The following is a 54454-nucleotide window of genomic DNA, read 5'->3' as shown; positions in this document are numbered from 1 at the left end:
ACATCAGGGAGCAGGAGTCCCACGACATCGCGCTGGACAAGCTGAGCGTGAAGGAGTACGAGGACCCCTTCAAGAGGGGGTGACCCCGCCGGTTCGACCGGCGCGCCACGGGTCAAGATGCACTAGGCCTGGACGAAGTCCGGGCCCGCGCCTTTAGACGCGAGCCCGGAGCCCGTGGGTTATACCCTAAGAGCAAACCACCCTTTTTAAGGGTGGTTCTGATTGTGCTCGGATAGTGTGGTCAATGCGTCTTGCAATCTTGGAATTGGCGAAGCATTGTGCAGACATTGACAGACATGATTTTCATAATGACAGATATAGTTGACACACGTTGATGGATGCAATATATTTCTGTCATGTTGCAACGGATATCTGTCCATTACTACGAAAGGAACTCCATGCCGGGCAAAAAGAACCTACGCATGAAGGCGGCGCGCGCGGCGGTTGGCCTTTCGCAAGCCGACTTAGCCCAAGCCGTGGGCGTTACGCGCCAAACTATCGGCCTGATCGAGGCTGGCGGCTACAACCCCACGCTCAATTTGTGCGTAGCAATTTGCAAAGCGCTGCGCGTCACGTTGAACGACCTGTTTTGGGAAGACGAGACCGACCTCGACCCTAACGCTCTTTAGGAGTTCGCTATGAAATTTGAAGATTTAAAACTCGTGCAAAAGTGGCATGAATATGCCGGTCCAAAGGATGAACGTCTGGAAGCTGAGAACGCGAAGATCTACAAGCTTGGTTTTGGGCTGCTTTCGTTTGGTATGTTGATGATTTTTTTCTACCAGTTTATAGCACGACAGGTAGCGTGGGTTCACAGCGACGCATGTGAAATGCCGCATGGCTTTGCAACGCCGTTTGAGGCCGCCATGTATGTGTGGTTCGTTCTCGTGATGTTGATTTGTGCAGGACTGCAAACGCGGAAGGGCTATGTCGACACCAATCGTTTTGGGCAAACCGAGCATCTTCCCGTTGGATACTTCCTGCTTGTCAGCGGTCTTAGCGGCGCCGCGTTCGCGCTTGTCATTGCCGCGATGCGCTGTATCGCTGAGGCACAGATCGTACCGCTCGAAAGCGTCTTTTGGTTGGCGAACCTGGCTACGGGCGTGTTCTGCGGTGCGACGATTTTCATAGCCACATTCGCCGTTCTGTGTGCATCGTTCTTCACGGCGAAAAGACGCCGCGCCAAGATCGAGGCGGAACTCGACGACGCCAGCGATATCTAATGCGCAAGGGGCTGGCTCTGGGATATCAGAGCCAGCCCCTTTTTTGTTCAACGAACAGGGTTAGCGCCGCTCAAAAAAGCGGCTGAGAGCTAGCGGGACCCATCCCACCGGCTTCATCGCTGCCGCTACGCTCGAGCGCTGTGCGGCGGGCGCTATAGGCGACGAGGCCGGCTCCGGCTGCGGCGAGTGCTGCTGCGGCTGCGGTCAGGGGGACGTTGCTGTCGCCCGTGCCGGCGAGCACGCCCACTTTTCCGGAGCGTTTGTTATTGTCGTTGCCCTTGCCACTGCCAGAGCCGCTTCCGCCGGAGCTGCCTCCCGTGCCGGAACCGCCGCCGCTCGAGCCGCCATCGCCGTCCACGATCATCGGTGCGTCATGGAGTCCCGTCGTATCCGCGTTGCTGCTTACGCCCACCAGCACCTCTGCACGTTCGCATGACGCGTCGGGAATGTGGAGCTCGTGCAACACGGCGCCCAGCGCGGAGTTTGCGCCCGGGCGAATCTCTTTGAGCGTTACGGGGTCGAGCGCCACCAGGTCACGCGCCTTTGCGTAGAGCGTGACACGTTTGCCCACCTCGTCGCCCCAGCTCTCCGGGATGGCAAAGCTCATGCGGAACTGTGCCGTGCAACCCGGTGCCAGCACGGCGTTGCCGTTATCGGCTACCAGCGGGTGCGTGGCAAAGCGCTCGCCCAGTGCCTCGAGTGTGTACTTCACGTGTGCCATGTCGTTGGCCGATGCGTCCTCGGCAAGCTCCGGGTCGTAGATCGATGCCATGCGTGCGTTCGCGCCGAATCCGATGGATGCGCTGGAGAACGGTTGGTTGGAGCCCTCTCGGTACAGATCGACTGTTCCGGCGGTCAGCAGCGTGTTGCCGTCGTTTCGCACCGTTACCGTAAACGACTCGCTTGCCGCTCCGGGTACCACGGCACCCAAGTTGGCTATCGCGCCCAGTGGCGTAGCGCATGCCACCAGGGGCACTTCGATGCCGTGTAGTTCTGCCTTGCTTTGCTCGGCACTCACAATGTGCGTGGCGAGTGCCGAGAGCATGCCACCCGAGGTCAAAAACGTCGTTATCTGATCGATGGGGTGCTCCAGCTCGCAGAGCACGAATGGCTCCGTGAACAGATCGTCGATCAGGGCGCTGGCGAAGATGCGGAAATGCTTGCCCATTACCGCCACCGGCTCGCCTTCTTCGTCGTAGGTCTGTCCCACCTTGCCGTCGGTGTTCTCTACGTACATCACGCACCGGCCGTTGTTGCTCATGCTAAACGACGCCGGGCCGCAGCCAGCTGCGCCCACGGGTGTCGTTGCAAATGCCGTTGCGCCTCGCGTCCACGTAACATGTTGCAGCTGCTCGTTGACGGTTGCCAAAAAGCCTGTGTGCTGCGGCCACGGCACCGCGTGGGGTACTGTGGCATCTGGCGGCATGACGCCCCAACCCGCAATGGACTGGCCGATCACGGCGTACGATGCGCAACCGCAGCCGTCTGCGGTTTCGTATGCAACGGGCACCACCATTTTGCCGTTGATGTTCTCGGGCGCGCCAAGCTCGATGCTCGATGGTGCTTGCGGAAAGCGGAGAACCTGACGGAACGTGAGGCTGGCCCCTGACAGGTCCGACCACAGGGTAAAGCACTCCAGCGCGACCTCTGCCTCGGTGCCCAGCGCCTTTTCTGAGGTGGCTCCGCGGCGGTGGAGATAGGCGCCCGACAGACGTCCGTCGACAAGCGTTTTGCCCACCGTGATGCGCGGACACTGCAGACAATGGTAACCGTCCTCCTGCAGGCGGCCGCGCGAGATACTGCGCCATGACGTGTGCGACACTACGCGAACTTCGCTATTGCTTATGCGCAGGCGCACAACGGACAGTATGCCTGCCGTGCTTGCCGTATCGAACCGTGTTGTGTCGCCTTCGGGTCGCTCTCCCGAGACCAGCAATACGTAGGCGTCTTGGTTTCCTCTCCCGTCCGTAAATTCCACCACGTCGAAGTCGTAATCGAACGTGCCGCCACGCTCCACGTCGCCCTCGCCAAAGCCCAGGGGGAAGTCGACCGGCATAGGAGCGGACCACGCGCCGTTTGCCTTCGTGTGTACCACCAGGCGCGAACGGCCATCCTCGCCGTAGCGCACCGAAGCGATACGGAACAGGCATTCCGTGCCGGCTATCTCCGCAAATTTCATGTGAGCTTCGCTGAGCACGCCAGTAAACAGCACGTTGTCGCTCGAGGGCTTTATGCCGCCTCGCTCGTCCTCCGACACGCCGGCAGAATTGGCGTTCGAGTCCGCAACGGCGTTCGTCGCTTGGCCGATGTAGGTGTACTTATACATCGGCGCGGCATTTTCGTCATTCTCCATCAGAGCGTGGACGAAATGCTCGACCTGTCCCGTGTCATTGCTCTCTGCATCCGCGTCGAGCTCGATACACGTGAGCGTTTGCTCCCAGTCGCGCACGACCGGCGCGACGTTGATGGCGGTGGCTGCAACCTCGGCGCATGCGAGCAGCTCGGCATTGGTGACGATGGTGGCCGACGCGATAAACTGTGCTACGCCGCCCGACTCGGCATTGCCGGTCGCGCCAAAGCAGGCATCCAACGTATAAGGCGTGTCTCCGCCCAGCGCTAGCTCAGAGCGCTGGAGCACATGCTGGTCGCTGTTGTTGACCGACATGTTCCACGAATCGGCGAGTGTGGGCCACGACCCCGACCAGGCCTTGGTGGTCCACTTGAACATGATGAACTGGAGTATCACGTCGACATCGACGTCTGCACCCACGCGCAGCCGCGGAAGCTGGTGGCCGTCCGCCTTCTCGTACCCAATGAACAGTGTGAGGGATGCGGCACCGCGCACGGCGGACGAAGCGACGCCTGCAACGCCGGCTCCAAAGGTGACGGCAAGCCCGATCTGGATGGTGAACGATCCCGACGTATTGGAATAGTCGAGCGAAATGTTTTTGAAGAACGCCGCACCGCTGCCGTGCGTGTGGGCGCCTACGGCGAGCGCCAGCTTCGCCAGCACCCAAGGGTTGACGTTTAGGAAAAACGGCACCGGGCCCAAGGTGAACTGCTCGGTCCAGTTGAGGTCGGTTTTTACTTGGAAGAGGGCCTTAATATTGCCGAACGCCGGATCGTTGTTATCGCCCCAAGTTTTGCCTACCCAGTCGTAGGCAAGCGATCCGTACACCTGTGTTGCGATATCCATCGTGAACAGCGGCGTGCAATGGTGACGAAGGAGCTTGGTGTTTCTTGGATCGGTGCCCGAGCCGGCGCTCATGCTCTTGTATTGGTTCCACTTCCCCTCCATCTCGTCGAGGTAGCGGTTTGCCTGCTTGGCGCCCGATTCGCGCGGCGACTTCTTCCAGTACTCCGGATCAGGGTTGCCCGAATCGTTTATGTAGCTGGCCGGTTTGTATCCTCCGCCAAACAACACGTACCCGGCAAACGAGAAATCGAAGAGGATCGGAAACGTGGGCATCCAGCAGGTGAACTTGTTACCGCCGATGCCGGGAAACGCCGCGGGGAAATCGAACGGAGTGATCTCTTGATCCATGGTGGTGGGGATGATGGTGGTCGAGCCCGATTCAGCCTTGGAAGCCGGTGCGGTGGCAACGGCCATGGGGGAGGAGAGCGTGTAGGTTTTGCCCTGATAGTCGAGCACAAAGTGCAGTTTGCATCCTTCTTCCAGAATGCCCGACGCCGCATCGAGGAACTTGTCTTCGAGCGTGAACGTCGCCAGATTATCCGCACCCGTTGCGCTGGCCTTGACCTGGCCAATCTGCGTGACGGTTTCGGGTGAGCTGCCCACGGCGGGCATTACCTTATTGATGTGCAGCGTTGCCTGCCCGCCCTGCGGCAGGTGGGCCTGTACGGCAAAGGTATGCGTATCGGGCTGCGCATTTGCTGCATCGTCTTTGGGCATCGCCATGAACGTGGCGTCGGCGTACTGGATGTCCCACTCGTCGAACGTAAGCTGGCGAAAGTACGGCTCCCCGTCGGAGAGCGGACGCGTGGGCGCGGTAATGGCGGTGCCGCCCTGGATGCGCGCGAGGGGGATCTCGACATCGCGGTAGCCCGGCATGCTGATGGAGATGCCGCCGTTGAAGTCGTACGCGTCAAGGAGCGTCGCCTCGTCCACGTAGCCTTCCGAAAGCGGGGCAATCTCAAAGATCGCCGCACCTTCGTCATCGGTGGTGGCGGTGAGCTGTTTGCCCGCGGCATAGCGCGACGTCAGCGTGACCTGGGCGCCTGCGATGGGGTTCATCTTGTTGGCGACGTCGACCACCACCACGCCGAACATGGTGCGCGAGAGCACCAGGACCTTGAAGGGGTCTTGTTCATCGGCATAGGCTTCGACGGGCGTGAACGGCAGTATGAAGGCGTTTGAGGTGCCCGGCACGCGCGGCAACATCATGCTCGCCAGCGAGGACGCTCCGGCAACAAGTAACGAACGGCGATCAAGCATCTTTGGCTCCCATCCCGCAAACATCGGTGGAAATAATCAAATTATGCGAGAAGGTGTCCTGTCGCGGTAGTGCCGTTCGAGGGGCAAAATGTCCAATTTGAGCATGCGAATGTGAGGGGACGCCGGAGCACGTTCGATGCGCTTGACGGTTCGGTCGCTAGCGCAACATATGCGCGACCAACTCGGCACGAGTTCCGATGCCAAGTTTTGCATATACGCTGGACAGGCGGTTTTTAACGGTGCCTGGCGATACGCCCATATGGCGTGCGATTTCGGCGTTGGTCCATCCACGACAGGCGAGCATGGCCATGGTGAATTCCGTGGTGGTTAGATCGTCGGCCACATCCTCGCCCGAGTCGGGGTTGTGGATGCGTCGCCATCCGTAGCTAAAGCGATAGGTGATCTCGATGATGCGTGCGAAATCGTCAGGATATTGCTGTTTTAGGCATGCCTCGATAAGTCCCTGCAAAAGGCCATGGTGCTCGCCGATGAGCTCGATAAGGCCGTCGGGACGCGCTATGCTCCACGCGGTTTCGAAATGCGCCTTTGCGGCGTCGATGTTCTTGAGGCTCATACATGCCATAGAAGCTGACAGGTGCAGGAACAGCTCCGATATGGGATAGCTTCCCTGCTTCATGACCAAGGCGTTTTCTGCCATGCCCAGACTGCGGCCGTATTCGCCGCGCAGATACAGGGCATGCGCCATCACGTAGCTGGCGAACAGGCGCAGGCCTTCGGGCAGATGCGCTGCGAACGGATAGAACTCATCGGCAGAATACGGGGAAGGCAGGTGCAGCAGGACGCTTGCGGCCGAGGCGAACAGAACGTGCACGGCGTGAACGGTGGGCGATTCCTCGTCAGCTGGCGTATCGAGGATGCCCGCAAGGCAACGGCGGGCGTCAGGGATACGGTTGAGCGACAGACTGGCATATCCGCAGATGAAACATGCGGAATAGCGCAGCGACGGATCAGTTGCGTCAAGATGGGGGCGTGCCGTCTCGGCGGCGAGGGCGGCCTGTCCGCGAAAGTACAGCGCTTCTGCCGTGGCAATAGCGCGCGAATCGGTGTCGGCGATGCCCGCGACCGCGGCATCCATTTGCCCCGGCTCAAAGGCAGTGCACATGAGCGGCATGGGAACGCGCGGGTTGCCGTCGCAGTCCATCTTCCATCTCCTAACGGCTGGCTACAATAGCAGCTATTTTACTCCGTCATTTGAGGTCTGGATGTTAATGCGTATTGCTTACGAGTGTGCCGAGCGTATAAACGACAAGTTTACCGATGCCGCCCCCGAAGTGGTTATCGAAGCCTAGCTGACCTTGGGATAAAGAAATACTGCCGCCCCGCAAAAAGCTCTGTCGCAGTGATGGGAAACAGGCCTCGCTCTGCATATAATGAGGTCATATGACGGTGCGTTTGCATATGTGCAACGCATTTCCATCGAACCGAAAAGGAGCTCTGTATGGATCCCAACAAGCGTCCCGACGACATGGCGCGTATCACCACTCCCGAACTTGCCCAGGCGTTCATCGACGAGCAGGTCGCCGCAATCCGTGAGCAGATCGGCGACAAGAAGGTCTTACTGGCCCTTTCCGGTGGCGTCGACAGTTCGGTTGTCGCGGCGTTGCTCATCAAGGCCATCGGCAAACAGCTTATCTGCGTGCATGTGAACCACGGCCTGATGCGTAAGGGCGAGAGCGAGCAGGTCGTCGATGTCTTTAAGAACCAGATGGACGCCAACCTTGTTTATGTTGACGCCACCGACCGCTTCCTGGACAAGCTCGTGGACGTTGAGGAGCCCGAGGCCAAGCGCAAGATTATCGGCGCCGAGTTCATCCGCGTGTTCGAGGAGGAGGCCCGCAAGGTTGGCGACGAGGTCAGCTTCCTTGCCCAGGGCACCATCTATCCCGACATTCTGGAGTCCAAGGATGGCGTAAAGGCCCACCATAACGTGGGCGGCCTGCCCGAGGATCTGGAGTTTGAGCTCTGCGAGCCCGTCAAGCTGCTGTACAAGGACGAGGTCCGCGTTGTCGGCCGCGAGCTCGGTCTGCCCGAGAACATGGTCGAGCGCCAGCCGTTCCCCGGCCCCGGCCTGGGCGTTCGCTGCCTTGGTGCCATTACCCGCGACCGTCTCGAGGCGCTGCGCGAGGCAGACGCCATTGTGCGCGAGGAGATCGACAAGGCTGGCCTGACCATTTGGCAGTACTTTGCCGTTGTGCCCGATTTCCGCGCTACCGGCGTGCGCGAGGGCAAGCGCGCCTACGACTGGCCTTGCATCATCCGCTGCATCAACACCGTCGATGTCATGACCGCCGAGGTGCCCGAACTCGACTGGGCGCTGCTCAAGCGCATTACTGCTCGCGTCACCGCTGAGGTTCCCGGCATCTGCCGCGTCTGCTACGACCTGACCCCCAAGCCTGTCGGCACGGTGGAGTGGGAGTAAGTTTCTACTCTTTTGGGCGAATTGCATTGACAGAGAGGGGTCCCGCGCAAACGTGTGCGGGACCCCTCTCGTTTTACTGTTCGGTTTACGCTGCGGCCCGTTTTGGAAGGGTCGCGAGCATGGTGGTCCCGTTCTCGGAACTTGTTTCGACCTCTGCCGTGCCACCGTGAAGCGCCGCAATCTCCCAGACAAGCGCTAGTCCGAGTCCTGCGCCGCCGTATGCCCTGCTGCGGGATTTGTCTAGACGAAAGAACGGCTGGAAGATGCTCTCACGGTACTGCTTGGGTATTCCCGGACCCTGGTCCTCGACTCGCAGGAACACGTGGCTGTCGTTGTCGCAGATGGAGACGTCGACATTCGAGCCGGGGCGGCTGTAACGGATGGCGTTTTCGACCAGATTAAACACCAGCCGATAGAGGAGCGTGTCACTCCCGATTACTAAAGCGTCTCCAGCACAATTGAGGGCCATGCCCTTCTTTTCGGCAAGTGGCGCAAGGTCGGTGAGGACCTCTTCGGACAAGGGGCCAAGTTCAACATCGTCCTCGCAGGGAACGCTGCAGAGCTCACTCATCTCGAGTAATACCTTGGTCATTCGAGACATGCGCTCGGTTTGTTCTTGCAGCAGGCCGAGCAGCTCGGCTGTTTCGGGTTGCAAACCGGAGTGCTCGGAGATGAATAGTTCAATCTGTGCTTGCATAAGGGCGAGCGGGGTGCGCAGCTCGTGTGCGGCGTTGCCGGTAAACTGACGCTGTGAAGAGAACCCTTCGCCAAGACGGGCGATCATGTCGTTGAAGGAGGCGCTACATCGTTGTAGCTCGGTGGGCACATCTTCACTGAGTCTGATCTCGCTTAGGTTGTCAGGCTGCACGCGCTCTACCTGGGTGGCAAAAGACCGTAGCGGCTTGAGCGCGCGACCGCTCACAAAGTATGCCAGCACGCCGCCGAGCAGCGTGACTCCAGCCGTGATGCACCAAGCTGTCATGCCAAAAGACTCCTGTGCATCGTTTACGACGATCGTGACCTCGTCATCGAGGCTCCCCTTCGTTGGGTCAAACTCCTGAGGTGTATCTACGTCGGCTGCACTAAGGGCCGAGATGCCACTGCCGATGGCATCCATGTAGCGCATGCCCGTATAGCCGACCAGGCAGTTCGTCAGCACGCACGCCGCACACGTCAGCAGTGCCGTCATGATCGTTATGCGCCATTGCAGCGAAAGCCCTTTCATTCGCCATCCTCCATGACGTAGCCCTCTCCAATTCGATTGCGAATTGGGTCATATCCCAAAGTGCTGCGCAACTTTTTTCGAAGTGACGAGATATGAACCCGGGTTGCGTTGCTAAAGCTGTTTACGGTGCTATCCCAAACGTGCTCGATAAGCTCTTCCTGGCTCACTGGACGTCCTTGATTAAGCATCAGATATTCCAGGATTCCCGTTTCTTTGCGTGTGAGAGACAGGGTATCGCTGTCTACGGAAGCGATGCGCGCCTTGGTGTCAAAGCTCAACGATCCACAGGTTAGAACAACGTCGTTTTGCGTAAAGCGCCTGAGGGTAAGGCTGCGGATTCTCGCCGCGAGCTCATCCAGATGAAACGGCTTGGTAAGGTAATCGTTGGCGCCGGCATCGAGCCCGGCGACTTTATCGGAGACTTCGCCACGTGCGGACAGAATCAGTACCTTGGTCTCGCAGTCAGTTGTTCTGAGTCGCCTGAGCACGGTCATGCCGTCGACATGGGGGAGATTGAGGTCGAGCACGATAAGATCAAAGGTCTCGACATCGAGCAGATCGAGGGCCTGCTGCCCGTCGTAGCAGCAGTCGACGCTATAGGCCAAGTTGCGCAGGCTGCGTGCGATCGCATCGCACAGCGCCCGCTCGTCTTCGACGATCAAAATACGCATAACGGTCTCCTTGCACATTCCAAATCGCGCTTAACACGGATTTTATAGTCGATATGGTCCAATGGTCGCGTAACGAAAGGAGTGGTCAGGTTGTTCAAAGCGGTAAAACCCGTGGTACAGGTCGCTTTGTTGATCGGCGGAATTACCATGGTGTGCTTTGGCGTTATGCGTGGCGAGGCAGATGCCGTGCTGGCCAAAGCAATTAGGCTGTGCTTGGAGTGTATCGGAATTGGATAAAAGAAAAAACACTGCGTCGCATGTTTTGGCCCGATTTCGCGGATTCATTCAGGCGGCGGCGACGCTGGTCACCAATATTCACCTGCCAAACTTTGCCAAGGGCAGCATCTATCAGGGTGCGGGAAAAACAGTCTGCGTACCTGGACTCAACTGCTATTCGTGCCCCGCGGCAGCGGGTGCGTGCCCCATCGGATCGTTTCAGTCGGTGGTGGGTTCATCTAAGTTCAACTTCTCCTACTACGTTACCGGTACGCTCATTTTGCTCGGCGTGCTGCTGGGACGATTTGTATGCGGGTTTTTGTGCCCGTTTGGTTGGCTGCAGGAGCTGCTTCACAAGATTCCCAGCAAAAAGCTCTCCACGAAAAAACTCAAGCCGCTCACGTACATCAAGTACGCCGTGTTGCTGTTTACCGTGGTGCTGTTGCCTGTCTTGGTGGTTAACGATGTGGGTATGGGCGACCCGTTCTTTTGTAAGTACATCTGCCCGCAAGGTGTGCTCGAGGGCGCGATTCCGCTGTCCATCATGAATGCGGGAATCCGCTCCGCGCTGGGAAAGCTCTTTACCTGGAAGCTCACGATTCTCATTGTGGTTGCGGTGCTGAGCGTGCTGTTCTACCGCCCCTTCTGCAAATGGATCTGCCCCCTCGGTGCGTTTTATGCGCTCATGAACAGGGTGTCGTTGCTGGGGATTCAGGTTGACCAGTGCAAATGCGTTTCGTGCGGCAAGTGCGCCAGGGTGTGCCAGATGGACGTGGACGTTACGCGTACGCCCGACCATGCCGAGTGCATCCGTTGCGGCAAATGCGTGGGTGCGTGCCCCGTCGATGCCATTAGCTTTCGCTACGGGCTGGGCGTGACGGGCGGCAAGTCCGCGCAGACCGCGCAAGCCTGCGAAAACAAATAGGTACCTATAAGCTTCGATATAACGGAGGAAAACATGAGACTGTCGAAAATTGCGGGACTGTTGATGGTGCCCGTGCTGGCGTTGAGCCTCGTGGCGTGCTCGGCGCCTAAAGACGGGGGAAACAAAGCTGCGGGCGGCGACACCCAGGTTGCAGAGCTGACGGCGAAGAAGGTGTCCAATGCCGAAGAGGCGTCCACGCTGTACGCGAAACTGATGAAAAAGGAAAACGATATCTTTTCCAAAGACAATGCCCTATGGGACAAGGTGTTCAATGCGGCGAATAAAGACTCGGCGATGATCGGCGACGGCACCAACTACGGAGATTTTCTACTGAGCACCATAGACGGGGCTAAGGATTCCTTTACGGCCGATGAACTCAAAACGCTCAAGGCTGGGGCGCAGCAGATCAAGAAGATCGAGGACAAGCTCGCTAGTCTGGAAAAGGACTTCCCGGGGTGCGGAAATCAGCCGAGTACGGGTGACAGCGTCGATGCCGCGACTGCCGGTATGACATCTGCCGAGGGCGACTCGGGCAAGGAAGCAGGACAGTTTCCCAGCTTTAAGGGCAAGGACCTGGACGGCAACGATGTGAACAGCGACGAGCTGTTCTCCAAGAACAAAGTTACCGTCATGAACTTCTGGTTTACCACCTGTAAGCCGTGCGTGGGGGAGTTGGGCGATCTGGAGAAGCTCAACAAGGAGCTTGCCGAGAAGGGCGGTCAGGTCGTGGGTGTCAATTCCTTTACGCTCGATGGCAACAAGGACGAGATCGCAAATGCAAAAGACGTGCTGAGCAAGAAGGGCATAACGTACAAGAATATCTGGTTTAAGTCTAACAGCGATGCCGGCAAGTTCACGTCGAACCTGTTCTCCTTCCCGACCACTTATGTGATCGACCAAAAGGGCAATATCGTAGGAGACCCGATCGTTGGCGGCATCACTTCTGCCGAACAGCGCGATGCACTCAACAAACTTATCGACCAGGCGATTGCGAATAGCGAGCAGTAAAGGCTGAGTACACGTAATGTGACAAAGGGACAGTCCCTTTGTCACATTGTCGATGTTGTGTGCGGGACGGTGCGCTGTGTGGCGTGCCGTCCCGCTCGTTTTTTGGCGCGGTTCGTTACATTCCTCACTGGTGTCGGCAAAAAATGGGAATAGAGTAGGACAAACGCGTCGAATACGAACGGCGGAGGAGAGCGGGTGGACGGGCCTGCCGGCATCGGGCGCCTTCTCCACAGTGCAGCAACCGGGGATTGCCCCGGCAATTAGAAACCGTTGTCGGAAATGACGATTCAATTCAACCAATACCCACCAACACGAATCATATGTTCGGGCTACCGTTTGGCGAATTAAGTGACCTTCCCCCGCTTAATGCTTGACGCGGCGTCCTTTGGTTTATATACCTATCGGTAGGCATATAGGTTGCACTGCCGATAGAAACGGAGTAGCCATGGCTCAGATCGTATCAACCGAAAAGGACCGCCCCCACGAGAGCGGCGCATTTGCTTGGTTTGTCGTTATTGCACTTGGCTTGATGTCCGCCGGAACAACCGGCACATATAGCATTGTTGCCGGCTCATTCGTTGCTCCGGTATGCGAAGACCTCGGCTTTGACTACACCTCTTTCTCTTTCTATTTCACTGCTATTCTTCTTGGCCTTGCGCTCGGTCTCCCACTCCTGAGCCGCTTCATACCAAAAGTAATTGGCAAACCGTGGCACATAGGCATTGAACTCGTCCTCATTGCTGCTGGTGCCGCAATGGCGTTCTACACCGAAGTCTGGATGTTCATCGCTTCCGCCGCAGTCATCGGCATCTGTTTTTCGTTTACAACCGGTGTTTGCATGTCCGACGTCATCGACCAATGGTTTAGCAAATCATCGGGTCTTGCCATCGGCCTTGCATGGGGCGTCAACTCCCTTTGCACGCTTCTACTCAGTCCCGTTGTCACACTTGTCATCGAGCAACAAGGTTGGCGCGTGGGATTCATCGTACTCGCGGCCGTTTCCGCAGCCATGATTCTGCCTGCAAGCGCCTTTATCATTCGATTTAAACCTTCTGATCGCAATATGCTTCCGTACGGAGAAACCGCCGCCGAAACCTCCGAGGACAACAGCCTCGAAAAACAGGATGATGTTCTCACCGGCATGACGCTCCGGGATGCTGCCAAGACGCCGTCTTTTATCCTCTGCGTCTTGCTGCTTTGCGTGGCGCAACTCACCTGCTGCATGAATCAGCTCTTCCCAACTTATGCAAGCGAGGTTGGATTCAATCCCATCGTAGGAAGCCTGATGGTCTCCGCAGCCTCCCTCTCCGATATCTTCTTAAATCCCTTTGTTGGAAAAACATGCGATAAGCTCGGAGCCATTAAAGCAACGGTTACGTGGACGGCAGTTAGCATTTCCTCTTTCTTGCTTCTCATCATCGGCGGAAACAGCGAGACCGTCTCCATCATCGCCGCCGGCGTGAACGACGTCATGTTCGCCATTGTTGGAACCGCAATGCCAATGCTCCTTCTTTCGCTTTTCGGATCGAAAGACTTCGGAAGGATTTACTCGATTGTCTGCTCCGCAGGATATATCGTTGGTGCGTTTGGCATGCCGGTCATGATGAAGGTCTACGGCATGGCGGGATCTTTCCAGCGAGTATTTATCTTCTGCATCGTCTGCAACCTTATGATTGCTGCATTTGCCATCATCTCTGGGCTTTTTAATAAAGCTGCCGCGAAATAGGCCGGGCCGATTTTCACTTTCGCAGAACTCTATGCAACGGGGCCGATTCCAAACTAGCTTGGAATCGGCCCCGCTTTTCGTTTCAACGGTCACCAGCAGGCCACTCGAGCGCCAGCGTGCACTTCTGCTTGACTAGCCTATTTGAACATGAGTCCGACTACCCCGGCCCAAACCGCCTTTTCGTCAATATCCTCGTCCTGCGCGACCGTATTGCTTGTTCCCTCAAGAACGGTATACAGGATTTGCACGTACAGCATGACATCGGTGCCGTCCGGAAGTGCGCCAATCTCAACGCCATGCGACAGGATGTCCTTTAGCGCCCCCATAGTTCGATTGGTTGCCGTTGCCTGACGCTCTTGGACCGCAGGTATTCGGTTTGCCTGAATACTGACCTCTGCCAACACGCGACGTCGCTTTTCATCGCTTCGATAGCCGCCTATAACCGTATTGCCGAGCTCAATAAGCGCCGCTTTAAAGCCGTCCCGATCGACAATCAGCGAATAGTCGCGCTGATAATCAATGGACGGGAACATGCTATCCAAAAGTGTAGTGAAGATTTCTTCCTTGGAGGGAAAGTAGTAGTACACAGACGGTTTGGAGATGCCGACACGATCGCAGATTTTTCCAATCGACGCCTTGTCGTAACCGACCTCCGCTACAAGATCGTACATCGCGTTCAATATTTTTCTCTTTGTGCTCACGCTGCGCTTCTCCATTGCAAATCACTTCCGCACTGCCAACATCAATTAAGGATGGCAATGGGACATCAATTCGTGTTCAAACATGACCACTATAAACGGTGAACGGTATGTATCGCTAGGCGAATGGCAATTACTCAAAATCATCTACCGAACGGTAGGTATAGTAGTACTATAGCAGGTGAAACACCGCTATTGTCGCGGCCGGGCAGCATCGCGGGAAACACGACGGAAGGACCAACCATGTACGAGAACTATCGTATGCCGGGCGAGTTCGAGAAGCGCTCCAACGTCTATGTGACATGGCTTCCCGATTACATTCGCGCAGAGGGCTTCGATAACCGCCAGCCCTGCGTTGATGTAATCAAGGCTCTGCTCGAGTATGGCGACGTTACGGTCAACCTCAACTGCGGCACCCCGGGCTCCTACGAGGAAGCCTGCTCGCGCCTGAAGGAGGAGGGGGTCGATCTCGATCGTATCGAGATCACGCAGTTCGAAGACTCCAACTTCTATGTCCGCGACAACGGCCCCAGCATCATGGTCGACGACAAGGGCCATTCCTATATGGTCAACCCCGCTTGGACCTACTACGGCGTGTGGGACAAGAACTCCCCGGAGTGCCAGTCTGCACGCAAGGCAGCTGTTCACATGGCCGTTGCGCTCGGTTGCTTTGATATCGTGAATTCCGAAATGGTATCCGAGGGCGGCGACCGCGAGTTTGACGGTCACGGCACTCTGATTACCATCGAGGACACGGAATGCCGCAAGCGCAATCCCGAGTTCACGAAAGAGGAAGTAGAGGCCGAGTACAAGCGCATTTACAACCTCAACAAGGTTATCTGGCTTCCGCAGCCCATGCTTGAGGACGATGATTATCGACTGGGCATTCTCGACGAGAAGGAAGACGGAACCCCCGTCTTTGGCATGAGTTTTGCGGCCCATATCGATGAGATGTGCCGCTTTATCACCCCGAACAAGATTCTTCTTGCCGAGGTGTCCGATGAAGAAGCCGCTTCGAGCAAGGCTGGCGCGGAGTCTCGCCGCCGCATTGAGGCAGCCTACGAGATTCTGAGCAAAGAGACAGACTGGGAGGGCAAGCCCTTCGAGATCGTCCGTATGCCCACCGCCGAGCCGATCGAAGTCGTCATCGCCCCCGGCGACGAGGATTACGAGCTGTACAAGGGCTTTATCGATGAAATGGGCGGCAAGTTCATGGATGGCACTCCTTGGCCCGAAGGACCCGTCCACTTCTACGCCGCAGCGAGCTACTGCAACTTCTTGATCTGCAACGGCGTCGTTCTTGGCCAGCGTTACTACCACGAGGGCATGAGCGAAATCGTGAAAGAGAAGGACGAGCAGGCCCAGGCAGTTCTTGAGAGCTGCTTCCCCGATCGCAAGGTCATCATGATCGACTCTCTTGCGCTTAACCTGTCCGGCGGCGGCGTGCACTGCTGGACCAAGGACGTGGCAGCCAGCTGCTAGCGAGCCCTTAAACTGCGCTATCTGACTTAGGCACCACATATACCGTCTCCCGAGAGTTGTCCGTGCTTCTCTCGGGGGCACATCCACCGTTTATTTATCAGTAGATAGAAAGGAAATAGGCATGAACAACAGCCTCCGTGGTCGCGACTACCTCAACATCCATGATCTCTCCTCCGAAGATTTCCGTTACCTCATTGATCTTGCCTGGAACCTTAAGGCCCAGAAGAAGTCCGGCGTCGATCAGCGCTACTTTCCCGGCAAGAACGTGCTTGCAAACTTTGAGTGGGGCTCGACCCGCACCCGCTGCGCCTTCGAGACGTCCTGCAACGACCTTGGCATGGGCTTCACCTATCTGACCAATTCCCACATGGGCGACTGCGAGACCGTCAAGGACGCCATGCGTGTCTTCAACGGTATGTATGACCTCATCGTCTACCGCGCACAGAAGGACGAGCAGTTCCTCTATGACGTCGCCGAGCTGGTCGACATTCCGGTTATCAATGCCCTCACCCTTGGTGACCACCCGACGCAGATGCTCGCTGACGCCCTCACGATGGAAGAGCAGTGGGGCGGCCTGCGTACCAGCCACGGCAAGAAGATGGCTTTCGTGGGCAACTGCGCTGGCGCTCCGGTGTGGTATGGCCGCCTGTGCGCCATGCTCGACATGGACTTCCTCGCCATCGGTCCCGATGACCTCCGTCACCAGATGTGCCAGAGCATGATCGACGAGGTCGAGGCATGCTACGCCAAGTACGCTCCCAACAGGACCTTCACCATCACCTCTGATCTTGACGCCCTGGATGGCGTTGACGTGATCGTTACCGAGGAGTGGCGCTACATCAACCCCGAGTGCGGCGACGAGGTTCTGGATCCCGACGACTATGATTCCTGGCTGGGCGATGCCGAGTCCCTGTATCCCTATCGCGTTACCAGCGAGCTGTGCAAGCGCACCAACAACCCCAACATCTTCTGCATGCACGAGCTTCCTTCTGTCCACAATGCCGACCACCGCGTTGGCAAGATGCTCCTCGAGCAGTGCAAGAACGACCTGCACCGCGAAATCATCACCGAGGGCTTTGAGATCGCAGACGAGTGCTTCGAGGCAAACGCCTCCGTCATCTTCCGCGAGGCGGAGAATCGCCAGCACACCATCAAGGCCGTTATGTGCGCCCTTCTGGGTCTCTAGGAGCAGCATCAATGGATAATACAAAGTTAAAGAACAGTAAGGTCTACGCATGGGTTCTCGTAATCGCGCTCGGCCTCATGTCTGCTGGCACGACCGGATCCTATAGCGTAATCGCCGGTTCCTTCGTCGCGCCCGTGTGCGAGGAGTTCGGGTTTGACTACTCCATCTTCTCGTATTACTTCACCGCGACGCTCATTGGTCTTGCGGCGGCGCTTCCGTTTGTTGGAAAACTCATCCCCAAGGTCGTTGGCAAGGTTTGGCTCCCCGTCGTCGAGCTTATCCTGCTCGCCGCCGGCGCAGGCATGGCCTTCTACACCGAAGTCTGGATGTTCATCGCTGCTGGCGCCCTGATTGGCGTTTGTTTCGCCTTCACCACCGGCGTTGCCATGTCCGATGTTATCGACCAGTGGTTCAAAAAATCCGGCGGTCTGGCAATTGGCCTCGCTTGGGCTGTAAACTCGATTTACATGCTCATCATGAGCCCTGTCATCACCTCTGTTATTGAGGCCGCCGGTTGGAGGACTGGCTATCTGGTGCTCGCTGGCATCTCCGCCGTGCTGATTCTTCCTGCCTCCATCCTGATTATTCGCTACAAGCCTCAGGACAAGGGCATGCTGCCCTATGGTTATGTCGAAGGCGAGACGGTCACCGAGACCGAGGAGACGACCGAGGAAAGCGTCCGCGGCGTTAGCTATGCGCGCGCCATCAAGTCGCCTGCTTTCTTCTTCTGCATCGGTTTCCTTTGCCTTGTTCAGCTCACCTGCTGCATGAACCAGCTCTTCCCCACGTATGCTTCCGAGGTTGGTTTTAACCCCATGGTGGGCGGCTTCATGGTTTCCGCCGCATCGCTCTTCGACCTGTTCCTTAACCCAATCGTTGGCACCACCTGCGATAAGTTCGGCAGCACGAAGGCCATTCTGGGCTGGCTTGCCGTCTCCATCCTCTCCTTTGTCATGCTCATGATGAGCAGCGGCAACTCGACGCTCAGCATCCTTGCCGCAGGCGTAAACGACGTCATGTATGTCATTGCCGGCACCGCTCTGACCGTTTTGGTTATGGATGTCTTTGGCTCCCGCGATTTCGGTCGCATCTTCGCGCTGATTTGCTCCGTAGGCTATATCGTCGGCGCCTTCGGCATGCCCGTTATGATGAAGGTCTATGAGCTTGCTGGCTCTTTCCAGGGCGTCTTCATCTTCTGCATCGCTTGCAACGTCATCATCGGTCTGTTCTTGCTGCTGGCCAAGAAGACCGGAAAGAGCCTTTCCTGGGACGAATAGACTAAGTTCGTTTTAGGTATGGTCGCCAGGACATATTACGCGTCCTGTTTGGGGCATCGGCTTACGCCGATGCCCTTTTTGTGTTCGGCATCCAAAGCGAAGAAACCGTCCCCTTGCCGTGTCCCGTTCGTTTTTGGCGCGGTTCGTTACATTCCCCACTGGTGTCGGCAAAAAATGGGAATAGAGTAGGACAAACGCGTCGAATACGAACGGCGGGGGAGAGCGGGTGAACGGGCCCGCGCGGGAGAGGTTGCCGTCCATGCTGGAGCTCAAAGATATTTGCAAAAGGTACGTCACGCAGTCGTTTACGCAGGTGGCGCTCGATAACGTGAGCTTGGCCTTTCGCGACAACGAGTTCGTGGCCATTCTGGGTCCTTCGGGCTCGGGCAAAACTACGATGCTCAACGTTATCGGCGGACTGGACCATTTCGATTCGGGCGACCTGCTGATTGATGGAATTTCGACCAAGGACTTCCGTGACCGCGATTGGGACGCCTACCGCAACAACCGCATCGGCTTTGTGTTCCAGAGCTATAACCTCATTCCGCATCAGACCATCTTGGAAAACGTGGAGCTGGCGCTTACGCTTACGGGTGTGGGCCATGCCGAGCGTCGTCAGCGTGCGCGCGAGGCGCTTGAGGCAGTCGGTCTGGGCGAGCATGTGAACAAGCGCCCGAGCCAGCTTTCGGGCGGACAGATGCAGCGCGTGGCTATTGCCCGTGCCCTGATCAACGACCCCGAGATCGTACTGGCCGATGAGCCGACCGGCGCCTTGGACTCAACGACGTCCGTGCAGGTCATGGACTTGCTCAAGGACGTTGCGCGCGACCGCCTGGTCATCATGGTCACGCATAACCCCGAACTGGCGTACCGTTACGCCACGCGCATCGTCAACCTGGCAGACGGTAAGATCACCGACGATTCCGATCCCTTTGATGTTGCCAAAGCCGCACGTCGCGAGGCCAAGCCCACACGTAAAACCTCGATGAGCTTTGTAACGGCGCTGGGCCTTTCTGCCCGCAACCTCATGACCAAGAAAGGCCGTACGGCCATGACGGCCTTTGCGGGCTCGATTGGCATTATCGGCATCGCGGCGATTCTGGCGCTCTCAAACGGTGTGAACAACTACATCAAAAAGGTCGAGGAGGATACGCTGTCGAGCTATCCGCTTACCATCTCCAAGCAGGATTACGACCTGTCGTCCATGATGGGCGGGCAGGGGACCGCGGAAGATGGCGAGGACGCGGGCGGCGCTTCCGACAGTGAGGACGATTCGGTCAAGAAGTCCGATAAGATTCCCGTGGTCACGGCCGTAAAGGATATGTTTGCGAGCGTTAAGTCCAACGATATGACGAGCTTTAAGGCGTGGCTCGATGACGGGGGCGACGGCATCGACAAGGAGGTCAACGCCATTCAGTACAGCTACGGCGTGGCGCCGGTCGTGTATCGCGCGGGCAAGGGAGACGAGAAGCCCGTGCGCCTGGTGCCCAACGCGATGACCGAGGCCATGAGCGGCGGAGCGAGTTCGGCGGCGATGGCGAGCATGGACTCCATGGGAAGCTCGGTCTTTAACGAGATGATCGACGACCAGAGCCTGCTCGACAGCCAGTACGATGTCGTCGCCGGTCATTGGCCCACGTCTGCCAACGAGGCCGTGATGGTGCTTTCGAGCCGCGGCACGGTGGGCGACTACACGCTCTACAGCATCGGCGCGCTGGACATCAATGAGCTTAACGACCTGGTCAACAGCGCCATGACGGCCGATGGCGGGGTCGAGACGCCCGAGACCGCTGCCGACTTTACCTACGAGGATGCGCTGTCTACGACGTTTAAGGTGTTGTCGCCGGCCGATGCGTATCGCAAAAACGAAGAGACCGGTATGTGGACCGATATGTCCGGTGACACCGACTTTATGGCAGCCAAGGTTGCCGACGGTATCGACGTGCGTATCGTTGGCGTGGTGCGCCCCAACGAGACTGCCAACGCGAGCGCGTTGTCTCCGGGCATTGCCTACACGCACGCGCTGACTCGCCAGCTTATGGAGCGCGCGGCCGATTCGCAGATTGTCCAGGAGCAGCTTGCTCATCCCGAGACGGATGTCTTTACCGGCAAAACGTTCGACGAGTTGCAGGGTGAGGCCAAGCAGGGCGTGGATCTGAGCAGCATGTTCAGCGTTGACGAGGCGGCGCTCAAGAGCGCGTTCTCGTTCGACACATCTGCGCTCTCGGGTGCGGCCGGTGGCATGGATCTTTCGGGCATCGATTTGTCGGGCTTGGATATCGACCTTTCGGGCGTGGGCAAGGACATCGACTTCAGCGACATCATGGCCAAGGCACCGACTCCCGATTTCTCGGGTGTCTTTGATGGCTTGGAACTCACGCCCGAGCAGATGCAGCAGGTGGGCACGCTTGCCAACCAGCTGTTTGTTGGCTTTATGCAGTCCGATCAGTTTAAGGCGCTGACGCCCGAGGATCTTAAGGACGCGTCGAAGCTCGCTGCTGCATTCTCGGCGTATCTTGAGAACGATGCTGCGGCGCAGCAATGCTTGGCACAGCTCAAAGCGCTGGGCGGAGACGCACTGGCGGAGCGACTGCAGCAGGCCATGACCGACTACGTACAAAAACAGCTCGCGCCCTATTTGCAGCAGGCTATGGACCAGGTGATGCAATCGCTCAGCAACAGAATCGCAGCGACGGTGTCTTCCCAGCTCAAAGCGGGAGCGGCGGGGCTTATGGACCAGATGGCCACGCAGGTGTCGTCGAATTTTGCCAACCTGGCAAGCGCCATGCACGTGGATGCGAGCGCGTTTGCCCGTGCCATCCACTTCAACATGGACGCCGAGGATCTGAGCTCGCTCATGATGAGCTATGCGAAGGCGTCGAAGCTCACCTACGACAACAATCTGACCACGCTGGGCTATGCTGACGAGACCGACCCCATCTCGGTCAAGATCTTCCCGCGCGACTTTGAGGCCAAGGAGCGCGTGCTCGGCCATATCGATACGTATAACAAGCAGGTGAAGGCTGCTGGTCACGATGAGCAGGTAATCTCGTACACCGACTATATGGGCATCATCATGGGTTCGGTGACCGACATCGTGAACACCATCAGCTTGGTGCTCATCGCGTTTGTAAGCATCAGCCTGGTCGTGAGCTCTATCATGATTGGCATCATCACCTACATCAGTGTGCTGGAGCGCAAAAAGGAGATCGGCATCCTGCGCGCAATTGGCGCGTCGAAGCGCAACGTGGCCAATGTGTTTAACGCCGAGACCTTTATCGAGGGCCTCATCGCCGGTGTCTTTGCCATTGTCGTGGTAGTGCTCGTGAGCTTCCCGGTGAATGCTTGGGCGCTTGCGAGCAAACAGGTTCCCAACCTGATGAGCCTGCCGGTGCAAGATGCGTTGGCGCTTATCGCGATTTCGGTGCTGCTGACGGTCGTTGCCGGCCTGCTGCCGGCCCGCAGCGCGTCCAAAAAGGACCCCGTGGAGGCCCTGCGCTCCGAATAGTGTGACAAGGGGGACTGTTCACTTTGCCACATTGAGGCCCTTGCCAAATCGGGGTCTAATACTCTTCCGAGAAGTGAACGAGTAAAAACTGACCCCTGAAGCATCGACACTTTTAGGCTGCAATATCCTGCGGTTTTGTCAGTGAAATCCTGCAGTTTTGACGTCAAAAAATGTCGACGCTTCGGGGGCCCAAAAACAGACGTTCACTTCTCGGAAAAGTATTAGACCTCGTTTTATTGACGGCGTTCACGAGCGGCAACTAGAGCGTAAGCCTCTAGTGTTTCTTTGCGGAGAGCATGAGGCTGATTTCCGGGTGGGTGTATTCGTCGAACTCTTCCTCGGGCTCGGTGTCAAAGGTGTAGTACGACTTGATGGACTCGTCCTCCGTCTTGATGCTGATTTCTTCGTATAGGGATCCGGCCAAAAATGCCTGCTTAAACTCATCCGACAGGCTACATGGCGCGAGGAGGTCAGGCGTGGCAACGGAAATGTCCAGTCCGTTGAGCGGGGCACAGAGCGTTGCAATATCCTGCTCGACGCGAGCGAGGTTGTCTTCAAAGCTTGCATCGGGGTCGATTTGGCTGGTGTAGTCGACGTCCGTGAGCGTGCCATCTGCATCAAAAGAAAGGTAGACATAGGCCGCTTGAGAGCCAAGGTCGTTGTCGCGTAGATAGCCGATAATGCGGTAGCCATAGTCGTGATACGACTCGTATGGATCGTCTGCCGCGATGCGTTCGCACACGGGTCCTAGGGCATCCTGTGCAATGGCGAGTTGCTCGGCGGCAGCGGCCTTTCTTGCCTGGAGCTCGCTGCTTCCCTGGATATATTGTGGAATGTAGGCGCCAAGCAGCACAATGACGGGCACGACGACGAGGGCGATAATCTGCTTCTTGGCGCTCGGAATCGTCATGCCGTATGCGTTTGCCATGGCTCCGGCGTTGCTCGAGGTCTCGGCGAGAACGTCGGCCGCTGTGGCAACTGCTCCAACGGCGCCGGCAATCTCTGCGGCGCCGCCCAGGTTGCGCGCGACATCGTTATCGCTGTTCTTGAGAAGGCGGCCGGCAGCTTGCGCGGCGAGCACGCCAGCAACCTCGGCGGAGCGATCTTTGTTGGTTTGGGCCACTGCGAGTCTGCTCTGCAGCTCTTTCCACTGTTTGCCCTGCATGCCAAAGCGCGGGGCGAGTGCGCAGTAACAAAAGATGGCGAGTTCAATTGCGGTGAGTGCGATAGCGGTATATATTCCCGCTGGTTGGAACTCCTTTTGGTGAAACGCGATATCGTTGATCATCTGGAGCGGCAGCATGAGCAGACATGCCACGAACGCCATGACGAGCGCGGCGAATGCGATTTTTGGATAGATGCAGTACCGCTGGATGCGCTTCTTCTCTTGTTCGCTGACCTGCTGCATGAAGTCCTCGACTTTCATTGGGTTTTGCCGGCGGTGCGTGCCCTTGAGTATAAATGAGCACAGGGCGTCTATTGTTCAAGCATAGCGGCCAACGGCGTGGTGCTGGTGATCGTCGCGGTCATGAACGTCGTCTTTTGGAGCCTGAAACTGCTGCCGAGGGACGAATGACGAGTGAGGGTGGCAGCAAATCGAAGGTGAATGTTTTTCCCGAGAAGTGAACGACCTATTTTGGACCCCGGAAGCGTCCGCATTTTTCGATGCCAAAACCGCAGGATTTGAGTGATAAAACCGCAGAAAATAGCTCTCCAAAAGTGTCGATGCTTCGGGGGTCCGATTTCACTCGTTCACTTCTCGGGAAAAGTATTCACCTTCGTTGCACGGGACGCGGTTAGGAGCGGGCGGGTGCCGGGTGATCACCTTTGCCCTAAGCGGGCTGACGGTTTAGATCTCCAGCGCGTTGTACTGCTTGTCGTCCACGGGCTCGAGCCATTCGTTGCTTGCATTCTCGCCCGGGTATTCAAAGGCTAGGTGACTGAACCAACTGTGGGCAGTGGCGCCATGCCAGTGTTTGACGTTGGCGGGAATCTCGACGATATCGCCGGGATGCAGGCGTTGCGCGGACTTGCCCTCTTCCTGGTACCAGCCCTCGCCATCGACGCAGATCAGCACCTGTCCGCCGCCTTTGCTCGCGTGGTGGATGTGCCAGTTGTTGCGGCAGCCCGGCTCAAAGGTCACGTTGTGGATGGGCAGGTAATCGTCCGGGGCGGTCAGCGCATTGAGATAGCTCTGGCCGATAAAGTACGGCGCATAGGCGTCGTTGGGTTCGCCGAGGCCAAAGAACCCGCCGTGGAGCTCGGATGCCGCGCCTTCTATTCTGTTAGTCATGGTCTTCCCTTCGTTCATTTGTTTTGCTTTGCTGCGTTAGAGGTACCTTGCTGCGAAGTTCTTGAGTTCGGCATCGCTTGCGTTGTTGAGAATGCCGCCGTCGACGATTTTTGCATCCGGCGCGCATGCCTTAAGGACTGACGCCGTCTTGCCCATTCCGCTTCCGCCCGAGGTGGCAAACAAGACGATTGTTTTGCCGGACAGGTCGTAAGACTCAAGGAACGTGTTGATAATCGCCGGCGCCACGTACCACCAGATGGGGAATCCCAAAAAGATGGTGTCGTAGTCTTCGATATGCTCGACCCTGGAGGCTATGGTGGGGCGGCAGGAGGGGTCGGCCGCTTCGAGCGTGCTGCGGCTCTGCTTGTCGCGCCAGTCAAGGTCGGCGCTCGTGTACGGATCGGAGGGCACAATGGCGAATAGATCGCTGTCTGTCGTGCGCGCCAATCGATTCGCAACGTCCATGGTGGTGCCCGTTTCGCTGAAAAATGCTACGAGTGAATTAGACATCTGGAATCCTTTCGTTGCTGCGGTTTACGTTTTATGACGGGGCGCTACTCGGTTTGGCTCGCGTCGTCGGCGTAGACTTCCTTGGCCATGTTGAAAGCCGCCCAGGCGTTGGGCCATCCGGCGTAAAAGGCGATGTGCGTGAGGATCTCTGCCATCTCCTCGCGTGTCACGCCGTTTGCGCGGGCGCTGGCCAGGTGGTACTTGAGCGAGCTATCGGTGATGCCTTTGCCGATGAGGGCGCTCACGGTCACAATGCTGCGCAGTTTGAGCGGCAATTTGTCCTCGCGGTTCCACACCTCGCCAAAGAGGATGTCGTCGTTCAGGTGCGCGAACTCGGGCGCGAACTCGCCCAAGGCGTCGTGGCCTGCGGTTTGTTTAATGGTCATGGTGGTTACTCCTTCGATGTTCGTGAGCAGCACCCGGTTGAGATGCTGCGCAGCTGGTAGATGAGGTAGTCGAGGCACTCGAGTTTCTTTTGCTCCGCATGAATACTGCTGAGCAATTCGCGACGATATTGTTTGAGTAGACAGATGCGCGCGCAGCCGCTGGCGGCCGAGGCATACTGCTCGATAAGTTCTTCGCTGCAGCCGGCGTCGCGTAAGTTGGCAATTGTCTTTTCGTCCATTGTGCGGCCTGGTGTCCTCCTTGTTCTTGAGGGGATGGCTATAGCGTACGTTGATGCGCCTATGATGTATATTGCTTATATCGACTAGCTGGATATACGAGAATCGAATGACTAGCCGAAGGACAGCTTTAGTCGAATTGGGGGCGCCGTGGAGCTGCGAACGCTGCGTTATTTTCTTGCTGTGGCGCGCGAGGAAAACATGACCGAGGCGGCAAATGTGCTGCATGTGACGCAGCCCACGCTGTGCGCCAGATCGCCGACTTGGAACGCGAGCTGGGTGTCGAGCTGTTTGAGCGCACCAACCGATCGTGCGTGCTTACAAGCGACGGCATGCGCCTGCGCCAGCGTGCCGAGGAGATTGTCTCGCTGGTGGAGCAAACCGAGTCGGAATTGGCAGATCGGGAGCTTGGCATTGCGGGCAATATCCGCATTGGCGCTGGCGAGACCCAATCGATGCGGCTGGTGCTCGACACTTTTGCGGAGCTGCGTCGTGATCATCCCGATGTGACGATTGAGCTCTACACCGGTAATGCCGACGCGGTGGAGGAACGCTTGGAGCGCGGTCTGCTCGACTTTGCCCTGTTGTTGGAGCCCGTTAACGTCGAGAAATACGAGTGGATCCGTATGCCCGAGGTGGATCGAGTCGGCGTGATTGTATCAGCGAGCGGCCCCTGGGGCGACTTGGACGTGCTGGGGCCCGTGGACGTTGCGAAGATGCCGTTGCTGTTGAGTTCGCGCGCGTCGAACCGGGCGCTTGATCTAACGGCGTGGTCTGGCGGCGCCCTTACCATCGATGACCTCAACGTTGTGGGGCATTTCGACTTGATCGGCAACGCATCGCATCTGGTTCGCTCGGGTGCTGCGTGTGCCGTTGGCATTGGCAGTCTGCTGCAGGTGGACGAAAGCAGCGACCTTCGGTTTATCCCATTTGAGCCGCCGCTTACCATCGCCTCGTTTTTGGTGTGGAAAAAATATCGCCTGCGCTCCCGCGCCTGCGAAGAGTTCCTGAACCGTTTGAATGGGATGTGACAAAGGGACAGTCCCTTTGTCACATTCGTTGATATGAGAGAAGAGTAGATGATCCTATCGCTGGCCCCTATGGAGGGGATTACCGGGCATGTGTTCCGTCGCGTGCATGCGGAGTGCTTTGGTGCGCTCGACTGCTATTACACGCCGTTTTTGCCGCCGCCGCGGGTGGGTAACCGCTTCGGTGGCAAGGCGTTTAAGGAAGTTGACCCGGCCAACAACCAGGGACTCAACGTCGTCCCCCAGCTTATGTCCAAGAATGCGGACGAGTTTGTGTGGGCGGCGCAAGTGCTCGCCGATATGGGCTATCGCGAGATCAACCTTAACCTGGGTTGTCCTTCAGGAACGGTTGTCGCCAAGGGCAAGGGCTCGGGTTTCCTGCGCAACCTAGATGAGCTCGAGGTGTTCTTGAGTGACGTGTGCGAACGCTCTCCGCTGCCGGTGTCGGTAAAGACCAGGTTGGGACTCGAGGACGACAGCGAATACGAGCGCGTGCTCGACCTTTACTGCCGCATGCCGCTGGCGGAGCTGATCGTGCATCCGCGTGTGCAAAAGGACCGCTATACGGGCTCGCCGCGCAAAGAGTATTACGGCGAGACGCTCGCGTGTGCCCCATTCCCGGTGGCTTATAACGGTGACATTTTTGATCTTGAGGACATGGATGCGCTGGTGGAGGCCTATTCCGGCACGCGCCATGTGATGCTGGGGCGTGGCTTGCTCGCGAACCCTGCGCTGGCCCGCATGGTCAAGGGCGGACCTGCTGCCACGACCGCCGAGCTGCAGCGCTTCCACGATACGCTGTTCTCAGCGTATGCAGAAGAGATTGGCGGCAACGCGGTCTTTCGCATGAAGGAGTGGTGGTTCTACGCCAAGTGCGCTTTCGCCGATCCCACCACCGTTCACAAGCTCGTACGCAAGACCAAAAAGGTCGACGAATACCGCGCCGCCGTCGACCGCGTCTTCCGCGAGCAACCGCTCGCACCTACGGCCCGCTTCCACGGCTAACTAGTCATTGGACGTTCTTTAACGACTAGTCATTCAAGAGCGTCCCCAACGACTACCCAAAAGTTGTACGTCAGCATCCAAAGATGTCGAAAAATGTCGACTTTGGATGCTGACGTACATGTTTGAAGACGGTATCGCCTCTGCTATCTGACGGCTTGAACGGCAAGCGCTTCTATTATGCGCTCGGCGCCGGCGTCAATCAGAATGCTGCGATCGGCGATTTCTGCCGGAGCGACTGCCTCGCCAAGGTTGACGCACGCGTACGTGGCGCGCTCGTTTTTGGCCGTCATCTGCCAAAACGGGTACTTGATGATAACGGGCGTGTTGCCGCCTACGCCAAGCTCCAAGAACAGAACTCGCATATTGCTGTGGCGGCGCAGGAAATCCTGGTAGCGATCGGCGGCAGCGTACCAACCCTTGTCCTGGACAAACGTATCGTCGGCGCGCAGATTCATCGTAAGCGGGGCCCCACAGTGAGGGCAATGGGGCACAAGTGCTGACGGAATGCGCAGGTCCTGTTGGGTGGCGACCATATGGCGCACGAGCTCTTCGTTGTCCCATGTCTCCTGGCAGCAGGGTTTGCTGCACTGGAACAGGCCGTAGTCTCCCTGTGTGTAGAAGAGCCGCTGCTTATCAAAGCCTGCGCGCTGGAAACAATGGTCCACGTTTGTGGTCAACACAAAGTAGTCGCGGTCGCGCACTATGCTCAAGAGCTGTTCGTAGAGCGGCGTCGGTACGGGATCGTATCGGTTGCACATAATGTAGCGGCTCCAAAACGCCCAGTACTCCTCGAGCGAATCATAGGGATAGAAGCCGCCGGAATACATATCGGTAAAACCGTAGCGTGCGGCGAAGTCGCCAAAGAGCTTCTCGAAACGCTCGCCCGAATAGGTGTAACCGGCGGCGGTCGAGAGTCCTGCTCCGGCACCGATTACCACGGCGTCGGATGTGTCGAGTGCGGCTCGAAGCTTATCGATTTGTTTGGAGAAGGCTGCGGTAGATTGCCTCGTCAGTCGCGAGAAAAACATTGAAGATCACCTTAAGGTTGGGGTCGATGTCGTTTAAATGACGGCGCACAGCATCGATGGCCACGCGCGCGGCAGCCTCCTGGGGATAGCCAAACACGCCAGTTGAGATACAGCAGAACGCGAGGGTGCCGAGTCCTCGACGCGTCGCTTCTTCCAAGCAGCTGGTATAGCAGCGGCGCAGCAGTAATTCCTCGCGCGGGCCAGGCCTATGGCTGGGTACGATGGGGCCGACGGTATGGAAAACGTAGCCGCTGGGCAGGTTGAACGCCGGCGTAACCTTGACGCGTGCGGTTGGTTCCTCGTGCCCCTGCTCGTCCATGAGATTGGCGCACGCCAGGCGTAACTGCATGCCAGCGTAGGTGTGGATGGCATTGTCGATGCAACGATGCCCCGGCACAAAGCACCCGAGCATCTGACCGTTGGCGGCATTGACGATGGCGTCGGCCTTAAGCAGCGTAATGTCGCCGCGCCAGATGGTAACGCGATCGCGGTAGGGGAGCGTGCCGGCGTCGGTCGCCCCGCCGCGCTCAAGAAGGCGTTGCTGCAAGTAGGCGTCTTGCATGTCGAGCGTCTCGTCCGTAAGCGCCTCGGGCGGGCGTACGTTCATGAGAGCTCGAAGCAAATCGCGTTGTTCGTTGGCTCCGGCGGGTACAGCGATGCTGCGCCCGTCTGGCCGCTCATCGAGCAATGCCTTGATGAGCCAAACGCGGCGCTCGGCCTGATTCATGACCTTCCTCCTGTTCGATTGAGCCGGTTTCATTCGACAGTAGTGTGCCGCCTGGCGCGCATCTGCAAAAGAAGGCACAAAAAGGTAAGCGCCGTGGAGCGGTGTGCCCCACGGCGCTCAATGTGCGGAAGTTTGCGGCTGTTAGGAGTTGCGCACGAGCTGTTGATAGTCGGTGCCCCATTCCACTAGGGAATCGATGATGGGCATAAGGCTGTGGCCCAGCTCGCTGAGTGCGTATTCGGTGCGGATGGGTGTCTCGGGGATGACGGTGCGCGTGATGAGGCCCGCGGCATCCATTTCCTTAAGGTTGGACGAAAGTACCTTTTGGCTGATGCCAGGGATAGAGCGATGCAGCGCGTTGAAGCCCATCGGATGGTCTATGAGCTGTTGGATGATATAGATCTTCCACTTGTTGCCAAAGAGTTGAAAACACGTAGCGACGGGGCAGGGCGGCAGTTCTTCTTTGGTAAGCATAGAGACTCCTCAATCATGTGGACGACTTTCATTATCGCAGCCGCTGTCGCTTGTGGATACTACTTACCTTTTGGTGACTGGCTAATAGATTGGTGCCTTCTTTTGGTCGTTGCGCGCTTTTTGCATGATGCATATAGACGCAAGGAGCGTCAAAAACCGGATGGCTTCGACCGGCCATCCTCGTCCGAAAGGAAATGCCATGTCCGAGAATCTCGAGAACGTCGCCGCTTTCGCCTCCTGCGGTACCACCGATCCTGCGCCCGCTTGCGGCTCCGCTGACCCCAAGGCCGCACCTGCTTGCGGTACTGCTTGCGGTTCCGCCGATCCGGCTGCTGCCCCTGCTTGCGGCTCCGCCGATCCCGCGGCTGCTCCTGCCTGCGGTTCCGCCGACTCCAAGACTGCTCCTGCCTGCGGCTCCGCCGACCCCAAGACTGCTCCGGCCTGTGGCACCGCTTGCGGCGCTGCGGACGCTCAGTAAGCAATCGCTAGGAAGGGACTCGTAATGGATGCTCAGACTTGCCTCAAAAAGATGCAGCTTGCCGGGACGCTTTCCCTGGCAACCGTGGACGAAAGTGGCGCGCCGCAAATTCGCTGCGTGAGCGCCGTCCATTACGAGCCCCACGCTATCTACTTTCTCACAGCGCGTGGCAAGGAGATGGCTCGTCAGCTTATGGCCGACGGACGTGTCCAAACGCTCGTCCATACGCGGTTTAATGAGATGATCCGCATGTCCGGCGTTGCCGCCCCCGTCTCGGACTCCGAACAAGTCCACTGGCGCGACGTGATTTACGCCGAGCAGCCGTATCTTGCTAACGTTTATCCTGGTGATACGCGCGAGATCAACATCATCTTTAAGGTCGAGAACATAGTGCTCGACTACTTTAACCTGGGAGTTCATCCCATCGAGCGTGCGGTCTTCACCTTAGACGAGGGCATGGCGTCTGTGCCCGCCAAGGGCTTCTGCATCGATGCCGATGCGTGTATCGGTTGTGGCACCTGCCTTGAGTACTGCCCGCAGAAGTGCATCGAGCCGGGAGACGTCTATCGCATAGAGCCCGAGCACTGTCTGCATTGCGGCGCCTGTGCCGAGAATTGCCCTGTCGGCGCCGTTACGCGTCTGTAACCCAAATACCGTCATCAGTTTCAACATCGACCAAGGGAGTCCCACGATGCAAAAGCCTGCGTTTGCCTTCCAATGGCACATTACGGATGAATGCGATCAGCGTTGCAAACATTGCTATATCTTTGTCAACGGTGCCTGCGCCGGTTTTAAGCGCATGCCGTGGGAGCAAATGGTCCAGGTCGTCGATCAGGCCCAGGCGCTCTGCGAGCGCATCGGTCGCCAGCCGTACTTTTACGTTACGGGCGGCGACCCCATTCTTCATCCCGATTTTTGGCGCCTTGCCGAGCTCTTGCACGAGCGCGGTTTTATGTGGTGCGTGATGGGCAATCCGTTCCATCTGACCGACGAGGTTTGTGTTCGCATGAAAGAGCTGGGTTGCCGTAAATATCAGCTCTCGCTCGACGGACTCGAGGCAACGCACGATTACTTCCGTAAACCCGGCTCGTTTGCCGAGACTCTGCGTGCCATCGGTTGCCTTAAGCGTGCAGGTATCTGGGTTGCCGTCATGAATACGGTATCGAGCATGAATGCTGCTGAGCTGCCGCAGCTCATCGACCTTGTGGCAAGCCTCGAGGTCGACGTGTTCGCCTTTGGGCGCTACTGCCCCACGTCGGGCCAAAAGCGTGACGAGTTCCATTTGGAGCCGCTTGAGTATCGGGATGTGTTGCTGGCCGCGCAGGAGCGCATGGAGTTCCATCAGGCGGCCGGCTGCAAAACGTTCTTCCAGCTCAAGGACCATCTGTGGACGCTGCTTTTGTGGGAGCAGGGTAAGTTCACCATTCCTGAGGATGCTAAGCCCGGCATGATCTATGACGGCTGCCACTGCGGTACGGGCCATATGACGGTGCTACCTACGGGCGATGTCTATGCATGTCGCCGCATGGAGAGCAAGGTGGGCAACGTTGCCGAAAACTCGCTGGAAGAGCTCTTCTTCTCTCCGCAAATGGAAGCCAAGCGCGATTTTAAGAAGTTCAAGAAGTGCTCTAAGTGCGAGCTCTTTGGTTGGTGCCGTGGATGTCCTGCGGTGACGTACGGCTATACGGGCGACATGTACGAGGCCGACCCCCAGTGCTGGAAAGAGATTGAGGAGTAGGATTATTGTCGTCTAGTCATCGGGGACGTTCTTTAACGGCTAGTCATTTAAGAGCGTCCCCGATGACTACCCATAAAAAGCTGTACGCCAGCATCCAAAGATGTCGAAAATGGTCGACTTTGGATGCTGGTGTACATGTTTGGGTCGTATGGATTGGGGTGAGCCGATCGCAAGGCGAGTGTTAGAGCAGATTCTTCTGCACCCATGTGATGATGTCGCTCGACTCGTAAAGCGGCTTGCCGTCGATGAACAGGCAGGGAACCTGGCGCTTTCCTCCGACGGCGATGAGTGTCTGCTCGGCATCAGGGTCGGTCGAGATGTTACGCTCGGGGATGGTCACGCCGTTATCCGCAAGGAAGCGCTTGACCTTAATGCAATACGGGCATCCGGTCATAACGTACAACGCGAGTTCGTGATTAGTAGCCATAGGTCTCCAATCGGTTGGTGTTTTGATTGAGATACCCAAAGCCGCTGCAATCTAAGCGCAAGCCAGCGACGACTCGATAACCTGGACCAGAAACGCTGTGGCGCCGGTGCCACACGGCTTGTCATAGTAGTCTACGAAGCGTTGGTCGGCGAGGTAGCCGTGGGCGAGCCCCAGATATGCTTCGTCTTGGGGCTCGCTGCCCCAGTTGAGAGCTATCCAGCGGCGGTGCATCGCGACGAGCTTGCGAGCCTCGCTGCCTTCCGGTTCGCCATCGACCATGGCAATCGAGAGCTGACCCAGAATGGCGCGTTCAAGCTCCTTCATGTCGTTCCATGTCTGAGGGTCCATGTCCAGCAGCGCTTCGTTTGCCGCGTCGACGGCTTCATCACCATAGCGCGCCCGGGCCTCGGCGCCGTAGCGCTCCTCGTTTTCCTGGACGGTGCGCCAGCGCTCTAGTTGCGGCAGGACGGCGCCCATGAGCGAGACGGCCTCGTCGAGTGACATGCCGGTGTTTTGTGCCAGGCGCGGGGCGCAATCCTCGATCATTGCCTCCATGGTGGTCTCGTAGGTGTACTTGCCGTGGTCGTAGCACCATTTGCAGAAATGGTCAGTCGTGGCGCCTGTGGCGTCGGTGCCGCAGTCATCGGGCGTGAGCAGCATGCCGCAGCTCTCGCAGTAGTGCTCGGGCATTTCGAGCAGATGAGATAGTGGCTCTCCGGTCACAGCGGCAATGAGCTTCATCATATCGATGCCCGGCGTGACCTCGCCGCGCTCCCAACGGCTGACGGCTTGGCGCGTTACATAGAGTTTAGTGGCAAGCTGCTCTTGGGTGAGATTGTTGGCGCGGCGGACGGCGATGAGTTTTTCTGCAAAGGCCATGACGGCTCCTTTCTGCCGGTTGATGGCTTAAGCATACGCGGCGGCTAGCGCCCTTCCAAGCAACCGTTGGTTGCATGACGGGCGAACGCGGTGGGGAATTGCGCGCAGCGTCTCGTGCGCCCATGCCGTACAATGACCGGCATGGAACCAATTGCACACATACATACTGACCTGCCGCAGAAGTTTGGCATTCCGCGCAACAGCTTTTTGGCGCCTCACCTTGAGGGGCGTATTGTCTTTGAGCCGGAGTTTGCCTCTAACGCTGCGGTTGCAGGGCTCGAATCCTTCTCGCACTTATGGCTGCTTTGGCGTTTTGAAAACGGAACGCCCGGCGGCACGGCAGAAGACATCGCTGCCGATGTCAAGACGCAGGACAAGGCTGGCACCAACGCCAAGTGGTCGAAGACCGTGCGTCCGCCGCGCCTGGGTGGAGCCGAGCGCGTGGGCGTGTTTGCCACGCGTAGCCCGTTTCGCCCCAATCCCATCGGCCTTACCTGCGTAAAGCTCGACCGCGTGGAGCTTACTGACGACGGCCCCATCATCCATGTGCTGGGGGCCGACCTGCGCGACGGCACGCCCATCTACGACATTAAGCCTTACATTCCGTTTGCGGACTGTCATTCGGACGCGACGGGCGGATGGATCGAGGACAACCCGTGGCAAGAGCTCAACGTCGAGTTCCCACAAGCGCTGCAAGACAAGGTCCCGCCCGCGAAGTTGCCCGGCTTAATCGAGGTCCTTCGCCAGGATCCGCGCCGCGCTGGCAGCAAGCACGAGCCCGGCCGTGTCTACCACTTGGCTTATGCTGGGCTCGACGTGTCGTTCACGGTCGACGGGACGCAGCTTACCGTGACGGATGTCGATGAGGCGCAAGGCTAACCGCCGCGGCGTTTGCGCTCCTGCCAAATACAATCCCAAAACCCGTGCCAAAATCGTCCGCGCTGGTGGACAATAACGCCTACCGAACCGATCCGCTTTGCACGGGAGCCTAGCATGAAATACGACTTCACCTCGCTTATCGACCGCCACGGCATGGATGCCATCGCCGTTGACTCGTGGGGCGAGATCCCCGGCATGGCGCCAAACGTACCCGATGAGGGCTTCGACCGCATCCCCATGTGGGTGGCGGACATGAACTTTGCGACGGTGCCGACGGTGCAGGAGCACATCATCCAGCGTGCCCGGCACCCTATGTTTGGCTACTTTGATCCCCGCGCCGAGTACTTCGATCGCATCATCGAATGGCAGAGTCGCCGCAATGACGTTGAGGGCCTGCTCCCTGAGCACATCGGCTACGAAAACGGTGTGCTGGGCGGTGTGGTATCGACGCTGCGCGCGTACGTCCAGCCGGGCGACGCGGTGCTGGTCCATAGCCCCACCTACATCGGCTTTACCAAGTCCATCGAGGCCGCGGGCTACCGTATTGTTCACAGCCCGCTTAAGCTCGACGACCAGGGCGTATGGCGCATGGATTTTGAGGACATGGAGCGCAAGCTCGCGCAAAACCACATCCATGCTGCCGTCTTCTGCTCGCCGCACAATCCCTGCGGTCGCGTGTGGGAGCGCGACGAGATCGAGCGCGCCATGGACATCTATCGCCAGCACGATTGCGTGGTGATCTCGGACGAGATTTGGTCCGACATCATCCGTCCCGGGCACAAGCACATTCCGACGCAGTCGGTGAGCGAGGACGCCCGCATGCGCACGGTAGCCCTTTATGCGCCCAGCAAGACCTTCAATCTGGCGGGCCTGGTCGGCAGCTACCACATCATCTACAACGAGACGCTGCGTGACCGCGTGTGCGCCGTGTCCGACAAGACCCACTACAACGAGATGAACGTCCTCTCGATGCACGCGCTCATCGGCGCCTACCAGCCGCAGGGCTACGAGTGGGTAGACGAGCTCAACGAGGTCATCAAGGGCAACGTCGACTACTTCTGTGATTACGTGGACGAGCATTTCGAAGGCGTGACCTATTCGCGTCCGCAGGGCACGTACATGGTGTTCCTGGACTGCACGGAGTGGTGCCGCGAGCAGGACCGCGATATTCAATGGCTGCTCGACGAGGGCGCCCGCGTAGGCGTGGGCTATCAGGACGGCCGTCCGTTCCGTGGCCCCTGCCACATTCGCGTGAACCTGGCGCTGCCGCTTTCGCGCGTGCAGGAGGCGTGTGAGCGTTTGAGCCGCTACGTTTTTAATGCATAGCAAGCCGTAACGAACGGACGACATGCGCGGGGTCTTCTGGCTTGATTGTTATGCTGGGGTCTGATCCCAGGCCCTTACTTTTCGTGAATCTGCTTGCCGCAGAGATGCTCAATCATAATTTCGTACAGCTGAACGCCCTTGATGTCCTTGGCGATTTCTTCCTCGACCTCTTCGGCAGCGGGGTAGTACTTGAGCGCGAGCTCACGGACCTTGTCCTCGATAAATGCGGGGGCGTCATTCGCTAGGCGGCAACGGCCAAAGACAACGGTGCTCTGCACGTAGGGCGCCCAATCGTCGTCCTTGTACCAGTCGTTGCCGTAGACGGTAAAACAGACCTTGTCGTCACGCTTGAGAGCGTCGACCTTGTGGCCCGCCTTGGCGCCGTGGAAGTAAATCTTGTCGTGCTCAGCGTCAAAGAAGTAGTTGACGGGAATGGCGTACGGGTAGCCATCGTCGCCGTTGACGGCAAAGACACCGCGCTTGCAGGTGGCGAGCAGCTCGCGCGCCGCCTCGTCGGTAATGGCGCGCTTCTTTCGGCGTAGAGGCCTAAACATCGCGGGATTCCTTTCCAATCGGGCATGGTTCTTGGGGAGAGACTATAGCGAACTGGGGCCGTGCTGCTTGATGCGGGCGAGAATGTTTTTGAGCTTTTCAAAATCGAGCGGCTTGGGCAGATGGGCGTTCATGCCGGCGTCGCGTGCGGCCTTGACGTCCTCGGCAAAGGCATTGGCGGTCAGCGCGATGATGGGGATGTCGTCGGCATCGGGCTTACCGCTCAGACGAATCACGCGCGTTGCCTCGTAACCGTCCATACCGGGCATCATGATGTCCATGAGGATGGCGTCGAAGCTGCCGGCGGGACGTGAGAGATAGAGGTCGACAACTTCGTTGCCATTAGCGGCTCGGGTCACCACGACGTCTTCGGATTCCAACAGCGCTTGGGCAATCTCGGCATTCAGGTCGTTATCTTCGGCGAGCAGGACGTTCATGCCGGCGAGCGAGCAATTCGGCACCTTCTCGGCTAGCTGCATGCGAGCCTGAGGGTTCCTGTCGATATCGAGCGGAATCTGGACGTTGAACGTGCTGCCCACGCCGAGCTCGCTCGAGATCTCAATCGTGCCGCCCATCATGTCGATGAGCGATTTGACGATGGGCATGCCCATGCCGGTTCCCTGGAACTTGCTGCGGGCATCGTTTCCCTCTTGGGCAAACGGCTCGTAAATATGCTTCAGAAACTCGGGCGTCATGCCGATGCCGGTGTCTTCGATGGTGAAACAAAAGAGCGCGTGTGCGTCGTTGAGCGGCTTGACGGTGGAAGAGAAGGTGACGGTGCCGCCGTGCTTGTTGTATTTGATGCTGTTGTCGAGCAGGTTGATGATGATTCGGCGGATATGGGTGGGGCTGCCGACCATACTCTGGTCGACGGCATAGGGCTCGCTGGTGTTGAGTAGCGTAATGCCGCGGTCCGATGCGCGGAGTCTGCACAGTACCAACGCATCGTCACAGAGCTCCTTGAGGTTGAACGACTCGTGCTCGAGGGTCATCTTGTGCTCTTCGATCCGGCCCATCTCGAGGATGTCGTTGATCAGAGAGAGCAGATGGTTGGCGGCAACACGCGCTTTGGCGCGGCTTTCTCGGGCGACCTGTATATCGCCCTCTTTTAGTTCTTCAATTTCGATAAGGCCCAAGATGCCGTTGAGCGGTGTACGGATGTCGTGGCTCATGCGCGTGAGGAACGCGGTTTTAGCGGCGTTGGCGGCGTCGGCTTTCTGCCGCTCTTTCCGCGCGCGTTGAAGCGACCAGACAAGGATGACGATGCCGGAGAGCAAAATGCAGATGATAACGGCGGCAGCGGCGGTGCGGTTGCGGTAGAGAAACCGGAGTGTGTCCGATTCTTGCGCCGAATACGATGTGGGGGAATAACTGTTCGCGGAGAGCGATTCGCCGGCATTGATGATGCCCTTATTGATGATTCCTAAAAGCTGGGGATTGCCGCGCGAAATCAAGCACGATAGCTCTGCTGTGTTGGTGAGTTCCTGCGTTTCGAAATCCTCGATGTCGTAGGTTTCACGGATGGTTTCCAGGCGCGTGCTGGGGACGATAATGCAACTGGCCTCTCCTTTATTGAGGGCTCTGAGCGCTTCGCTGGCGGTTGGGTATTCGGTTACCGTTGCGTCGGGGAACAGGCTCTCGAGCTCAGGGCAGCTGACGATCGCGCTCTCTGAGCAGACGATGCTCTTGAGGTCCTTGCTTAGGTCGCTGCTGCTGTGGATGGCGGTCAGGGAAACCGTTCCCATCGAGTTTGACTGGATGACTCCTTCCTGTTCGGCGAGCCAGTAGTCGCGGAAAAAAGGCAGGGCGACATCGATGGTGCCTTCCGAAAGGGCTTTTGCCAGCTGCTTGTTGTTTGAGATGGCGACCGTTTTAACGTTAATGCCAAATTTGTCGTGCAGCTTCGTCGCGAGTGTGGCGAGCGATCCTTCCATTTCGCCGTCGTCATTTTGCGTGCAGTAGGGGAGCTGGTTTTTAAGATAGCCCAGCGTGATGGTGTTTCCGTTCGCTTTGAGCCAGGAGGTCTCGGCACTGTCGAGTGATGATGACCCGCTGTTTTGGGCCGAGTAATTTGCCTTGACCTCGTCGTTGTAGCGGGGGTTGACGCGGGCGATTGCCGCCATGGCGGCATTGATATCGTCCATGAGGTCGGGACGGCTTTTGGGAACGGCGAAATAGTAGTCGCTCGAGCCAACGTAGAACATGGGGGAGGCGTTGGGCGACGAGATTGTGTCGTTCATGATGATGGCGTCGACCTCACCGTTTGCCAGCGCATCGAAGAGGTCGCCGCCGCTGGCCATTTCTTTATAGGTGCAGGTGATGCCTTCGTCGGCAAGCCACTGCTGGCCGACGAAGGTTTGCATGACGCCGGGGTTGAAACCGATAGTGAGACCCTGGAGTGCTTGAGGGTCACCCTTTGCGAGGTCGTCACGGTCGGGCCTAGCGTAGATGTAGTAGCGTTCGGTGCCCTCGGGGTTCGACGAGAAGAGCAGTTTTTGGGCGCGTTCTTCGGAGTAGGAGATGTTTGGCATGAGGTCAATCTCGCCGGCTTCGAGCTTCTCCATAAGCTCGGTGAAGGTGCCGGAGACGTATTCGTACTGCCAGCCGGGTGTGTAGTACGAGAGGGTCTGGAGGTACTCGTAACCCCATCCCGAGAGACGCTCGCCGGGGGTGCCGTCTTGGAAGCCCTCATTGTTGACGAGCCAACCAACGCGGACCGTTTTGACTGGCTGACTAGAGTCATCGGCAAAAGCCTGGGCAGGCGCGATAGAACTCAGCACGGCAAGCGCGGCAAGCACAATGGCCAGGGCGCGATATATAACTGAACGAAGGACAGCGGAAGCTCTCACATGCAATCCTAACGAATCGAGACATTACCGCATAAGGATACCAGCTCAGCCTGCCCAGTCGGCAGCTGCACCGCTAAACGGTCCCGCCCGGCAGTTGGGGACAGTCCCTTTCTACCGGCACAAAAGGAACGTCCCTAACTGCCGGTTGTGGGACAATACCGAGCGAACGTGATTGGTTGTCCGTGGAAGGGGTCGCAATGAACAGGTTGAGGACGCTTGCCGATGTGCTGCGACAGGCTGGCTTTGCACGCATCACGGGCCTGTTTCTTATCTTTTACCTGCTGTGCTCGACGGCTGTCTGGCTGTCCGAGCCTACGACCCTCACGTTTGGCGATGGCCTGTGGTTTAGCTTTGAGACGGTCTCGACCATCGGCTTTGGCGATATTCCGGCCGAGACGCCGGTTGCCCGCGCGATTACCGTCGTCCTGAGCGTCATCAGCATCTTCTACATCGCCATGCTCACGGGTGTGGCGGTGAACTACTGCAATACGCTCATCAAGCTGCGCCAAAAGGACACCATGGCGCGCTTTATGGACGATCTTGAGCATTTGGAAGAGCTCGATCGTGACGAGCTCGCCGACCTGTCGCGCCGTGTGCGCGAATATCGCCGCCGCCAACGCTAGAACGGGCGCCGCGCGTCACGATGAGGGGGATTGCATATGAACATCACGGTATACCTGGGCGCCAGCGTTGGTAACGACCCAGCATTTTTGCCTGCGGTGCAAGAGCTGGGCAACTGGATTGGCTCTAACGGGCACGCGCTGGTATACGGCGGGTCCAAATCGGGCCTGATGGGTGCGCTCGCCGATAGCGTACTCGATGCTGGCGGTCATGTGACGGGCGTGGAGCCGAGCTTTTTTATCGAGGCCGAGTTTCAGCACGATGGCATCGACGACCTCATCGTGACGAGTGATATGGCCGAGCGCAAGGCCAAGATGATTGAGCTCGGTGACGCGTTCGTCGCCTTCCCGGGTGGCACGGGCACGCTCGAGGAGATTGCCGAGGTCATGTCGGCCGTGTCGCTGGGGCATCTGAGTGCGCCATGCATCCTGTATAACCTGGACGGTTACTACAACGACCTCAAGGCGCTGCTCGGGCACATGATTGATAAGGGGCTTTCGAGCTCGAGGCGCCAGCTCGGCATCTACTTTGCCGACGATTTGCGTGAGATTGCCTCGATTATCAACGGATAAGTCTTGAGCCTGCCCCACTATGACTCCCAATGGTGCCGTTTGCGGCGCAGACGGTTGGCTCGTTCGGGCAACGCTCGCTCTACAATAAAGCGTATCTTTGTCGATTTTGACCACGGGAGGTCCCGATGGACAACCTTGCAAAACCCAAAAACCGTGCGCTGTTTTTAGTGAGCGTGGCTGTGACCGGTGCATTCGCAGGCGCCGCGGTCTGGCTGTTCTTTTTTGCGATGGAGCACGGTATCGACTGTCTATGGACCGAGATTCCGCACGCGCTGGGCGTCGCTTCGCCCGAGCTTGCCAGCGGCCCGTTTGGCTTTCTGCCGTACCCGTTTTTCGTCTGCTTGCTGGGCGGCCTGCTAATCGGTCTGTACGAAAAGCTTACGGGCACCAAGACCGATGACCTCAACCAGGTGATGGCTAAGGTTAAGCAAGACGGGCGCTACCCGTATGACAACCTCGGCAAGCTTTCGCTCGCGGCATTGCTGCCACTGCTGTTTGGCGGAAGCATTGGACCGGAGGCCGGCCTGACCGGCGTTATCGCGGGTCTGTGCAGCTGGGTCGGCGATCGCATGCGTCGCTTTGGCGCCGAGTTTAGGGAGCTCACGCTGCTGGGCACCCAGGCTGCCCTGACGGCACTCTTTACCGCGCCCGTCTTTGGCTTTGTGGCACCGCTTGCCGGTAGCGCCGACGGCGACGAGGACCCCGCATCCGATGAGATCACCATCAAGCTCCCCAAGGCGCAAAAGACTGTGGTCTACGGCATTGCGATTGCCGGCGGTCTGGGCACTTACCTGCTGCTTGGCCAGCTTGTGGGTGGCGGCATGGGCATGCCCAGGTTCGAGTCCGCCGAGGTGGGCAACCTGGAGCTTGCCTGGCTCATTCCGCTGGCGTTGGTCGGTACCGTATGCGGCTGGCTGTACTTTGTCTCTGAGCATGCAAGCGAGGTACTGTCCCATGCCATAGGGGAGCGCCCTGTCGTCAAGGCAATGCTGGCTGGTCTGGCGCTCGCCATCTGCGGAACGGTCCTGCCCTACACCATGTTTGCCGGCGAGACCCAGGCCGACGTGCTCATGGAAACCTATCTGACCATTCCCGCCGGCGTGCTTATCGCGACCGGTCTTGTTAAGGCCATGCTGACGCCCGCCCTCATCAACCTTGGTTGGCGTGGCGGCCACTTCTTCCCGGTTATCTTCTCGGGCGTAAGCCTGGGCTACGGCCTTGCCATCCTCACTGGCGCCGATCCGGTCTTTTGCGTCGCCGTCTGCACCGCCTCGACAATGGGTGCCGTCATGCGCCAGCCCGTCATGGTCGTGGGCCTGCTGCTCATGTGCTTCCCGCTCAAGGGTATCGTCTGTATGATCATCGCCGCCGTTATCGCCGCCGGCATCCCGCTGCCCAAGCCGCTGCGCAAGTAGCGTATTGCGCTTTGCGTTTGTTCAGAACTCGTTTTAAAGAAACCGCGTGAGGCCGTTTGTTTACGGCCTCACGCGGTTGTTGTTTAGAGCTTCCTCAGCACGATGGCGATGGTGTTGAGGTATTCGAGCGCGCCGGCTTCAACGGCAGCGCGGTCGCCTGCTGCATACTCGTTGTCGCAGGCGAGCCAGTCTTCCCATGCTTCGTCCGTGCAGAGCATAGGCTGCATCGAGACGATCTCGACGCCGGGGGTCGGCTCGATCATGGCGCGCCACCAGGCCATGTCGTGCATGTAGTCGAGCTGCTCGGGTGCCCAGGATTTGAGCAGGCATTCGGGCAGATTATCGTGGCAGTCGCAGGCCATGCCAGGGATGCTCAAATACAGCATGCCCCCGCGCCTGACATAGGGGAGCAAGCGCTCGCTCAGATAGTGCGGGTCGCGGCCGTAGTAGTTGTACGAGTCGATGCTCACGACCGCATCAAAATAGTCGTGCTCAAACGGGAGCCCCTGTGAAGCGTCCGCCTTAACAGGGTGAATCGTGTTGCGGGGAATACCGAGTGAATCGAAGAACGCGCGGTTTTCGACGGGATCGCTCCACAGGTCGACAGCATAAGTGTCAAATCCGTATTCGCGGGCAAGCAGGGCGCTGGTAATGCCGGTGCCCGACCCAAGGTCGCAGACACGGGCGCCGCGGGGAATGCTCGCATCGCAAAGGAGCTCTTCGCAGAGTTTGAGGGGATTGGGGCCCATAATCTTAGAGTGCACAAGTGCCGCGTCGAAGCTGGTGGCTTTTGGGAAGGATTGAGATTTCGCAGAGTTCATTGTTCTTTCCTATCAGGTGCATATGTGGCAGATGACGGAGGCGGAACGGCGCAACAAACCGCGGCCGTTGGACGGCCGTTTTCAATTTGTATGCGATTGACCGTTCCCTAAAGAACAATGACCAAAAAGACATCCCCTTGGATGATCGAAATTGGGCCGAGGCCCGTGACGCTTTGATTATAGAACGTTGCGCACGGGCCGGGGAAATGCCATTTGTCACGGATTCGAGGGGCGCGATTGTGGCCGATTACGACCTGCGTGGGTCGAGATTCGCCCGCCTACAGGTCGCGTGCTCGATAGACCTTGGTGCTGACGGTGCAGCTGATTGCACATAGCGCGAGGGCCAGTACGGCAATTCCTGCGCACAGGCAGCCGAGGACGGCGGGATTGGGATTCGCCCCAGCAATCGACATGAGCCAGTTGCTGATGGGGTTGGAGGAGCTCAGCGCTGCCATGGCAAGGCACCCGAGCAGGGCAAACAGGCCGACGGAAAGGCGCAGCGCCTCCATGTGTCCAAATCGAAAGAACAGCGGCTGTGCCAAAAACACCATCATGAGGGAGATGAGCATCGATGCGGCGGAGGCTATTGTGGTCTCAAAGACGGTCTGTCCCGTCGAGGGAATACCCGCGCTGTTGAAGAGCGGGATGGAGACGATGCTCAAAAGCGCGGCGGCGCACGCCATGACGGCCGAGAAGACAATGATGCTCAGGTAGCGTGCACAGATGATGTCTTTGCGCGAGATGGGCAGCGTTGCCCGATAGCGCTCCCATCCGTTTTGATTGTCGTAGCCGGCCAGCGAGTTCATGACCACGATGGGCGACATGGCGCTGACCGCGCAGGCGCCGGCACTCATGCCAGAGTCACCGTCCGATGCGTTGGCGAGGGTCAGTACGACGAAGATGAACAGGCCGACGCCCGCGATGCTCGGGACAAGCGTGCGGACGATGGCGAGCTCAGACATAAAGGCGCGTTTCATTTCGAAGCCCCTTTCAGTATGAGGCGAAGATAGTCATCAATGGTTGCCCGGTCGCAGGGAATCTCGGGGAAGGCCTCGAGCGCCTCGCGACGGTTGGGTACGAGCACGTCCACGCTATAGGCGTGGTGGGCGGCACGGGCACCTTCGACGCAAGCCATAAGCTCTGCGGCCTGTGCTTGGGTGCAGTGGGCGATGCCGGCTCGGTCGGTAATGTCCTCGCGCGGCAGGTCAAACACAATCGAGCCGTTATCGATGCAGATGACGCGGTCGGCAGTGCGATCGAGGTCGGATGTAATGTGGCTCGAGAGCAGCACGCTGTGCTGGCCGTCGGCGACAAAGGCAAGCAACTCGTCGAGCAGTTCCTCGCGCGCCATGGGATCGAGGCCCGCGGTGGCTTCGTCCAAAACGAGCAGCTTGGCATTGTGGCTGAGCGCACAGGCGAGCTGCAGCTTCATGCCCATGCCGCGGGAGAGGTCCTTGACCTTCGTCTTGGGATCGAGGCCAAATCGGTCGATGAATCCGGCGAACGTTTCGCAGCTCCACGTGGGGTATGCCGGGCCTACGAGCTTCTCGACCTGGCCCACCTTGAGCGTGGAGGGGAAGGGACACGTGTCCAGGACAAGCCCGATGCGGGAGCGCAGGTGGCGCTGCGTCTCGTCGGGCGCGTTGGCGTCGCAGCGCTGTCCAAGCAGATGCACCTCGCCGGCATCGGGCTTTATAAGCCCAAGCGCGGCGCGAATGGTCGTCGTCTTGCCGGCGCCATTTGCGCCCACAAAGCCAACGATCTGGCCGGGCTCCACGGCAAGCGTGACGTCGCGCAACGAAAAACGGTCGCTCACGCGGCGCGATACACCTTTGAGTTCTAGCAAATTTTGCATGGTATAGCCTTTCTTGCAGATGGCTACTGCATGGTTTCGGGGGCTACGAGGTCGAGCATCTCGTGCAGCTTGTCGCGCGTGACGCCCAAGGCTTCGGCTTGGCTCGCCGCTTTCGCAAGCAGCTCTTCGATATGGCAGAGCTGGTTTTCGCGCAAGAGCTCCTGGTTGCCCTCGGCGACAAAACAGCCCTTGCCCTGCACGGTGCAGATAAAGCCGAGTTGCTCCAGGTCGGCGTAGGCTCGCTTGGTGGTGATGACACTCACGCCAAGATCGCTCGCGAGTGCACGGATGCTGGGGAGTTTGGCTCCCGCCGCGAGCGTGCCCGAAAGGATCTGAGCTTTGACTTGCGAGGCTATTTGCTCGTAGATGGGCTTGTCGCTCGAATTGGATAGGATGATGTCCACAGCGGCTCCTTAGCTGTTGGGCTACACGTGTATATAACCGGTAAGCACAGTATATATACACTATGTACAGTTACGCAAGAGACAAATTCGGATTGGGCCGGCTACCCAGGCCCCAACTGATGAATTTGTCCTGATAGGCGCCCTAGAGCGGGATTTCGCGGCTACAATAGTGCGGTTACATCGACGTAATGCACTCAATGCAAGAAAGGATCCGCATGGCAAGCCTGTCGGATGAAATCTCGTCGCGCCGCACATTCGCGATCATCAGCCACCCGGACGCCGGTAAGACCACGCTTACCGAGAAGCTGCTGCTCTATACCGGCAGCATCCAGACTGCCGGTTCGGTCAAGGGCAAGAGCTCGGCCAAGCACGCCGTCTCGGACTGGATGGACATCGAGAAGGAGCGCGGCATTTCCGTTACCTCCTCGGTGCTGCAGTTCACCTATAATGGCGCCTGCGTCAACATCCTCGATACCCCCGGCCACCAGGACTTCTCGGAGGATACCTACCGTACCCTTATGGCCGCCGACGCCGCAGTCATGGTCATCGACGGCGCCAAGGGCGTCGAGGCCCAGACCAAAAAGCTCTTTAAGGTCTGTACGCTGCGCCATATTCCCATCTTCACCTTTGTGAATAAGCTCGACCACGAGGCTCGCGATCCGTTTGAGCTCATGGAAGAGATCGAGAACGTCCTGGGTATCAATACGTATCCCATGAACTGGCCGATCGGCAGCGGCCGCAACTTCCGCGGCGTGTTCGACCGTCAGACCCGTCGCGTCATTGCCTTTGAGGGCGACGGTCACGCCAACGCCACCAAGAAGGTCGCCGAGGTCGAGGCCGAGCTGGGCGATCCTTCCATGGATGAGCTCATCGGCGAGGAGAACCATAAGAACCTGATGGATGACATCGAGCTGCTCGATGGCGCCGGCGACGAGCTCGACTTGGATGCCGTGGCCTGCGGCAAGCTGAGTCCGGCGTTCTTTGGCTCGGCACTCACCAACTTTGGCGTGGAGCCCTTCCTCAAGGAGTTCCTGCGCCTGGCCCCGACGCCGCGCGCCTACACCGACACACTCACCAGCGAGCCGGTCGACCCCTGCCGCGACGACTTTAGCGGCTTCGTGTTTAAGATCCAGGCCAACATGGACAAGAACCACCGCGACCGCATCGCCTTTGTGCGCATTTGCTCGGGCAAGTTCGAGCGCGGCATGGATGCCTTCCACGTGCAGGGCAACCGCAAGCTCAAGCTTGCCACGGGCACGTCGATGATGGCCGATGACCGCGCCATCGTGGACGAGGCGTACGCGGGCGATATCGTGGGCCTGTTCGATCCGGGCATCTTTAGCATCGGCGACACCGTGTGCTCTGGCAAGCGCCACGTGCAGTATCCGCAGATCCCGACGTTTGCCCCCGAGATGTTCGCTCGTATTACGCAGGTCGACACGCTCAAGCGCAAGCAGTTCGTCAAGGGCATGGAGGAGCTTGCCCAGGAGGGCGCCATCCAGATCTTCCGCGAGTTGGGTGCCGGCATGGAGAGCGTCATCGTGGGCGTGGTCGGTGTGCTGCAGTTTGAGGTGCTCGAGCGCCGCCTCAAGGCCGAGTACCGTGTTGAGGTTCGTCGCCAGCCGCTGCCCTATACGGACATCCGCTGGATCCAGAACGACCCCGATACCATCGATATCCCGGCCCTTTCGCTCACGCGCGACACGCTTCGTGTCGAGGATATGCGCGGCGGTAAGCTGCTGCTGTTCACGAGCCCGTGGAACGTGGACTGGGCAACCGACCACAACCCCGACCTTATCCTGTCGGAGTTTGGCAACGTAGCGTTTTAACGCATCGGCGCGGTGGCCCTGCGGGGCTGCCGCGCCGTTTGCTTGCCTGATGCCGTGTGAGCGGCTATCATACCACCGTCGTCTCAAGACCGGGGCGTCCGAGCAGTTCGGGTCCGATATCCTGCTCGTTAAACCTAAAACCAAAGGAGTACATAATGATCAAGAAGGTCATGGAGGACTACAAGGTCCTGTTGCGGAGCATTCCCGCGGCAACGGTTTCGCTGTTTTTCGTGAGTGTCATCATGATGAACCTGCTGGCCAACAAAGAGCTCATCAGCCTGCCGTATCTGGCACTCGATTGCGGCTTTGTGGTGAGCTGGGTTTCGTTTTTGTGCCAGGACATGATCTGCAAACGCTTTGGCGCCAAGGCATCCATCAAAATCTCTATCCTCGCGCTGCTGGTCAACCTGGCCGTTAGCCTGTGCTTTTGGGCATGCTCGCTCACGCCCGGCATGTGGGGCGCCTACTACGACACGGGTATGATCGAGGTCAACACCGCCCTTAACGCCACCATCGGCGGCACCTGGTACGTGGTGCTGGGCTCTTCGCTGGCAATGCTCGTTTCTGCCGTGGTCAACTCCACGCTCAACCAGTCGCTCGGCCGTATGCTCAAAAAGAATAACTTTGCGAGCTTCGCCTTCCGCTCCTATGTGTCCACGGGTGTTGGCCAGTTTGTCGACAACCTGGTCTTTGCCATTGTGGTGAGCCATACGTTCTTTGGTTGGACCTGGGTGCAGGTCCTTATGTGCTCGCTGACCGGCGCTGTTGCCGAGCTACTGTGCGAGGTCTTCCTGAGCCCCGTGGGCTACAAGGTCGTGCGCGGCTGGGAGCGCGAGAATGTGGGCTCCGAGTACCTCGAGCGCCACGCAACCGCCTAAGGAGCAAGTATGCGGGTTTTGATCACGGGCGCTTCGGGTGGTATCGGAGCCGCGTGCGTGCAGCGCTTTTTGGACGAGGGCCACGAGGTCGTGGGCTTTGATCTGCTGCCGGCGGCGATCGAACACGAGCGCTACCGCCATCTGATCGTTGATGTCCGCGAGCCGGACTCGTTTCCAAGCGACCTTGAACCCCAGGTAATCGTGAATGTTGCCGGTACGCAGGATTCGGCCGACGACATCGCCTCCAACCTGCGTGGCACCATCAACGTGACCGAGCGCTACGCCTTTGTGGGGGAGGGGCTTGCCGCCAAGCCGGCGCCGGCTATTAAATCCGTGGTCAATGTGGGGTCGGCGAGCGGGCATACGGGATCGGAGTTTCCCGCCTATGCTGCCAGCAAGGGCGGCATTATCGCCTACACCAAGAACCTTGCAAACCGGCTGGCACCGCAGGCCATCGCCAACAGTGTGGACCCGGGCGGCGTTATCACGCCGCTCAACCGTTGCGTGATGGAAGACGAACACCTGTGGAACCAGATTATGGAGCTCACACCGCTTAAGCGCTGGGCCACCGCCCAAGAGATCGCCGAGTGGATCTACTTTGTGGGCGTGACCAACCGGTTTATGACCGGGCAGAGCCTGCTGATCGATGGCGGCGAGGCCGGCCGCACGCAATTTATTTGGCCCGAGTAGGAAACGCGCCCGATGGAAAGCCGTCGGGCGCGTTTTTGATGTATCGATTTTTAGCCGAGGCAAGTCCAGTTGACGGGGGTCGAGCCGTGCTGTTCGAGTAGCCGATTGGCTGCCGAGAAGGGGCGCGACCCCATAAAGGCGGGGAGTTCTGCCGTGGCACGGTTGGCCGAAAGCGGCGAGGGGTGCGTAGAGGCCAGGCAGAACTTGCCGGTTGCCTTGCCCGCACCAGTTGCGGCGAGCTTGCCTTCGACCATCTGCTGGGCAAAGCGGCCCCATGCCAAAAAGACTACCGGTTGGGGCAGCTGACAGCAGCGTTCGATAACGTAGTCGGTGAGCGTGCTCCAGCCCAGCTTGGCGTGCGAATTGGCGGCATGCTCGCGCACGGTGAGCGTGGTGTTAAGGAGCAGGACGCCCTGTTGTGCCCATGGGGTTAGGTCTCCCGTGGCAGGAATGGGGCAGTCCAGATCGGCTTTGAGTTCCTTATAGATGTTGCGCAGGCTCGGCGGCAACTTGGTTTGCGTCGCGGGGACCGAGAACGATAACCCCATGGCCTGGTTGGGTCCGTGATAGGGATCTTGACCCAAAATGACAACTTTGACCTGGTCGGCCGGCGTATAGGCGAGGGCATTGAGGATGTCGTCTTGTGCCGGGTAGATGGTTTGCTCGGCACGCAAAAGGGCGATGCGCTCGAGCAGCTGGTTCGTCGTGTCACGTACCGGCTGCGGCGCATCGCCCAACCAAGTTGCTATGTTGCGGTCGCGGGTTGCGGTGTCCATGGGGCTCCTTTATGGCAGATGCTCTGTTGGCATCTATTGTAAAGGCGCACCGGTTGCCTTTATGCCGCGGCTGCATAAGGAGTGGGGTCTACGAGACGCGCTCGGGCGCTCCTGCCATACGAGCCTGTCCATGCGCGCGAAGGCGCGGAAGCTCGACGGTTGCCACCATGACGCCGGTGAGGATGAGGGCGGCGCCAAAGAAGGCGATGGGGCTCAGGACCTCGCCGACCAAGAAGAACGAGAAGACGGCCGAGCAGACCGGCTCGAGCGAGAAGGCGAAGCCGGTGGTCTCGGCGGGCACGTGGGGCTGCACGAGTGTCTGAGTGATAAAGCCATAGGCAGAGCAGATGAGTGCGAGCGCGACGATAACGACGATCTCGCTGGGCGTGCTGGGAAGCGTGAAGCCGCCAAAGGAGAATGCGGCAATACCCGAGAATAAGCCGCCGAAGCCCAGCTGCCAAACGCCCAGGGCCAGCGGGTCGACATCTTCGACAAAGCGCTTCGCCACAATGATATGACCGGCATAGACAAAGGCGGAGAGCAGCATGATGAGCGCGCCCGGTTTCAGGCTGGTGAAGTCGGCGCCCGAGAGCAGCAGCATGCCGCAGGTGACGATAGCCGTGCCGATGAGCACTTTGCGCTCGGGGGCGCGGCGCAGTAGGGCGGCGTTGGCAAACGGCACGATCACGACCGTCAGGCTCTGCAAAAAGCCGGCGGTGGAGGCAGAGGTGAGGCTGGAGCCCAAGCACATGCAGGTGAGCTCGGTTGCCATGATGGCGCCGATGATGGCGGCGCGAACCATGAGGTCGCGGTTGATGCGCAGCGCGTGCTTGTGGAAGAGCAGCAGGCAGGCCACAAAGGCGATGATGCAGCGCAGCGCAACGATGCTCGTGGCGTTCATGCTGTCCATGCCGATCTTCATGAGGGGGTACGAAAAGCCCCATGCGACGGGAACGGAGAACGAGAGCGCGATTGCTTTTTTGCGATCCATGGGACTCCTTTTGTTACAGAACGGTTTCGTAAAAAGGATTCTGCTCCCAGATGTGGATGTAGTAAAGCGAATGTATCTTCAGTATGATTAAGAAATGCTAATGTCGGAAGAAAAAGCCCTGGCAAAACGTTTTACGGCTACATCGATGAGGAGGCACGATGGCATCGCGGTATCAGATTGTGTGTATGGTGGTCGATCGCGGCAGTCTTAAGGGCGCGGCCGACGAGCTAGGCTATACGCAAAGTGCGGTGAGCCAGGCCGTCAAAGCGCTCGAGCGCGAGCTGGGTACCACGCTTATCGAGCGCGGCAAGCAGGGCGTTTCGCTTACGCGCGACGGCAAGCAGTACCTGCCGTATCTGCGCCAGATTGTAACTGCCGAGGCCGAGCTTGAGGGCAAGCGCCAGGAATTGCTGGGACTCTCCTCGACTGATATTCGTATCGCAACGTTTACCAACGTGAGCCGCACCGTGTTGCCGCGCGTGATCCGCGACTTTGGTGCCCTGCATCCGGGTGTACGCTTTACGCTCAAACAGGGCGATTACACGCGCAATGCCCAGTGGGTGCACGATGGCGTGGTTGATTTTTGCTTTACGGCACGCGGATTTACTGCTGGGCTCGAGAAGCGCGTGGTCTATCACGATGAGTTGGTGGCACTGTTGCCGGCCGCGCATCCGCTGACGGCAAAGGAAAAGGTGACGCTCGCCGACCTGGCGTCCGAGCCGTTTGTGCTGCTGGATGAGGGCGAACAGAGCCTGGTGCTCGATGCATTCGCGGCGCATGGGCTGTCGCCGCACGTGACGAGCGAGGTGACCGACGACTACACCATCATGGCGATGGTGGAGGAGGGCCTAGGCGTGAGTATGCTGTATCGCCGTACCGTCGAGGGCATGAGGGCCGATATTCGCGTGCGTCCCATCGTGCACGCTCCCTCGCGTGACGTAGTGGCAGCCTGGCGCAGCTGGGACACCATGCCTATCGCCACGAGGCACTTTATCGACTATATGAGCTCGCATATTGTCAATTAATGACTGGCATGGCGTTGAGTGCGGTGTTTAGCGGGCTGTCGCTTTGGCTTGGGCGGCGCGATAGGTGCGTGCCGGGTGGCAGAGTAGTACCGCCACGACCATAAAGAACGCCGTGGTGCCCAGGCTGATGGGGTAGACCATCATGATGTTCGCAAAGGTGCGGAAGTGCGGGAACACGCAGAATACCCAATAGAAGCGAATACCGCAGACGCAGATCATGGTGATGAGGGCGGGCATGAGCGAGATGCCAAAGCCGCGCAGGTAGCCGGACATGTTTTCGTAGAACATGCTAAAGGCGTAGGCAGGGAAGATCGAGCACACGCGGATATAGCCGATCGAGACGATGTTGGGGTCGCTGTTGAACAGCGCCAGGATTTCGCGTCCCAAGCCTACGATGATGACGATGGTGGTGAGTGCAACGATGCCGCCTTCGATCAGGCAGACCTTGAGCGTCTTGGTGCAGCGGTCGATTTGGCGGGCACCGTGGTTTTGTCCCACAAAGGTGGTGCAGGCCTGGCTAAAGCTGTTGAGCAGGTTGTAGCACACGTACTCCAGGCTCATGGCAGCGCTCGATGCCGCCATGACCTCGGTGCCCAAGCTGTTGATGGCGGACTGGATGATGATGTTGGCGACGGCAAAGACAGCGCTTTGGATGCCGGCGGGCAGGCCGATCTTGACGATGCGCTTGAGGGCGACGGGGTCTAAGCCTAAGTCGCGTGGGGTGACGCGGACGACGGAGTCGGTCTTGAGCAGGCGGATAAAGAGCGTAGCGGCGCTGACGGTGTAGGCGATGGCGGTGGCGATGGCGACGCCCGCGACGCCCCAGTGGAGTACGGGGACAAAGATGAGGTCCAGGCCAATGTTGAGGACGGTGGACACGGCGAGCGCCTGCAGCGGCATGCGGGTGATGCCGACGGAGCGGAAGATCGCGGCCTCAAAGTTGTAGAGCAAGATCGAGGGCATGCTGAGCAAAAAGACGCGCAGGTAGAGCGAAGCGAGCGGCATGGTCTCGGCAGGCACGTTGAGCGCAGCGAGCATGGGCTCGGCAAAGATCTCGCCCAGTGCGATGACGACAAAGCCCACGAGCGCCATTAAAATCGAGGTATGGACGGCGCGTTTGACCATGTTCTGATCGTTGCGGCCGATAGCGTTGGCGATGACCACGTTGGAGCCAAGCGACATGCCAATAAAAAGGTTGAGCATAAGACTGGTAAGCGGAACATTGGAGCCGACCGCCGCCATGGCGAGGGTTCCCTGGTCGCCCGAGAAGTTACCGATGATGACCGTGGCGATGAGGTTCGACAGCTGCTCCAAGATGCTCGTGGCGGCCACGGGGAAGGCGAACAGGGGAATATTGCGCCATAGCGAGCCGGTGGTCATGTCAATGTGCTTAGATGCGGTGTCTGCCATACGCTCTCAATCTCTAATATGCTCTTTCGTGCTTATTTGCGCAGACGATGATACTCCTAATGCAACCAGTCGGCACTTAGGGACGTTCCTTTTCTGTCGGCAGCTGGGGACACTCCTTGTCTCTTCTATGACTAGGTGGGGAAGGCGTGCGACAATGGTGGGTGTTGTGTTGTTCGCGCTAAGGAGTTGCCATGTTGTTGTGTCCCGTTTGCCATGAACCGTTGGTGGACGACGAGCGCGGTGCTGCATGCGCGGGCGGACACCGATTTGACCGTGCGCGCGAGGACTATCTCTATCTGCTGCGCTCGTCCAAGAGCGGCGACTCCATGGGTGATCCCAAGTCGCAGGCGCGCAGCCGTCGTGACTTTCTGAACCGTGGATACTACGCGCCGTTGCGCGATGCGATGGTCGAGCTGGTGCGCGAGCGGGTGTCTGGACGTGCCGCGTCTACGAACTGCCCCATGACGCTGCTCGATATTTGCTGCGGCGAGGGCTACTACACCAGCGCTATGGGCGCGGTGCCGGGCGTAGATGCTTACGGTTTCGACCTGGGCAAGGAGATGGTGCGCCTGGCCGCCAAGCGCGGCGATGCGACGTACTTCGTGGCCAACATGAAAGATATCCCCGTGGCTGATGGCGCCTTTGATATGGTGACCGAGCTCTTCGCTCCCTTTAACGAGCGTGAGTTTGCCCGCGTGCTGGCGCCAGAGGGCTCGCTCTATACCGTGGTGCCGGGTGCCCGGCATCTGTTTGGCCTCAAAGAGGTGCTCTACGACACGCCATATCTCAATGACGAGAAGCTGCCGAAGACCACCGAACTCGAGTTGGTCGGAACGCAGCGGGTGTTTGCGAACATTACGCTCCAGACCCAGGCTGACATCGAGGCGGTGTTCCAAATGACGCCGTACTACTACCGCACGCGCCCTGCCGATAAAGAGCGCCTGGCAAACCTGGACACCCTTCAAACCGACATCGACTTCATCATCGCCGAGTACCGTCACAGCTAACAACCTGCCAAAAAGGGACAGGTTTATTTTGGCAGGTGTTATCTGGGCAAACGTAAAGGGCCGACTGCGGATATGCGCGATCGGCCCTTTTAGTTACTTGGCTGCAGAGGCTATGAGAAGTGAGCGCTTACAGGCGGTCCTTGTTCTCGGCCTTGACGGCGTGTGCCTGCTGAACAAAGAACAGGTCGTAGACCACGATGACAAAGGCGCCAAAGTTGATGGCGTCGCCGCCAAACGCGGGAAGGGTGAGCACAGCCTGCGCAATCGTGGCGATTGCGGCAACGATGCCGAGCTTAAACGCGCCATCCACCTGCGAAGGCTTGTTGGCGCCCTTGATGCCCGCAACACCTGCGGCAAGGTCGATAACGCCCTTGGCGGCGAGCACGACCGCGGCGAGCATGGCGTTCGATCCGTAGACGGATTCAAATTTGCCGGTTGCGATGCCGGTGATACCGATGACGAGGCTGGCGATGCCCAAAACAAAATAGATGAGGGCAAGGATTTTGAGTGTCTTGCGCGCGGCGCTCATAGGTAGTCCTTTCGATTCGGGCGCTGCCAGTCTGGCGCGTCCCATATGCTGCACATATCGTGAAGCACATTGTAGTTCAACGTGACGGCGTGTGTGTTAGAAAGCGCTTCTCGCCTGTGCAGGGCAATCTTTCAAAAAGGAAAGCCAGCTGTAAGTCAAATCGATGGCAGCTCATGTGCGGCGCTGCGATGATGAGGCCGTGATAAGAAGTGAGTCTAAGGAGGAGCCATGATGTACGGACCAGAGCAAGTGCGTGAACCGCGGTCGTTGGGAAGGCGCATGGGTGATTCTGTGATCGCTGCCGTGTGCACGGGATTGATGGCGGTGCTTTGCATTGGGATGCTGTGGACCATGTCGCATGTGGGACAATAACGGACGGTTGGGTGCCAACTGAGGTGGCGCTCACGTATTCGTTTTGTTTGCTAAGGAGTGTCCATGGGCGTCGTCGATCCCTTTTCTGTTGCTCGGGCCGCGGGGCTTGAGCTGACCGGGAAGTCCGAGGGCCTCACGCTCACCGACGGCACGATGGAATTGCGCGCCGATTTTGGCCGCATGCTGCCACGACTCAAGCAGGGCCGCCTGCAGCAAGAGCTGCTGGTAAAGGTTGCGCGCACAAAAGGCATCGAGCGCCCATGGGCGATTGATGCCACGGCGGGCTTTGGTGAGGATTCGCTGCTGCTGGCGGCCGCGGGCTTTACCGTCGATCTGTATGAACAGGATTGCGTAATCGCGGCACTCCTCAAGGACGCCTTGGATCGCGCGGCAGATGATCCG

At 58.5% G+C, this 54454-nt stretch carries 52 protein-coding genes and 2 pseudogenes (1 of these 54 only partly in view); 29 read left to right on the top strand and 25 right to left on the bottom strand.

All coding sequences use genetic code 11. The features are described 5' to 3' along the window. From AB5Z14_RS02280 to AB5Z14_RS02270, 3 genes and pseudogenes are all read left to right on the top strand, one after another. Window positions 1-83 (top strand): annotated as a pseudogene (locus AB5Z14_RS02280) (IS200/IS605 family transposase); the annotation flags it as partial. Between the two features lie 315 nt (window positions 84-398). Further along, window positions 399-629: a helix-turn-helix transcriptional regulator gene (locus AB5Z14_RS02275; protein ID WP_368130103.1), complete on the top strand. Its 231-nt coding sequence runs from the start codon at window positions 399-401 to the stop codon at window positions 627-629. A 9-nt stretch (window positions 630-638) separates the two neighbouring features. Then, the gene (locus AB5Z14_RS02270) at window positions 639-1223 is read left to right on the top strand and encodes a hypothetical protein (RefSeq protein WP_368130102.1); all 585 of its coding nucleotides are present in this window, start codon (window positions 639-641) and stop codon (window positions 1221-1223) included. A 70-nt stretch (window positions 1224-1293) separates the two neighbouring features. On the opposite strand, the gene AB5Z14_RS02265 is transcribed toward AB5Z14_RS02270, so the two are convergent. Together AB5Z14_RS02265 and AB5Z14_RS02260 are read right to left on the bottom strand one after the other, a co-directional pair. Beyond that, complete coding sequence (locus AB5Z14_RS02265) at window positions 1294-5679, bottom strand: carboxypeptidase-like regulatory domain-containing protein (RefSeq protein WP_368130101.1); 4386 nt, start codon at window positions 5677-5679, stop codon at window positions 1294-1296. A 157-nt stretch (window positions 5680-5836) separates the two neighbouring features. After that, complete coding sequence (locus AB5Z14_RS02260) at window positions 5837-6841, bottom strand: helix-turn-helix domain-containing protein (protein ID WP_368130100.1); 1005 nt, start codon at window positions 6839-6841, stop codon at window positions 5837-5839. A 297-nt stretch (window positions 6842-7138) separates the two neighbouring features. Here AB5Z14_RS02260 and guaA point away from each other — a divergent pair, with 297 nt between their 5' ends. Further along, window positions 7139-8119, top strand: coding sequence for a glutamine-hydrolyzing GMP synthase (guaA, locus tag AB5Z14_RS02255; RefSeq protein WP_368130099.1), 981 nt, complete (start codon window positions 7139-7141; stop codon window positions 8117-8119). A gap of 85 nt (window positions 8120-8204) precedes the next feature. Here guaA and AB5Z14_RS02250 read toward each other — a convergent pair whose 3' ends face one another. Beyond that, window positions 8205-9344, bottom strand: coding sequence for a HAMP domain-containing sensor histidine kinase (locus AB5Z14_RS02250; RefSeq protein WP_368130098.1), 1140 nt, complete (start codon window positions 9342-9344; stop codon window positions 8205-8207). Then, window positions 9341-10015 (bottom strand): response regulator transcription factor, encoded by a 675-nt coding sequence (locus AB5Z14_RS02245; protein WP_368130097.1) that lies wholly within the window; start codon window positions 10013-10015, stop codon window positions 9341-9343. Before AB5Z14_RS02245 ends, AB5Z14_RS02250 begins: the two co-directional genes overlap by 4 nt. Window positions 10016-10162: 147 nt before the next feature. On the opposite strand from AB5Z14_RS02245, the gene AB5Z14_RS10180 reads away from it, so the two are divergent. The 4 genes from AB5Z14_RS10180 to AB5Z14_RS02225 all read left to right on the top strand — a co-directional run bounded on the left by AB5Z14_RS10180 (window position 10163) and on the right by AB5Z14_RS02225 (window position 13890). After that, complete coding sequence (locus tag AB5Z14_RS10180; protein WP_022094046.1) at window positions 10163-10252, top strand: CD1871A family CXXC motif-containing protein; 90 nt, start codon at window positions 10163-10165, stop codon at window positions 10250-10252. Then, entirely contained in the window at window positions 10245-11156 is a 912-nt protein-coding gene (locus AB5Z14_RS02235; RefSeq protein ID WP_368130095.1) for a 4Fe-4S binding protein, read from the top strand. The genes AB5Z14_RS10180 and AB5Z14_RS02235 overlap by 8 nt, the downstream gene beginning before the upstream one ends. 33 nt (window positions 11157-11189) lie before the next feature. After that, window positions 11190-12164 carry a TlpA family protein disulfide reductase gene (locus AB5Z14_RS02230; RefSeq protein WP_368130094.1) on the top strand — a complete coding sequence of 325 codons (975 nt, stop codon included), beginning with the start codon at window positions 11190-11192 and terminating at the stop codon, window positions 12162-12164. Window positions 12165-12609: 445 nt separating this feature from the next. Continuing rightward, complete coding sequence (locus AB5Z14_RS02225; RefSeq protein WP_368130093.1) at window positions 12610-13890, top strand: MFS transporter; 1281 nt, start codon at window positions 12610-12612, stop codon at window positions 13888-13890. A 137-nt stretch (window positions 13891-14027) separates the two neighbouring features. On the opposite strand, the gene AB5Z14_RS02220 is transcribed toward AB5Z14_RS02225, so the two are convergent. Then, window positions 14028-14606: a TetR/AcrR family transcriptional regulator gene (locus AB5Z14_RS02220; RefSeq protein WP_368130092.1), complete on the bottom strand. Its 579-nt coding sequence runs from the start codon at window positions 14604-14606 to the stop codon at window positions 14028-14030. Between the two features lie 225 nt (window positions 14607-14831). On the opposite strand from AB5Z14_RS02220, the gene AB5Z14_RS02215 reads away from it, so the two are divergent. The 4 genes from AB5Z14_RS02215 to AB5Z14_RS02200 all read left to right on the top strand — a co-directional run bounded on the left by AB5Z14_RS02215 (window position 14832) and on the right by AB5Z14_RS02200 (window position 22041). Further along, a complete protein-coding gene (locus AB5Z14_RS02215) occupies window positions 14832-16070 on the top strand; it encodes an agmatine deiminase family protein (RefSeq protein WP_368130091.1) in 1239 nt (412 codons plus the stop codon). 121 nt (window positions 16071-16191) lie between these two features. Beyond that, a complete protein-coding gene (locus tag AB5Z14_RS02210; protein ID WP_368130090.1) occupies window positions 16192-17256 on the top strand; it encodes an ornithine carbamoyltransferase in 1065 nt (354 codons plus the stop codon). Window positions 17257-17267: 11 nt separating this feature from the next. Then, window positions 17268-18533, top strand: a complete 1266-nt coding sequence (locus AB5Z14_RS02205; protein WP_368130089.1) for an MFS transporter — start codon at window positions 17268-17270, stop codon at window positions 18531-18533. Between the two features lie 259 nt (window positions 18534-18792). Beyond that, window positions 18793-22041, top strand: coding sequence for an ATP-binding cassette domain-containing protein (locus AB5Z14_RS02200; protein ID WP_368130088.1), 3249 nt, complete (start codon window positions 18793-18795; stop codon window positions 22039-22041). A 274-nt stretch (window positions 22042-22315) separates the two neighbouring features. Here AB5Z14_RS02200 and AB5Z14_RS02195 read toward each other — a convergent pair whose 3' ends face one another. From AB5Z14_RS02195 to AB5Z14_RS02175, 5 genes are all read right to left on the bottom strand, one after another. After that, window positions 22316-23449, bottom strand: a complete 1134-nt coding sequence (locus AB5Z14_RS02195) for a hypothetical protein (protein ID WP_368130087.1) — start codon at window positions 23447-23449, stop codon at window positions 22316-22318. A gap of 441 nt (window positions 23450-23890) precedes the next feature. Next, on the bottom strand, window positions 23891-24334 hold the full coding sequence (locus AB5Z14_RS02190; RefSeq protein ID WP_368130086.1) for a cupin domain-containing protein: 444 nt from the start codon (window positions 24332-24334) through the stop codon (window positions 23891-23893). Window positions 24335-24370: 36 nt separating this feature from the next. Beyond that, window positions 24371-24844: a flavodoxin gene (locus tag AB5Z14_RS02185; protein WP_368130085.1), complete on the bottom strand. Its 474-nt coding sequence runs from the start codon at window positions 24842-24844 to the stop codon at window positions 24371-24373. A 44-nt stretch (window positions 24845-24888) separates the two neighbouring features. After that, entirely contained in the window at window positions 24889-25230 is a 342-nt protein-coding gene (locus tag AB5Z14_RS02180) for a carboxymuconolactone decarboxylase family protein (protein ID WP_368130084.1), read from the bottom strand. Window positions 25231-25235: 5 nt separating this feature from the next. After that, window positions 25236-25469 carry a hypothetical protein gene (locus tag AB5Z14_RS02175; protein WP_368130083.1) on the bottom strand — a complete coding sequence of 78 codons (234 nt, stop codon included), beginning with the start codon at window positions 25467-25469 and terminating at the stop codon, window positions 25236-25238. A 199-nt stretch (window positions 25470-25668) separates the two neighbouring features. On the opposite strand from AB5Z14_RS02175, the pseudogene AB5Z14_RS02170 reads away from it, so the two are divergent. The 3 genes and pseudogenes from AB5Z14_RS02170 to AB5Z14_RS02160 all read left to right on the top strand — a co-directional run. Beyond that, window positions 25669-25739: pseudogene (locus AB5Z14_RS02170) on the top strand (LysR family transcriptional regulator); the annotation flags it as partial. 60 nt (window positions 25740-25799) lie between these two features. Next, entirely contained in the window at window positions 25800-26498 is a 699-nt protein-coding gene (locus tag AB5Z14_RS02165) for a LysR family transcriptional regulator substrate-binding protein (RefSeq protein ID WP_368130105.1), read from the top strand. Between the two features lie 48 nt (window positions 26499-26546). Further along, on the top strand, window positions 26547-27500 hold the full coding sequence (locus tag AB5Z14_RS02160; protein ID WP_368130082.1) for a tRNA dihydrouridine synthase: 954 nt from the start codon (window positions 26547-26549) through the stop codon (window positions 27498-27500). Window positions 27501-27643: 143 nt separating this feature from the next. Here AB5Z14_RS02160 and AB5Z14_RS02155 read toward each other — a convergent pair whose 3' ends face one another. The 3 genes from AB5Z14_RS02155 to AB5Z14_RS02145 form a co-directional block, all read right to left on the bottom strand. Then, window positions 27644-28528, bottom strand: a complete 885-nt coding sequence (locus AB5Z14_RS02155; RefSeq protein WP_368130081.1) for an SIR2 family NAD-dependent protein deacylase — start codon at window positions 28526-28528, stop codon at window positions 27644-27646. Further along, complete coding sequence (locus AB5Z14_RS02150) at window positions 28470-29255, bottom strand: protein-ADP-ribose hydrolase (RefSeq protein WP_368130080.1); 786 nt, start codon at window positions 29253-29255, stop codon at window positions 28470-28472. Before AB5Z14_RS02150 ends, AB5Z14_RS02155 begins: the two co-directional genes overlap by 59 nt. Before the next feature lie 141 nt (window positions 29256-29396). After that, the gene (locus AB5Z14_RS02145; RefSeq protein ID WP_368130079.1) at window positions 29397-29729 is read right to left on the bottom strand and encodes a winged helix-turn-helix transcriptional regulator; all 333 of its coding nucleotides are present in this window, start codon (window positions 29727-29729) and stop codon (window positions 29397-29399) included. 199 nt (window positions 29730-29928) lie between these two features. On the opposite strand from AB5Z14_RS02145, the gene AB5Z14_RS02140 reads away from it, so the two are divergent. Genes AB5Z14_RS02140 through acgM form a run of 3 tightly spaced genes read left to right on the top strand, consistent with a single transcriptional unit; the run spans window position 29929 to window position 31945 of the window. Continuing rightward, entirely contained in the window at window positions 29929-30207 is a 279-nt protein-coding gene (locus AB5Z14_RS02140; protein ID WP_368130078.1) for a hypothetical protein, read from the top strand. A gap of 24 nt (window positions 30208-30231) precedes the next feature. After that, the gene (locus tag AB5Z14_RS02135; RefSeq protein WP_368130077.1) at window positions 30232-30852 is read left to right on the top strand and encodes a 4Fe-4S binding protein; all 621 of its coding nucleotides are present in this window, start codon (window positions 30232-30234) and stop codon (window positions 30850-30852) included. A 46-nt stretch (window positions 30853-30898) separates the two neighbouring features. Beyond that, window positions 30899-31945 (top strand): radical SAM/SPASM domain protein, ACGX system, encoded by a 1047-nt coding sequence (gene acgM / locus AB5Z14_RS02130; protein WP_368130076.1) that lies wholly within the window; start codon window positions 30899-30901, stop codon window positions 31943-31945. A gap of 181 nt (window positions 31946-32126) precedes the next feature. Here acgM and AB5Z14_RS02125 read toward each other — a convergent pair whose 3' ends face one another. Then, window positions 32127-32372 carry a glutaredoxin family protein gene (locus tag AB5Z14_RS02125; RefSeq protein ID WP_368130075.1) on the bottom strand — a complete coding sequence of 82 codons (246 nt, stop codon included), beginning with the start codon at window positions 32370-32372 and terminating at the stop codon, window positions 32127-32129. 51 nt (window positions 32373-32423) lie between these two features. Then, window positions 32424-33251, bottom strand: a complete 828-nt coding sequence (locus tag AB5Z14_RS02120) for a TipAS antibiotic-recognition domain-containing protein (protein WP_368130074.1) — start codon at window positions 33249-33251, stop codon at window positions 32424-32426. A gap of 141 nt (window positions 33252-33392) precedes the next feature. On the opposite strand from AB5Z14_RS02120, the gene tsaA reads away from it, so the two are divergent. Then, window positions 33393-34130, top strand: coding sequence for a tRNA (N6-threonylcarbamoyladenosine(37)-N6)-methyltransferase TrmO (tsaA, locus tag AB5Z14_RS02115; RefSeq protein WP_368130073.1), 738 nt, complete (start codon window positions 33393-33395; stop codon window positions 34128-34130). Between the two features lie 114 nt (window positions 34131-34244). Continuing rightward, window positions 34245-35456 (top strand): MalY/PatB family protein, encoded by a 1212-nt coding sequence (locus AB5Z14_RS02110; protein ID WP_368130072.1) that lies wholly within the window; start codon window positions 34245-34247, stop codon window positions 35454-35456. A gap of 74 nt (window positions 35457-35530) precedes the next feature. On the opposite strand, the gene AB5Z14_RS02105 is transcribed toward AB5Z14_RS02110, so the two are convergent. Beyond that, window positions 35531-36010 carry a pyridoxamine 5'-phosphate oxidase family protein gene (locus AB5Z14_RS02105; protein ID WP_368130071.1) on the bottom strand — a complete coding sequence of 160 codons (480 nt, stop codon included), beginning with the start codon at window positions 36008-36010 and terminating at the stop codon, window positions 35531-35533. 42 nt (window positions 36011-36052) lie between these two features. Then, window positions 36053-38857, bottom strand: a complete 2805-nt coding sequence (locus AB5Z14_RS02100) for an ATP-binding protein (RefSeq protein WP_368130070.1) — start codon at window positions 38855-38857, stop codon at window positions 36053-36055. A 197-nt stretch (window positions 38858-39054) separates the two neighbouring features. Here AB5Z14_RS02100 and AB5Z14_RS02095 point away from each other — a divergent pair, with 197 nt between their 5' ends. The 3 genes from AB5Z14_RS02095 (at window position 39055) to AB5Z14_RS02085 (ending at window position 41465) form a co-directional block, all read left to right on the top strand. Further along, window positions 39055-39480 carry a potassium channel family protein gene (locus AB5Z14_RS02095; RefSeq protein WP_099431339.1) on the top strand — a complete coding sequence of 142 codons (426 nt, stop codon included), beginning with the start codon at window positions 39055-39057 and terminating at the stop codon, window positions 39478-39480. Between the two features lie 36 nt (window positions 39481-39516). Further along, a complete protein-coding gene (locus tag AB5Z14_RS02090) occupies window positions 39517-40050 on the top strand; it encodes an LOG family protein (RefSeq protein WP_099431340.1) in 534 nt (177 codons plus the stop codon). Window positions 40051-40175: 125 nt separating this feature from the next. After that, a complete protein-coding gene (locus AB5Z14_RS02085; RefSeq protein WP_368130069.1) occupies window positions 40176-41465 on the top strand; it encodes a chloride channel protein in 1290 nt (429 codons plus the stop codon). A gap of 83 nt (window positions 41466-41548) precedes the next feature. Here AB5Z14_RS02085 and AB5Z14_RS02080 read toward each other — a convergent pair whose 3' ends face one another. From AB5Z14_RS02080 to AB5Z14_RS02065, 4 genes are all read right to left on the bottom strand, one after another. Then, on the bottom strand, window positions 41549-42286 hold the full coding sequence (locus AB5Z14_RS02080; protein ID WP_368130068.1) for a class I SAM-dependent methyltransferase: 738 nt from the start codon (window positions 42284-42286) through the stop codon (window positions 41549-41551). A gap of 278 nt (window positions 42287-42564) precedes the next feature. Next, complete coding sequence (locus tag AB5Z14_RS02075) at window positions 42565-43263, bottom strand: ABC-2 transporter permease (protein WP_368130067.1); 699 nt, start codon at window positions 43261-43263, stop codon at window positions 42565-42567. After that, window positions 43260-44141, bottom strand: a complete 882-nt coding sequence (locus AB5Z14_RS02070) for an ABC transporter ATP-binding protein (protein ID WP_368130066.1) — start codon at window positions 44139-44141, stop codon at window positions 43260-43262. The genes AB5Z14_RS02075 and AB5Z14_RS02070 overlap by 4 nt, the downstream gene beginning before the upstream one ends. 23 nt (window positions 44142-44164) lie before the next feature. Next, a complete protein-coding gene (locus tag AB5Z14_RS02065) occupies window positions 44165-44545 on the bottom strand; it encodes a GntR family transcriptional regulator (RefSeq protein ID WP_055252216.1) in 381 nt (126 codons plus the stop codon). 215 nt (window positions 44546-44760) lie between these two features. On the opposite strand from AB5Z14_RS02065, the gene AB5Z14_RS02060 reads away from it, so the two are divergent. The 3 genes from AB5Z14_RS02060 to AB5Z14_RS02050 all read left to right on the top strand — a co-directional run bounded on the left by AB5Z14_RS02060 (window position 44761) and on the right by AB5Z14_RS02050 (window position 47942). Then, a complete protein-coding gene (locus tag AB5Z14_RS02060) occupies window positions 44761-46374 on the top strand; it encodes a peptide chain release factor 3 (protein WP_117820856.1) in 1614 nt (537 codons plus the stop codon). Window positions 46375-46529: 155 nt separating this feature from the next. Next, window positions 46530-47252: a VUT family protein gene (locus tag AB5Z14_RS02055; protein ID WP_368130065.1), complete on the top strand. Its 723-nt coding sequence runs from the start codon at window positions 46530-46532 to the stop codon at window positions 47250-47252. Window positions 47253-47261: 9 nt separating this feature from the next. Beyond that, a complete protein-coding gene (locus AB5Z14_RS02050; RefSeq protein ID WP_368130064.1) occupies window positions 47262-47942 on the top strand; it encodes an SDR family NAD(P)-dependent oxidoreductase in 681 nt (226 codons plus the stop codon). A gap of 50 nt (window positions 47943-47992) precedes the next feature. Here AB5Z14_RS02050 and AB5Z14_RS02045 read toward each other — a convergent pair whose 3' ends face one another. Continuing rightward, entirely contained in the window at window positions 47993-48718 is a 726-nt protein-coding gene (locus AB5Z14_RS02045) for a uracil-DNA glycosylase (RefSeq protein WP_368130063.1), read from the bottom strand. A gap of 88 nt (window positions 48719-48806) precedes the next feature. Next, the gene (locus tag AB5Z14_RS02040) at window positions 48807-49709 is read right to left on the bottom strand and encodes a DMT family transporter (RefSeq protein WP_368130062.1); all 903 of its coding nucleotides are present in this window, start codon (window positions 49707-49709) and stop codon (window positions 48807-48809) included. Window positions 49710-49867: 158 nt separating this feature from the next. On the opposite strand from AB5Z14_RS02040, the gene AB5Z14_RS02035 reads away from it, so the two are divergent. Beyond that, complete coding sequence (locus tag AB5Z14_RS02035; RefSeq protein WP_117766861.1) at window positions 49868-50734, top strand: LysR family transcriptional regulator; 867 nt, start codon at window positions 49868-49870, stop codon at window positions 50732-50734. A gap of 27 nt (window positions 50735-50761) precedes the next feature. Here AB5Z14_RS02035 and AB5Z14_RS02030 read toward each other — a convergent pair whose 3' ends face one another. Then, complete coding sequence (locus AB5Z14_RS02030) at window positions 50762-52144, bottom strand: MATE family efflux transporter (protein ID WP_316369190.1); 1383 nt, start codon at window positions 52142-52144, stop codon at window positions 50762-50764. A gap of 191 nt (window positions 52145-52335) precedes the next feature. Between AB5Z14_RS02030 and AB5Z14_RS02025 the strand changes: the two genes are divergently transcribed. Beyond that, window positions 52336-53151, top strand: a complete 816-nt coding sequence (locus tag AB5Z14_RS02025) for a putative RNA methyltransferase (protein WP_316369189.1) — start codon at window positions 52336-52338, stop codon at window positions 53149-53151. 127 nt (window positions 53152-53278) lie between these two features. Here AB5Z14_RS02025 and AB5Z14_RS02020 read toward each other — a convergent pair whose 3' ends face one another. After that, window positions 53279-53680, bottom strand: coding sequence for a hypothetical protein (locus AB5Z14_RS02020; RefSeq protein WP_368130061.1), 402 nt, complete (start codon window positions 53678-53680; stop codon window positions 53279-53281). A 435-nt stretch (window positions 53681-54115) separates the two neighbouring features. Here AB5Z14_RS02020 and AB5Z14_RS02015 point away from each other — a divergent pair, with 435 nt between their 5' ends. After that, a protein-coding gene (locus AB5Z14_RS02015) for a class I SAM-dependent methyltransferase (protein ID WP_117805916.1) crosses the window boundary here: on the top strand, window positions 54116-54454 show its beginning. Its footprint extends 366 nt past the window's final position; 339 of the gene's 705 nt are visible here — the first part of the coding sequence; its start codon is at window positions 54116-54118; its stop codon lies beyond the right edge, outside the window.

It is taken from the genome of Collinsella aerofaciens (assembly GCF_040910265.1).
GTDB classification, from domain to species: domain Bacteria; phylum Actinomycetota; class Coriobacteriia; order Coriobacteriales; family Coriobacteriaceae; genus Collinsella; species Collinsella aerofaciens_BK.
This window is presented reverse-complemented; position numbering and strand designations above follow the sequence as displayed.

What these genes read in the sequence shown, in the direction of transcription:
- AB5Z14_RS02275 (WP_368130103.1), top strand. Translation starts at nt 399, where the DNA reads ATGCCGGGCAAAAAGAACCTACGCATGAAGGCGGCGCGCGCGGCGGTT.
- AB5Z14_RS02270 (WP_368130102.1), top strand. Translation starts at nt 639, where the DNA reads ATGAAATTTGAAGATTTAAAACTCGTGCAAAAGTGGCATGAATATGCC.
- AB5Z14_RS02265 (WP_368130101.1), bottom strand. Translation starts at nt 5,679, where the DNA reads ATGCTTGATCGCCGTTCGTTACTTGTTGCCGGAGCGTCCTCGCTGGCG.
- AB5Z14_RS02260 (WP_368130100.1), bottom strand. Translation starts at nt 6,841, where the DNA reads ATGGACTGCGACGGCAACCCGCGCGTTCCCATGCCGCTCATGTGCACT.
- guaA (WP_368130099.1), top strand. Translation starts at nt 7,139, where the DNA reads ATGGATCCCAACAAGCGTCCCGACGACATGGCGCGTATCACCACTCCC.
- AB5Z14_RS02250 (WP_368130098.1), bottom strand. Translation starts at nt 9,344, where the DNA reads ATGAAAGGGCTTTCGCTGCAATGGCGCATAACGATCATGACGGCACTG.
- AB5Z14_RS02245 (WP_368130097.1), bottom strand. Translation starts at nt 10,015, where the DNA reads ATGCGTATTTTGATCGTCGAAGACGAGCGGGCGCTGTGCGATGCGATC.
- AB5Z14_RS10180 (WP_022094046.1), top strand. Translation starts at nt 10,163, where the DNA reads ATGGTGTGCTTTGGCGTTATGCGTGGCGAGGCAGATGCCGTGCTGGCC.
- AB5Z14_RS02230 (WP_368130094.1), top strand. Translation starts at nt 11,190, where the DNA reads ATGAGACTGTCGAAAATTGCGGGACTGTTGATGGTGCCCGTGCTGGCG.
- AB5Z14_RS02225 (WP_368130093.1), top strand. Translation starts at nt 12,610, where the DNA reads ATGGCTCAGATCGTATCAACCGAAAAGGACCGCCCCCACGAGAGCGGC.
- AB5Z14_RS02220 (WP_368130092.1), bottom strand. Translation starts at nt 14,606, where the DNA reads ATGGAGAAGCGCAGCGTGAGCACAAAGAGAAAAATATTGAACGCGATG.
- AB5Z14_RS02215 (WP_368130091.1), top strand. Translation starts at nt 14,832, where the DNA reads ATGTACGAGAACTATCGTATGCCGGGCGAGTTCGAGAAGCGCTCCAAC.
- AB5Z14_RS02210 (WP_368130090.1), top strand. Translation starts at nt 16,192, where the DNA reads ATGAACAACAGCCTCCGTGGTCGCGACTACCTCAACATCCATGATCTC.
- AB5Z14_RS02205 (WP_368130089.1), top strand. Translation starts at nt 17,268, where the DNA reads ATGGATAATACAAAGTTAAAGAACAGTAAGGTCTACGCATGGGTTCTC.
- AB5Z14_RS02200 (WP_368130088.1), top strand. Translation starts at nt 18,793, where the DNA reads ATGCTGGAGCTCAAAGATATTTGCAAAAGGTACGTCACGCAGTCGTTT.
- AB5Z14_RS02195 (WP_368130087.1), bottom strand. Translation starts at nt 23,449, where the DNA reads ATGCAGCAGGTCAGCGAACAAGAGAAGAAGCGCATCCAGCGGTACTGC.
- AB5Z14_RS02190 (WP_368130086.1), bottom strand. Translation starts at nt 24,334, where the DNA reads ATGACTAACAGAATAGAAGGCGCGGCATCCGAGCTCCACGGCGGGTTC.
- AB5Z14_RS02185 (WP_368130085.1), bottom strand. Translation starts at nt 24,844, where the DNA reads ATGTCTAATTCACTCGTAGCATTTTTCAGCGAAACGGGCACCACCATG.
- AB5Z14_RS02180 (WP_368130084.1), bottom strand. Translation starts at nt 25,230, where the DNA reads ATGACCATTAAACAAACCGCAGGCCACGACGCCTTGGGCGAGTTCGCG.
- AB5Z14_RS02175 (WP_368130083.1), bottom strand. Translation starts at nt 25,469, where the DNA reads ATGGACGAAAAGACAATTGCCAACTTACGCGACGCCGGCTGCAGCGAA.
- AB5Z14_RS02165 (WP_368130105.1), top strand. Translation starts at nt 25,800, where the DNA reads ATGCGCCTGCGCCAGCGTGCCGAGGAGATTGTCTCGCTGGTGGAGCAA.
- AB5Z14_RS02160 (WP_368130082.1), top strand. Translation starts at nt 26,547, where the DNA reads ATGATCCTATCGCTGGCCCCTATGGAGGGGATTACCGGGCATGTGTTC.
- AB5Z14_RS02155 (WP_368130081.1), bottom strand. Translation starts at nt 28,528, where the DNA reads ATGTTTTTCTCGCGACTGACGAGGCAATCTACCGCAGCCTTCTCCAAA.
- AB5Z14_RS02150 (WP_368130080.1), bottom strand. Translation starts at nt 29,255, where the DNA reads ATGAATCAGGCCGAGCGCCGCGTTTGGCTCATCAAGGCATTGCTCGAT.
- AB5Z14_RS02145 (WP_368130079.1), bottom strand. Translation starts at nt 29,729, where the DNA reads ATGCTTACCAAAGAAGAACTGCCGCCCTGCCCCGTCGCTACGTGTTTT.
- AB5Z14_RS02140 (WP_368130078.1), top strand. Translation starts at nt 29,929, where the DNA reads ATGTCCGAGAATCTCGAGAACGTCGCCGCTTTCGCCTCCTGCGGTACC.
- AB5Z14_RS02135 (WP_368130077.1), top strand. Translation starts at nt 30,232, where the DNA reads ATGGATGCTCAGACTTGCCTCAAAAAGATGCAGCTTGCCGGGACGCTT.
- acgM (WP_368130076.1), top strand. Translation starts at nt 30,899, where the DNA reads ATGCAAAAGCCTGCGTTTGCCTTCCAATGGCACATTACGGATGAATGC.
- AB5Z14_RS02125 (WP_368130075.1), bottom strand. Translation starts at nt 32,372, where the DNA reads ATGGCTACTAATCACGAACTCGCGTTGTACGTTATGACCGGATGCCCG.
- AB5Z14_RS02120 (WP_368130074.1), bottom strand. Translation starts at nt 33,251, where the DNA reads ATGGCCTTTGCAGAAAAACTCATCGCCGTCCGCCGCGCCAACAATCTC.
- tsaA (WP_368130073.1), top strand. Translation starts at nt 33,393, where the DNA reads ATGGAACCAATTGCACACATACATACTGACCTGCCGCAGAAGTTTGGC.
- AB5Z14_RS02110 (WP_368130072.1), top strand. Translation starts at nt 34,245, where the DNA reads ATGAAATACGACTTCACCTCGCTTATCGACCGCCACGGCATGGATGCC.
- AB5Z14_RS02105 (WP_368130071.1), bottom strand. Translation starts at nt 36,010, where the DNA reads ATGTTTAGGCCTCTACGCCGAAAGAAGCGCGCCATTACCGACGAGGCG.
- AB5Z14_RS02095 (WP_099431339.1), top strand. Translation starts at nt 39,055, where the DNA reads ATGAACAGGTTGAGGACGCTTGCCGATGTGCTGCGACAGGCTGGCTTT.
- AB5Z14_RS02090 (WP_099431340.1), top strand. Translation starts at nt 39,517, where the DNA reads ATGAACATCACGGTATACCTGGGCGCCAGCGTTGGTAACGACCCAGCA.
- AB5Z14_RS02085 (WP_368130069.1), top strand. Translation starts at nt 40,176, where the DNA reads ATGGACAACCTTGCAAAACCCAAAAACCGTGCGCTGTTTTTAGTGAGC.
- AB5Z14_RS02080 (WP_368130068.1), bottom strand. Translation starts at nt 42,286, where the DNA reads ATGAACTCTGCGAAATCTCAATCCTTCCCAAAAGCCACCAGCTTCGAC.
- AB5Z14_RS02075 (WP_368130067.1), bottom strand. Translation starts at nt 43,263, where the DNA reads ATGAAACGCGCCTTTATGTCTGAGCTCGCCATCGTCCGCACGCTTGTC.
- AB5Z14_RS02070 (WP_368130066.1), bottom strand. Translation starts at nt 44,141, where the DNA reads ATGCAAAATTTGCTAGAACTCAAAGGTGTATCGCGCCGCGTGAGCGAC.
- AB5Z14_RS02060 (WP_117820856.1), top strand. Translation starts at nt 44,761, where the DNA reads ATGGCAAGCCTGTCGGATGAAATCTCGTCGCGCCGCACATTCGCGATC.
- AB5Z14_RS02055 (WP_368130065.1), top strand. Translation starts at nt 46,530, where the DNA reads ATGATCAAGAAGGTCATGGAGGACTACAAGGTCCTGTTGCGGAGCATT.
- AB5Z14_RS02050 (WP_368130064.1), top strand. Translation starts at nt 47,262, where the DNA reads ATGCGGGTTTTGATCACGGGCGCTTCGGGTGGTATCGGAGCCGCGTGC.
- AB5Z14_RS02045 (WP_368130063.1), bottom strand. Translation starts at nt 48,718, where the DNA reads ATGGACACCGCAACCCGCGACCGCAACATAGCAACTTGGTTGGGCGAT.
- AB5Z14_RS02040 (WP_368130062.1), bottom strand. Translation starts at nt 49,709, where the DNA reads ATGGATCGCAAAAAAGCAATCGCGCTCTCGTTCTCCGTTCCCGTCGCA.
- AB5Z14_RS02035 (WP_117766861.1), top strand. Translation starts at nt 49,868, where the DNA reads ATGGCATCGCGGTATCAGATTGTGTGTATGGTGGTCGATCGCGGCAGT.
- AB5Z14_RS02030 (WP_316369190.1), bottom strand. Translation starts at nt 52,144, where the DNA reads ATGGCAGACACCGCATCTAAGCACATTGACATGACCACCGGCTCGCTA.
- AB5Z14_RS02025 (WP_316369189.1), top strand. Translation starts at nt 52,336, where the DNA reads ATGTTGTTGTGTCCCGTTTGCCATGAACCGTTGGTGGACGACGAGCGC.
- AB5Z14_RS02020 (WP_368130061.1), bottom strand. Translation starts at nt 53,680, where the DNA reads ATGAGCGCCGCGCGCAAGACACTCAAAATCCTTGCCCTCATCTATTTT.